Annotated in this window: 52 protein-coding genes and 4 pseudogenes; 35 read left to right on the top strand and 21 right to left on the bottom strand. The window is 74.7% G+C overall.

Annotated elements, in window-relative coordinates; all coding sequences use genetic code 11:
* Window positions 1-71: 71 nt before the first annotated feature.
* From ABZ117_RS11330 to ABZ117_RS11370, 9 genes are all read left to right on the top strand, one after another.
* Window positions 72-356: a helix-turn-helix domain-containing protein gene (locus tag ABZ117_RS11330; RefSeq protein ID WP_356819560.1), complete on the top strand. Its 285-nt coding sequence runs from the start codon at window positions 72-74 to the stop codon at window positions 354-356.
* A 14-nt stretch (window positions 357-370) separates the two neighbouring features.
* On the top strand, window positions 371-1,327 hold the full coding sequence (locus tag ABZ117_RS11335; RefSeq protein ID WP_356819562.1) for an SMP-30/gluconolactonase/LRE family protein: 957 nt from the start codon (window positions 371-373) through the stop codon (window positions 1,325-1,327).
* Between the two features lie 67 nt (window positions 1,328-1,394).
* On the top strand, window positions 1,395-1,856 hold the full coding sequence (locus ABZ117_RS11340) for a CrcB family protein (protein WP_356819563.1): 462 nt from the start codon (window positions 1,395-1,397) through the stop codon (window positions 1,854-1,856).
* Window positions 1,853-2,266 carry a DUF190 domain-containing protein gene (locus tag ABZ117_RS11345; RefSeq protein WP_356819565.1) on the top strand — a complete coding sequence of 138 codons (414 nt, stop codon included), beginning with the start codon at window positions 1,853-1,855 and terminating at the stop codon, window positions 2,264-2,266. The genes ABZ117_RS11340 and ABZ117_RS11345 overlap by 4 nt, the downstream gene beginning before the upstream one ends.
* A complete protein-coding gene (gene crcB, locus ABZ117_RS11350; protein WP_356819567.1) occupies window positions 2,263-2,637 on the top strand; it encodes a fluoride efflux transporter CrcB in 375 nt (124 codons plus the stop codon). The genes ABZ117_RS11345 and crcB overlap by 4 nt, the downstream gene beginning before the upstream one ends.
* 76 nt (window positions 2,638-2,713) lie before the next feature.
* A complete protein-coding gene (locus tag ABZ117_RS11355; protein WP_356819569.1) occupies window positions 2,714-3,550 on the top strand; it encodes an undecaprenyl-diphosphate phosphatase in 837 nt (278 codons plus the stop codon).
* A 113-nt stretch (window positions 3,551-3,663) separates the two neighbouring features.
* Window positions 3,664-4,395 (top strand): FadR/GntR family transcriptional regulator, encoded by a 732-nt coding sequence (locus ABZ117_RS11360; RefSeq protein WP_356819571.1) that lies wholly within the window; start codon window positions 3,664-3,666, stop codon window positions 4,393-4,395.
* Window positions 4,392-4,994: a hypothetical protein gene (locus ABZ117_RS11365; protein WP_356819572.1), complete on the top strand. Its 603-nt coding sequence runs from the start codon at window positions 4,392-4,394 to the stop codon at window positions 4,992-4,994. The genes ABZ117_RS11360 and ABZ117_RS11365 overlap by 4 nt, the downstream gene beginning before the upstream one ends.
* A gap of 11 nt (window positions 4,995-5,005) precedes the next feature.
* Window positions 5,006-6,022, top strand: a complete 1,017-nt coding sequence (locus ABZ117_RS11370) for an asparaginase (RefSeq protein ID WP_356819855.1) — start codon at window positions 5,006-5,008, stop codon at window positions 6,020-6,022.
* Here ABZ117_RS11370 and ABZ117_RS11375 read toward each other — a convergent pair.
* A pseudogene (locus ABZ117_RS11375) lies at window positions 6,019-6,158 on the bottom strand (IS481 family transposase); the annotation flags it as partial. The gene ABZ117_RS11370 and the pseudogene ABZ117_RS11375 overlap by 4 nt on opposite strands.
* 467 nt (window positions 6,159-6,625) lie before the next feature.
* On the opposite strand from ABZ117_RS11375, the gene ABZ117_RS11380 reads away from it, so the two are divergent.
* The gene (locus ABZ117_RS11380) at window positions 6,626-7,552 is read left to right on the top strand and encodes a glutaminase (RefSeq protein WP_356819857.1); all 927 of its coding nucleotides are present in this window, start codon (window positions 6,626-6,628) and stop codon (window positions 7,550-7,552) included.
* Window positions 7,553-7,648: 96 nt separating this feature from the next.
* Here the strand turns inward: ABZ117_RS11380 and ABZ117_RS11385 are convergent, their stop codons facing one another.
* Window positions 7,649-8,821: a serine hydrolase gene (locus tag ABZ117_RS11385; RefSeq protein WP_356819574.1), complete on the bottom strand. Its 1,173-nt coding sequence runs from the start codon at window positions 8,819-8,821 to the stop codon at window positions 7,649-7,651.
* 103 nt (window positions 8,822-8,924) lie between these two features.
* A complete protein-coding gene (rho, locus tag ABZ117_RS11390; RefSeq protein WP_356819576.1) occupies window positions 8,925-10,073 on the bottom strand; it encodes a transcription termination factor Rho in 1,149 nt (382 codons plus the stop codon).
* A gap of 494 nt (window positions 10,074-10,567) precedes the next feature.
* Here rho and ABZ117_RS11395 point away from each other — a divergent pair.
* Both ABZ117_RS11395 and ABZ117_RS11400 read left to right on the top strand, forming a co-directional pair.
* A pseudogene (locus ABZ117_RS11395) lies at window positions 10,568-11,312 on the top strand (hypothetical protein).
* A 59-nt stretch (window positions 11,313-11,371) separates the two neighbouring features.
* Window positions 11,372-12,262, top strand: coding sequence for a hypothetical protein (locus ABZ117_RS11400; RefSeq protein WP_356819578.1), 891 nt, complete (start codon window positions 11,372-11,374; stop codon window positions 12,260-12,262).
* A gap of 31 nt (window positions 12,263-12,293) precedes the next feature.
* Here the strand turns inward: ABZ117_RS11400 and ABZ117_RS11405 are convergent, their stop codons facing one another.
* Entirely contained in the window at window positions 12,294-12,692 is a 399-nt protein-coding gene (locus ABZ117_RS11405; protein ID WP_356819579.1) for a nuclear transport factor 2 family protein, read from the bottom strand.
* Between the two features lie 73 nt (window positions 12,693-12,765).
* Here ABZ117_RS11405 and ABZ117_RS11410 point away from each other — a divergent pair, with 73 nt between their 5' ends.
* From ABZ117_RS11410 to ABZ117_RS11420, 3 genes are all read left to right on the top strand, one after another.
* The gene (locus ABZ117_RS11410) at window positions 12,766-13,359 is read left to right on the top strand and encodes a PadR family transcriptional regulator (RefSeq protein WP_356819581.1); all 594 of its coding nucleotides are present in this window, start codon (window positions 12,766-12,768) and stop codon (window positions 13,357-13,359) included.
* Between the two features lie 248 nt (window positions 13,360-13,607).
* A complete protein-coding gene (locus ABZ117_RS11415) occupies window positions 13,608-14,096 on the top strand; it encodes a hypothetical protein (RefSeq protein ID WP_356819583.1) in 489 nt (162 codons plus the stop codon).
* A 59-nt stretch (window positions 14,097-14,155) separates the two neighbouring features.
* Window positions 14,156-14,923, top strand: a complete 768-nt coding sequence (locus tag ABZ117_RS11420; protein WP_356819585.1) for a class I SAM-dependent methyltransferase — start codon at window positions 14,156-14,158, stop codon at window positions 14,921-14,923.
* Here the strand turns inward: ABZ117_RS11420 and ABZ117_RS11425 are convergent.
* The 5 genes from ABZ117_RS11425 to ABZ117_RS11445 form a co-directional block, all read right to left on the bottom strand.
* Window positions 14,893-15,636 carry a GntR family transcriptional regulator gene (locus ABZ117_RS11425; RefSeq protein WP_356819586.1) on the bottom strand — a complete coding sequence of 248 codons (744 nt, stop codon included), beginning with the start codon at window positions 15,634-15,636 and terminating at the stop codon, window positions 14,893-14,895. The genes ABZ117_RS11420 and ABZ117_RS11425 overlap by 31 nt on opposite strands.
* 153 nt (window positions 15,637-15,789) lie before the next feature.
* Window positions 15,790-16,980, bottom strand: a complete 1,191-nt coding sequence (locus tag ABZ117_RS11430; protein ID WP_356819588.1) for a serine hydrolase domain-containing protein — start codon at window positions 16,978-16,980, stop codon at window positions 15,790-15,792.
* A 236-nt stretch (window positions 16,981-17,216) separates the two neighbouring features.
* The gene (locus ABZ117_RS11435) at window positions 17,217-18,185 is read right to left on the bottom strand and encodes an acetylxylan esterase (protein WP_356819590.1); all 969 of its coding nucleotides are present in this window, start codon (window positions 18,183-18,185) and stop codon (window positions 17,217-17,219) included.
* A 240-nt stretch (window positions 18,186-18,425) separates the two neighbouring features.
* Entirely contained in the window at window positions 18,426-19,208 is a 783-nt protein-coding gene (locus tag ABZ117_RS11440) for a ferredoxin reductase (RefSeq protein ID WP_356819859.1), read from the bottom strand.
* 61 nt (window positions 19,209-19,269) lie between these two features.
* On the bottom strand, window positions 19,270-19,875 hold the full coding sequence (locus tag ABZ117_RS11445; protein WP_356819592.1) for a sulfite oxidase-like oxidoreductase: 606 nt from the start codon (window positions 19,873-19,875) through the stop codon (window positions 19,270-19,272).
* Between the two features lie 238 nt (window positions 19,876-20,113).
* Between ABZ117_RS11445 and ABZ117_RS11450 the strand changes: the two genes are divergently transcribed.
* On the top strand, window positions 20,114-20,875 hold the full coding sequence (locus ABZ117_RS11450) for a GNAT family N-acetyltransferase (RefSeq protein WP_356819594.1): 762 nt from the start codon (window positions 20,114-20,116) through the stop codon (window positions 20,873-20,875).
* A 41-nt stretch (window positions 20,876-20,916) separates the two neighbouring features.
* Here ABZ117_RS11450 and ABZ117_RS11455 read toward each other — a convergent pair whose 3' ends face one another.
* Window positions 20,917-21,321: a MarR family winged helix-turn-helix transcriptional regulator gene (locus ABZ117_RS11455; RefSeq protein WP_356819861.1), complete on the bottom strand. Its 405-nt coding sequence runs from the start codon at window positions 21,319-21,321 to the stop codon at window positions 20,917-20,919.
* Window positions 21,322-21,445: 124 nt separating this feature from the next.
* Here ABZ117_RS11455 and ABZ117_RS11460 point away from each other — a divergent pair, with 124 nt between their 5' ends.
* Together ABZ117_RS11460 and ABZ117_RS11465 are read left to right on the top strand one after the other, a co-directional pair.
* Entirely contained in the window at window positions 21,446-22,558 is a 1,113-nt protein-coding gene (locus ABZ117_RS11460; RefSeq protein ID WP_356819596.1) for a hypothetical protein, read from the top strand.
* 327 nt (window positions 22,559-22,885) lie between these two features.
* The gene (locus ABZ117_RS11465; RefSeq protein ID WP_356819598.1) at window positions 22,886-23,671 is read left to right on the top strand and encodes a putative protein N(5)-glutamine methyltransferase; all 786 of its coding nucleotides are present in this window, start codon (window positions 22,886-22,888) and stop codon (window positions 23,669-23,671) included.
* A gap of 39 nt (window positions 23,672-23,710) precedes the next feature.
* On the opposite strand, the gene ABZ117_RS11470 is transcribed toward ABZ117_RS11465, so the two are convergent.
* Window positions 23,711-25,789, bottom strand: coding sequence for a SpoIIE family protein phosphatase (locus tag ABZ117_RS11470; protein WP_356819600.1), 2,079 nt, complete (start codon window positions 25,787-25,789; stop codon window positions 23,711-23,713).
* 314 nt (window positions 25,790-26,103) lie between these two features.
* On the opposite strand from ABZ117_RS11470, the gene ABZ117_RS11475 reads away from it, so the two are divergent.
* The 4 genes from ABZ117_RS11475 to ABZ117_RS11490 all read left to right on the top strand — a co-directional run bounded on the left by ABZ117_RS11475 (window position 26,104) and on the right by ABZ117_RS11490 (window position 30,300).
* Window positions 26,104-26,982, top strand: a complete 879-nt coding sequence (locus tag ABZ117_RS11475) for a hypothetical protein (protein ID WP_356819602.1) — start codon at window positions 26,104-26,106, stop codon at window positions 26,980-26,982.
* A gap of 96 nt (window positions 26,983-27,078) precedes the next feature.
* On the top strand, window positions 27,079-27,450 hold the full coding sequence (locus ABZ117_RS11480) for a hypothetical protein (RefSeq protein WP_356819604.1): 372 nt from the start codon (window positions 27,079-27,081) through the stop codon (window positions 27,448-27,450).
* 216 nt (window positions 27,451-27,666) lie between these two features.
* Window positions 27,667-29,682 carry an NADPH-dependent 2,4-dienoyl-CoA reductase gene (locus ABZ117_RS11485; protein ID WP_356819606.1) on the top strand — a complete coding sequence of 672 codons (2,016 nt, stop codon included), beginning with the start codon at window positions 27,667-27,669 and terminating at the stop codon, window positions 29,680-29,682.
* A gap of 54 nt (window positions 29,683-29,736) precedes the next feature.
* On the top strand, window positions 29,737-30,300 hold the full coding sequence (locus ABZ117_RS11490; RefSeq protein WP_356819608.1) for a PadR family transcriptional regulator: 564 nt from the start codon (window positions 29,737-29,739) through the stop codon (window positions 30,298-30,300).
* A 23-nt stretch (window positions 30,301-30,323) separates the two neighbouring features.
* Here the strand turns inward: ABZ117_RS11490 and ABZ117_RS11495 are convergent, their stop codons facing one another.
* Window positions 30,324-30,452 (bottom strand): hypothetical protein, encoded by a 129-nt coding sequence (locus tag ABZ117_RS11495; protein WP_356819610.1) that lies wholly within the window; start codon window positions 30,450-30,452, stop codon window positions 30,324-30,326.
* The gene (locus ABZ117_RS11500; RefSeq protein ID WP_356819611.1) at window positions 30,449-31,036 is read right to left on the bottom strand and encodes a MerR family transcriptional regulator; all 588 of its coding nucleotides are present in this window, start codon (window positions 31,034-31,036) and stop codon (window positions 30,449-30,451) included. The genes ABZ117_RS11495 and ABZ117_RS11500 overlap by 4 nt, the downstream gene beginning before the upstream one ends.
* Here ABZ117_RS11500 and ABZ117_RS11505 point away from each other — a divergent pair.
* Window positions 30,972-31,408, top strand: a pseudogene (locus ABZ117_RS11505) (DUF4188 domain-containing protein). The gene ABZ117_RS11500 and the pseudogene ABZ117_RS11505 sit on opposite strands and share 65 nt — an antisense overlap.
* Window positions 31,409-31,441: 33 nt before the next feature.
* Here the strand turns inward: ABZ117_RS11505 and ABZ117_RS11510 are convergent.
* Window positions 31,442-31,981, bottom strand: coding sequence for a hypothetical protein (locus ABZ117_RS11510; RefSeq protein ID WP_356819613.1), 540 nt, complete (start codon window positions 31,979-31,981; stop codon window positions 31,442-31,444).
* Between the two features lie 236 nt (window positions 31,982-32,217).
* Window positions 32,218-33,192, bottom strand: coding sequence for a fibronectin type III domain-containing protein (locus ABZ117_RS11515; RefSeq protein WP_356819615.1), 975 nt, complete (start codon window positions 33,190-33,192; stop codon window positions 32,218-32,220).
* 489 nt (window positions 33,193-33,681) lie between these two features.
* On the opposite strand from ABZ117_RS11515, the gene ABZ117_RS11520 reads away from it, so the two are divergent.
* Window positions 33,682-34,431 carry a glycoside hydrolase family 75 protein gene (locus ABZ117_RS11520; protein ID WP_356819617.1) on the top strand — a complete coding sequence of 250 codons (750 nt, stop codon included), beginning with the start codon at window positions 33,682-33,684 and terminating at the stop codon, window positions 34,429-34,431.
* Window positions 34,432-34,727: 296 nt separating this feature from the next.
* Here ABZ117_RS11520 and ABZ117_RS11525 read toward each other — a convergent pair whose 3' ends face one another.
* From ABZ117_RS11525 to ABZ117_RS11545, 5 genes are all read right to left on the bottom strand, one after another.
* Window positions 34,728-35,138, bottom strand: coding sequence for a PTS fructose transporter subunit IIA (locus ABZ117_RS11525; protein WP_356819618.1), 411 nt, complete (start codon window positions 35,136-35,138; stop codon window positions 34,728-34,730).
* Window positions 35,131-35,739, bottom strand: a complete 609-nt coding sequence (dhaL, locus tag ABZ117_RS11530) for a dihydroxyacetone kinase subunit DhaL (RefSeq protein ID WP_356819620.1) — start codon at window positions 35,737-35,739, stop codon at window positions 35,131-35,133. Before dhaL ends, ABZ117_RS11525 begins: the two co-directional genes overlap by 8 nt.
* A gap of 68 nt (window positions 35,740-35,807) precedes the next feature.
* The gene (gene dhaK / locus ABZ117_RS11535; RefSeq protein WP_356819621.1) at window positions 35,808-36,800 is read right to left on the bottom strand and encodes a dihydroxyacetone kinase subunit DhaK; all 993 of its coding nucleotides are present in this window, start codon (window positions 36,798-36,800) and stop codon (window positions 35,808-35,810) included.
* A 377-nt stretch (window positions 36,801-37,177) separates the two neighbouring features.
* Window positions 37,178-37,621, bottom strand: a complete 444-nt coding sequence (locus ABZ117_RS11540) for a peptidase inhibitor family I36 protein (RefSeq protein WP_356819623.1) — start codon at window positions 37,619-37,621, stop codon at window positions 37,178-37,180.
* On the bottom strand, window positions 37,614-38,609 hold the full coding sequence (locus ABZ117_RS11545; protein ID WP_356819625.1) for a hypothetical protein: 996 nt from the start codon (window positions 38,607-38,609) through the stop codon (window positions 37,614-37,616). Before ABZ117_RS11545 ends, ABZ117_RS11540 begins: the two co-directional genes overlap by 8 nt.
* Window positions 38,610-38,778: 169 nt before the next feature.
* On the opposite strand from ABZ117_RS11545, the gene ABZ117_RS11550 reads away from it, so the two are divergent.
* Window positions 38,779-42,171 carry a hypothetical protein gene (locus ABZ117_RS11550; protein ID WP_356819626.1) on the top strand — a complete coding sequence of 1,131 codons (3,393 nt, stop codon included), beginning with the start codon at window positions 38,779-38,781 and terminating at the stop codon, window positions 42,169-42,171.
* A 360-nt stretch (window positions 42,172-42,531) separates the two neighbouring features.
* Window positions 42,532-42,870 (top strand): DUF3040 domain-containing protein, encoded by a 339-nt coding sequence (locus ABZ117_RS11555; protein ID WP_356819628.1) that lies wholly within the window; start codon window positions 42,532-42,534, stop codon window positions 42,868-42,870.
* Window positions 42,871-43,004: 134 nt separating this feature from the next.
* Here the strand turns inward: ABZ117_RS11555 and ABZ117_RS11560 are convergent, their stop codons facing one another.
* Complete coding sequence (locus ABZ117_RS11560) at window positions 43,005-43,568, bottom strand: hemerythrin domain-containing protein (RefSeq protein WP_356819630.1); 564 nt, start codon at window positions 43,566-43,568, stop codon at window positions 43,005-43,007.
* A 768-nt stretch (window positions 43,569-44,336) separates the two neighbouring features.
* On the opposite strand from ABZ117_RS11560, the gene ABZ117_RS11565 reads away from it, so the two are divergent.
* From ABZ117_RS11565 to ABZ117_RS11605, 9 genes and pseudogenes are all read left to right on the top strand, one after another.
* Window positions 44,337-45,344: an NAD-dependent epimerase/dehydratase family protein gene (locus tag ABZ117_RS11565; RefSeq protein WP_356819632.1), complete on the top strand. Its 1,008-nt coding sequence runs from the start codon at window positions 44,337-44,339 to the stop codon at window positions 45,342-45,344.
* 28 nt (window positions 45,345-45,372) lie between these two features.
* On the top strand, window positions 45,373-47,007 hold the full coding sequence (locus ABZ117_RS11570; protein ID WP_356819634.1) for a carbamoyltransferase C-terminal domain-containing protein: 1,635 nt from the start codon (window positions 45,373-45,375) through the stop codon (window positions 47,005-47,007).
* The gene (locus ABZ117_RS11575; RefSeq protein WP_356819636.1) at window positions 47,004-47,999 is read left to right on the top strand and encodes a glycosyltransferase; all 996 of its coding nucleotides are present in this window, start codon (window positions 47,004-47,006) and stop codon (window positions 47,997-47,999) included. Before ABZ117_RS11570 ends, ABZ117_RS11575 begins: the two co-directional genes overlap by 4 nt.
* Window positions 47,996-48,508, top strand: a pseudogene (locus tag ABZ117_RS11580) (HAD-IIIA family hydrolase); the annotation flags it as partial. The gene ABZ117_RS11575 and the pseudogene ABZ117_RS11580, both read left to right, overlap by 4 nt.
* A gap of 611 nt (window positions 48,509-49,119) precedes the next feature.
* Complete coding sequence (locus ABZ117_RS11585; RefSeq protein WP_356819638.1) at window positions 49,120-50,130, top strand: glycosyltransferase family 9 protein; 1,011 nt, start codon at window positions 49,120-49,122, stop codon at window positions 50,128-50,130.
* Window positions 50,127-51,089: a glycosyltransferase gene (locus ABZ117_RS11590; RefSeq protein ID WP_356819640.1), complete on the top strand. Its 963-nt coding sequence runs from the start codon at window positions 50,127-50,129 to the stop codon at window positions 51,087-51,089. The genes ABZ117_RS11585 and ABZ117_RS11590 overlap by 4 nt, the downstream gene beginning before the upstream one ends.
* The gene (locus ABZ117_RS11595; RefSeq protein ID WP_356819641.1) at window positions 51,086-52,318 is read left to right on the top strand and encodes a glycosyltransferase; all 1,233 of its coding nucleotides are present in this window, start codon (window positions 51,086-51,088) and stop codon (window positions 52,316-52,318) included. The genes ABZ117_RS11590 and ABZ117_RS11595 overlap by 4 nt, the downstream gene beginning before the upstream one ends.
* The gene (locus ABZ117_RS11600; RefSeq protein ID WP_356819643.1) at window positions 52,315-53,076 is read left to right on the top strand and encodes an SIS domain-containing protein; all 762 of its coding nucleotides are present in this window, start codon (window positions 52,315-52,317) and stop codon (window positions 53,074-53,076) included. The genes ABZ117_RS11595 and ABZ117_RS11600 overlap by 4 nt, the downstream gene beginning before the upstream one ends.
* Entirely contained in the window at window positions 53,073-54,491 is a 1,419-nt protein-coding gene (locus ABZ117_RS11605) for a PfkB family carbohydrate kinase (RefSeq protein ID WP_356819645.1), read from the top strand. The genes ABZ117_RS11600 and ABZ117_RS11605 overlap by 4 nt, the downstream gene beginning before the upstream one ends.
* Window positions 54,492-55,104: the final 613 nt, after the last annotated feature.

Raw genomic sequence — 55,104 nt, forward strand, 5'->3', positions numbered from 1 at the left:
GGCGGCCCGGGGTCGCCCCGGGCCAGAGTGGGAACACTGCGCAGCAGGAGGCCGGGGAGCGGAGGCGACGGATGACGGGAACCCCCTCGGGCCGGATGCGGCAGACCATCCTGGAGTGGCTCAAGGACCCGGCGGTTCACTTCCCAGCAGCCCGCCGCGCCTCCGCCGACACCGGTGTCACCGCGCGGGCCGTGGCCGCCGGACTGGGCGTACCGCGCCGGACCGCCACCGCCCACCTCGACCTCCTCACCCGCCTCGGCGTGCTGCGCACCCGCCGGGTCTGCTGCCGCACCTACTACCGGCGCGACGAGATCCGCATCGCCGAGGTGGCCCGCATGTTCGAAAAGGGCTGGTGAAGAAGGGACCGCACATGGACCGACCCACGCCACTCGTCCCGCTCCACCACGTCCGTCTGGGCGCGCGCGGACCGGAGGACGTCGTGGCCGACCTGCACGGACGCGTGCTGACCGGCGTGGCGGACGGGCGCATCCTGCGCGTCCACCACCCGGGCGACCCGCACGCGGTCCGCACGGAGGTGCTGGCCGAGACCGGCGGCCGCCCCCTGGGACTGGAACTCCTCCCGGACGGCGACCTGCTGGTGTGCGACGCGGAACGCGGACTGCTGCGCGTGGGCACGGACGACGGCACCGTCCGCGTGCTGGCCGACTCGGTCGCGGGGGAGCGGCTCCGCTTCTGCAGCAACGCCGTCGCCCTGCCCGACGGCACCGTGTACTTCACCGTCTCCAGCCGCCGTTACCCCCTCCACCGGTGGATCGGCGACATCGTCGAACACACCGGTACCGGGCGGCTGCTGCGGCTCGCCCCCGGCGGCGAACCCGAGGTCCTGCTGGACGGCCTCCAGTTCGCCAACGGACTGGCGCCGAGCGCCGACGGCTCCTTCCTGATGATCGCCGAGACCGGCTCCTGCCGCCTCACCCGCTACCGGCTCACCGGCCCCCGCGCCGGGCACGCCGACCCCTTCGCCGACCTCCCCGGCATGCCGGACAACCTCTGGCGCGAGGGCCCCGACGGGCCCGTCTGGGTCGCCCTGGCCGGCCCCCGCGTTCCTCCGCTGGACCTGCTGCACCGCGCCCCGCCGGCGGTCCGCCGCAGCGCCGCCCGGGCCGCCGTCCACGCGCCGTACCGGCCGAGCGGCACCGTCGGCGTCGTCGCCGTCGACGACCGGGGCCGTACCGTCCACCACCTCACCCGCCGGCGCTCCGGCTTCCGCATGGTCACCAGCGTGTGCGCGACCCGCGACCACCTGGTGCTCGGCAGCCTCCTGGAGCCCGGTGTGGCGGTCTGCGCCCGGCCCGCCGCCCGCTGAGGCGGCGGTACCCTGGTCCGGGCCGTGACCGCCCCCCGGGACCGGGCCGGACAGGAGACGTACGAGCATGACAGCGCCGGGTACCGAGATCCGCGGCGTCCGTTCCGCGGCACGCCGGCGGTCCCAGTGGCGTACGCAGGTGCCCGTCGTCGCGGTCGTGGCGGCCGGCGGCGCGCTCGGCGCGCTGGCCCGCTACGCGCTCACCCTCGCCTGGCCCACGCCCCCGGGCGGCTTCCCCTGGGCGACCTTCTGGACGAACGTCTCCGGCTGCGCCGTCATGGGCGTGCTCATGGTGCTCGTCACCGAGGTGTGGTCCGCCCACCGCCTCCTGCGGCCGTTCTTCGGCACCGGCGTCCTCGGCGGTTTCACCACCTTCTCCACCTACACGGTCGACATCCGCCGACTGGCCGACGCCGGCCGCCCCGGCCTCGGAGCCGTGTATCTCGCCGCGACACTGTGCGCGGCCCTCGCGGCGGTCCGGCTGGCCTCGGCCGCCGCCCGCCGCGTGCTGACCGGGAGGCAGCGATGACATCACCCGCCCACCGCGCCCTCCGGCTGACCGTCTACGCCGGCGAGAACGACACCTGGCACCACAAGCCGCTCTACTCCGAGATCGTGCACCGCGCGCACGCCGCCGGACTCGCCGGCGCAAGCGTCTTCCGGGGCATCGAGGGCTTCGGCGCCTCCTCCCGCATCCACACCTCCCGTCTGCTGTCCCTGAGCGAGGACCTGCCGGTCGCGGTGATCGTCGTGGACACCGAGGAACGCGTCCGGGCGTTCCTGCCCCAGCTCGACGAGCTGACCGGTGAGGCCCTGGAGGCGTGCGAGGCCGTCCCCCTCCGGACCGCGTCCCGCCCGGCCGGGGGAGGAGGCCCGGCCGGGGGCGCGCCCGGAACGGACACGGCGGACCCGGACCCGGAGGGTAAGAAGTCGTTGTGAACTGGCTGCTGGTCGCCGCGGGGGCGGCCGTCGGTGCCCCCCTGCGCTATCTCACCGACCGCGCCGTGCAGGCCCGCCACGACTCGCTGTTCCCGTGGGGCACCTTCGTGGTGAACGTGACGGGCTGTCTGGTCCTCGGACTGCTCACGGGAGCCGTCTCCGCCGGAGCCGCCGGACAGCCGGTGCAGCTCCTGGTGGGCACCGGACTGTGCGGTGCGCTGACGACGTACTCGACGTTCTCCTACGAGACCCTGCGGCTGACCGAGGCCGGATCCGGCCTCTGTGCCGCCCTGAACATCGTCGCGAGCGTGACGGCGGGCCTCGCGGCGGCCCTTACCGGGGTCTCACTGGCCGACGCCCTGTGGGCCTAGGCGCCTGTCGCCCGGCCGGGCGGAGTCAGTACTGTCTACTGCACTGTCGACCTCACTCTCCTCAGAACTGGATTCCATGAGCGCCATCTCCGTCGGTCAGGCCGTCGTCCTCGGGGTAGTCGAGGGGGTGACCGAGTTCCTCCCGGTGTCCTCGACCGGCCACCTCAAGATCGTCGAGGGACTCATGGACATCCCCGTCGACGACAAGTCCGTCGTCGGGTTCTCCGCCGTCATCCAGGTCGGCGCCATCGCCGCCGTGCTCGTGTACTTCTTCAAGGACATCCGGCGCATCGTCACCGCCTGGGGCCGCGGTCTGACCAACCGCGAGGAGCGCTACCACCACGACTACAAGTTCGCCTGGTGGGTCATCGCCGCCACCGTCCCGATCGTCGTCGTGGGCCTGGCCGCGAAGCCGCTGATCGACGGCCCGCTCGCCTCGCTGTGGGTGGTCGCGGGCTCGCTGATCGCCGGCTCGGGCGTGATGTGGGCCGCCGACCAGATGGGCCGGCACAAGCGCGGTGAGGACGACACGTCCTTCAAGGACGCCATGTGGGTGGGCTGCTCCCAGATCCTCGCCCTGCTCTTCCCCGGCTTCTCCCGCTCCGGCGCCACCATGTCCACCGCGCTCATCCTCGACCTGGACCGCGTCGCCGCCACCCGGCTCTCCTTCTTCCTCGGCATCCCCGCCCTGACCGGCGCGGGCCTGTACGAGCTGAAGGACGCCCTCGGCGCGGGCGTGGGCGCGGCCCCGCTGGCCGTCGGGACCGTCGTGTCGTTCGTGGTCGCCTACGCCTCCATCGCCTGGCTGCTGAAGTTCGTCGCCAAGCACTCCTTCAACGCCTTCGTGATCTACCGGATCGTCGTCGGCGTCCTCCTGCTCGGCCTGCTCGGCACCGGCACGCTCAGCAACTGACCGCAGCCCCACGTCACCCAGCGGGATGCGCGGCCCGACCCGGGCCGCGCATCCCGCTCCGTGCTCTCCCGGCCCGCCTTGACAGCCCCGGCCCGCAGCCGCAGGATCGGTCCGTGAACCTGTCAGACAGCCAGACAGGTGGTCGTGGCCCCCGGCGTGTGAGCGCCCTGGAGGCGGTCCTCGCTCACCTCCGCGACGCCATCGAGCGCGGCGCCTACGCCGTCGGCGACAAGCTGCCCTCCGAGGCCGAGCTGTGCCGCACCCTCGAGGTGTCCCGGCCCGTGCTGCGCGAGGCGCTGCGCGCGCTCCAGACGATGGGGCTCACCGTCTCCCGGACCGGCAAGGGCACCTTCGTCGTCGCGAACGCGGTGCAGGACCCCACCTTCGGCGACTACGCGGCCAGCGACCTGCTGGAAGTGCGCCGCCACATCGAGATCCCGGTCGCCGGTTACGCGGCCCTGCGCCGCACCCCGGAGAACCTGGACCACCTGACCCACCTGCTGGACCGCATGGAACGGGAGACGGACACCACCGGCTGGGTGGCCATGGACACCCTCTTCCACCTCGCCGTGGCCGAGGCCGCCCAGAACCCGGTGTTCCGCCGGGTCATCGAGGAGATCCGCGACGCGCTGGCGCGCCAGTCGGCCTTCCTCAACGAGCTGGGCGGACGCCGCGAGCAGTCCGACCGCGAGCACCGGGCGATCGTCGAGGCGCTCGCCGACGGCAGCGAACACGACGCGGTGGAGGCCATGAGCCACCACCTGGACCGCGTCGAGACGACCCTCACCGACATCATGCGTCCCCGGCGGGCGGGTGCCGCCGCGACGGACGGCACCGGGACATGAGCGGGCGGCACCCCGAGGACGGAACGAGGCTTCCGTCCGCCTTCCGCGCTTCCCGTCCGCCGACCCGTTCCGGGACCGTCCGCGACCGCGGGGCGACCGGCCTCCGGGCGATCCGGGGCACGGCCGAGACCTGTCAGCTGCCGCCCCGACGGCAGGGCCGGCACATCCGGCACGCCGGGCAGACGTGGGAGGGCACGCCGGCCGAGCGGATCCTGGAGCCTCGCACGGCCCGGCAAGCCCCGCAGGTTCCCAAGGGCACGCCGGCCCAGTGGATCCGGCAGGCCCGGCCGCCCACGCCGGCCGAGCCGATGCGGCGGGCCCGGCAGGTCCCACGGGGCCGGAAGGGCGAGCCGGGCCGTTCGTCGTACCAGCTGCCCGGCTGTCCCGGGACCCGCGCCGTGGGGTGGGCGTTCCCCGCCCGCCTCCCGGCCCCCTTGTACGCCGACGACGGCACCGGACGCACCACGGTGCCCGGTCCGCCGTCGGTCGCCGAGCCACCGGTCGCGGGCCGACACGGCATCCGCGTCCGTGTGTCCCGCACCACCACCCCCACCGGCGCCGACGCGCGATCCGCGTACCGGCCGACCCCGACCCCATGATGCAGGCAGTGATGTACGACAGTTCTCCCGCCGGCGCGCCCGTCGTCCGCGAACCCCTCCACACGCCCGTCGCCCACCTCGTCCGCGGCGGGATCGTCGAGGGCGTCCACCACGGCTCCGTCGTCGTCCTGGAAGCCGACGGCCGGGTACGTTTCCGGCTCGGTGACATCGAGGCGGCCTTCTACCCGCGCTCGGCCCTCAAGCCCGTCCAGGCCGTGGCCATGGTGCGCGCCGGGCTGCCGCTCGACGGCGAACTGCTGTCGCTGGCCGCCGCGAGCCACTCCGGCGAGGAGCGCCACCTCGCCGGCACCCGGCGCATCCTCGAACTCGCCGGCCTCGGCGAGAACGACCTGCGCAACGTGCCGGACATGCCGTTCGACCCGGCCGTGCGGGACATCTGGGTCCGCGAGGGCCGGGCGCCCTCCCGCCTCGCCCAGAACTGCTCCGGCAAGCACGCGGCCATGCTGTGGACCGCCCGCCTCAACGGCTGGTCCCTGGACGACTACCTCGACCCGGCGCACCCGCTCCAGCAGGCCGTCGCCGAGACCGTGGAGGAACTCACCGGCCAGCGCGTCGCCCGGGTCACCGTGGACGGCTGCGGCGCCCCGCTGTTCGCCGTCTCCCTGCACGGCCTCGCCCGTGCCGTCGCCCGGATCACCTCCGCGGCATCCGGCACGCCCGAGGCACGCGTCGCCGACGCGATGCGCGAGCACGCCGAGATGGCCTCCGGCTCCGGCCGGGACGTCGCCGCGCTCATGCGGGCCGTGCCCGGGCTGCTCGCCAAGGACGGTTTCGAGGGCGTGCAGGTGGCCGCGCTGCCCGACGGCCGCGCCATCGCCGTGAAGATCGCCGACGGGGCGAACCGGGCGCGTATACCGGTCGCCGCGGCGGCCCTGGCCCGGGCCGGCATAGATCCGGCCGCGCTCACTCAGTTCGCGGGGGAACCGTTGCTCGGGGGAGGGGAGCCGGTCGGCTGCGTGCGGCCGGTGGACGCCCTGGACCCCGTTCACCCGGCGGCCCGCGTCTAGGTGTGCCGAACGGACAGGCTGGTGACGCGGCCGGCTGGTGTTCGGCCGTCGATGCCGGTGTGGGGTCGGTGGTGGTTGTACCGGTCCAGCCGGTGGGAAACGCTGCCCGGCGTTCGCGCTCCGAGCTGTAGGGCCGCAGCGGTCCGGCCGCCGAGCCGGACGACCACGCCATCGGCCGGTCGAGCGGCGGACCGGCGACGAACATCCGCCTCGCTGCCGGCATCCGGATCACTTCCCCGTCACCGGCACCCCGATCCCCGCACCTGATCGACGCCCCGGCCGCCGTCAAGGAGGCCGCCGCGCTCGCCGACGAGGGACTCCGCCTGCCGGCACCGGAGAGGGCCGCCGCGCTCGTCGCCACCTGCCGGGAGATTGTGCCGGCCGGCTGGGGGCCCGCGACGGACATCGCCAGGGAGGCTCCGGCGACGGGCCGGGGCGTGGCCGAACCGGTCCTGGAGGAGGGCCGCTGCCCGCCGAACGGCTCACCGGCCCGCCGCGGCCGAAGGTGCCGGCGGGCACCGGGACGGCACCGGCGATCTGACGCGGCGGTACCCCGCGTGCCGCCCGACGCCCCGGGCGCCCCGGTGCCGGCGGTGCGGCATGATGACGATCATGTCCTCGCAGTTCCGACCTGTTCTCGACCGCATCATGGCGGAGATCGACCGCGCCCCCGGCCGTGGCCGGTCCGCCGACTACATCCCGGCGCTCGCCGCCCGCGACCCCCGCCGTTTCGGCATGGCCGTCGCCGAGTCGGACGGCACGGTGTACGGGGTGGGGGAGTGGCAGCAGCCGTTCTCCACGCAGTCGATCACCAAGGTCTTCACGCTGGCCCTGGACCTGGCCCGCGAGGGCGACGAACTGTGGGAGCACGTGGGCCGCGAACCCTCCGGCAACCCCTTCAACTCGCTGGTCCAGCTGGAGTACGAGAGCGGCATCCCGCGCAACCCCTTCATCAACGCGGGCGCCCTCGTCGTCACCGACCGTCTCCAGACCCGTACCGGGGACGCGGCCGGGGAACTGCTGGCCTTCCTGCGCGCCGAGAGCGGCAACGCCGCCCTCGACTTCGACCTGGAGGTCGCCGCGTCGGAGACCGCCCACGGCGACCGGAACGCCGCCCTCGCCCACTTCATGGCGTCCTACGGCAACATCGGCAACGACGTGCCGGTCCTGCTCGACCAGTACTTCCGGCAGTGTTCCGTGGCCGCCTCCTGCGCCGACCTGGCGCTCGCCACCGGCTTCCTCGCCCGGCACGGCGTCCGCGCCGACGGCAGCCGTCTGCTCAGCCGCAGCCAGGCCAAGCAGGTCAACGCGGTCATGCTGACCTGCGGCACGTACGACGCGGCCGGTGACTTCGCCTACCGCGTGGGTCTGCCCGGCAAGAGCGGGGTCGGCGGCGGGATCATCGCGGTCGTACCGGGCCGGTGCACGCTGTGCGTGTGGAGTCCGGGACTGGACGAGCGCGGCAACTCGGTGGCCGGCGTGGCGGCGTTGGACCGGTTCACGACGCTCACCGGCCTGTCGGTGTTCTGAGCGGCCGGCCCGGCGAGGCGGTCTGTTCTGAGCGGCCGGCCCGGTGAGGCGGTCCGTGCTGACTCCCGGGGTCCGCTGCCCCGACCGTCGGCCGGGTCAGCCGCGGGACGTGCGGCCGCCCTTGGCCCGCAGCGTCAGCGCCACGGCTCCCGCCCCGAGCCCCAGACCGGCGACGACGGCCGGGCCGGACCAGCCCGAGTCGTCGTCCGGCGCCGGCGCGGTGGCCGCCGCCACCGGCCTGGCGGACGACGCCGTACGGGGTGCGGCGCGCAGTCCGTCCAGCGACCCGACCGGATCCACCTGCCCGGCCGCGGCGAAGCCCCAGTCGAGCAGGGCACGCGCTTCCTCGTACACGGCGAATCCGCCGCCTGACTGCGGGTTCATCACGGTCACCACCAGGGTGCGCCCGCCCCGGCGGGCCGCGGCCACGAGGGTGTTGCCCGCGTTGCTGGTGTAGCCGTTCTTGATGCCGACGAGCCCCGGGTAGGGCGCCACGCCGTCCTCGCCGGTCAGCAGCCGGTTGGTGTTCTCGATCTCGTACGGCGACCCGTCACCGGGGAAGCGGGCCTCGGGGGTGGCGCAGTACCGGGCGAAGGCGGGGTCGGCCAGTCCCGCCCGGCCGAACACCGCCAGGTCGTAGGCGGAGGACACCTGGCCGGGGGTGTCGTAGCCGTCCGGGGAGACGACGTGGGTGTCCAGGGCGCCGAGGGCGCGGGCCTTCACCTGCATCCGCGCGGCCGTGGCGTCCCAGCCGCCGTTCAGCGAGGCCAGGACGTGCACGGCGTCGTTCCCGGAGCTGAGGAAGACACCGCGCCACAGGTCGGCCACCTCGTAGGTGTGACCCTCCTCGACGCCGACCAGGCTGCTGCCCTCGGCGACGTCCTCCAGCTCCTCGTACCGCACGGTGTGCCGCATGCCGCCTGGCAGCGTCGGCAGCACGGTGAGCGCGAACAGAGTCTTGAGGGTGCTCGCGGGCGGCAGCCTGCGGTGGGCGTCGCCCGCGGCCAGCACCTCCCCGCTGCCCGCGTCGGCGACCAGCCAGGACAGCGCCGACACGTCCGGCACCGCGGGCGCGCCCCCGCGCGGCCGGACCTGGGTGCCGGAGCGGTAGAGCAGGGCGGGCCCGGGTGTCGCGGCCCGGGGGGCGGACGGTGCGGGTTCCCCGCTCCGGTGGCCGGCGGCGGCAGCGGCCGGCGTGAGCACCAGCAGGCCGGTCACGCACAGGGAGCAGGCCGACACAGCCGCCCGATAAGCAAGTCCGGTGATCATACGATCAACGTACGGAGAGGGGTCCGTGTGTGCCGCGCTGCCCGGGCCGTTCGGCCCAACGGGGCAACCCGGATGCCGCACCCGGCGCCCTCCCGGCCCGGGGTCAGCCGGCCGGCAGGGTGGGCCGGATCTGCCGCAGGAACGCGGCGTTGTCGGGTGTGGCGCGCAGACGTGCCAGGAGGGTCTCCAGGGCGGCCGGCCCGGTCTCCCGGGAGCGCAGGGCGCGGCGCAGACCGGTGACGGCCGTCAACTCGGCCGGGGTGAGGAGCAGTTCCTCGCGGCGGGTGCCGGTGGTGTCGATGTCCACAGCGGGGAAGACCCGGCGGGCGGCGGGTTCCCGGTCCAGACGGAGTTCCATGTTGCCCGTGCCCTTCAGCTCCTCGAAGAAGTAGCCGTCGGCGCGGGAGCCGGTGTCCACGAGCACGGTGGCGAGGATGGTGAGCGAACCGCCCTCCTCGGCCTGCCGGGCGGCGCCGAAGAAGCGCTTGGGGCCGAGCAGCGCGCCCGCGTCGACACCGCCGCTCAGGGTACGGCCGCCCGCGGCGGAGGCGTTGTTGTGGGCCCGGCACAGCCGGGTCAGCGAGTCCAGCAGGACGACGACGTCCTCACCGGCCTCCACCAGGCGTTCGGCCCGCTCCACGACGAGGTCGGCGAGGGCGATGTGGTCCCGGGGCGACCGGTCGAACGTGGAGGCGTACACCTCGCCGCGCACCGAGCGGCGCATCTCGGTGACCTCCTCGGGCCGCTCGTCGAGCAGTACGACCATCAGCCGGCACTCCGGGTGGTTGCCGGCCACGGCGGCGGCGAGCTGCTGGAGCAGCACGGTCTTGCCGCTCTTCGGCGGTGCCACGATCAGGCCGCGCTGTCCTTTGCCGACGGGCGCGAGCAGGTCGGTGACGCGTCCGGCCAATCCGGAGGCGGGGTGTTCGAGGCGGAGGCGCCGGTGCGGGTGGAGCGGGGTCAGGTCGCGGAAGTGCCGCCGGGAGCGGAGGTCGCCGGGAGCGCGGCCGTTGACGCGCGCCACCTCGGTCAGCGCGCGCTGTGCGCCCCGGACGCCTTCGACCAGGTCGCCCGGGCGCAGGGCGTGGCGCCGGATCAGCGCCGGCGCGACCTGCGGGTCGGCGGAGGAGGAGAGGAGGTTCGCGGCCCTCAGGTGCCCCTTGCCGTGCGCGTCGATGTCCAGGACACCGGTGACGGTCGGGGCGGCCTGGTGCTGCCGGACCTCGGGCGGGTGTTCGAGTGTGGTGGTCATGAGGGGGGTGTCCTTTCACGGACGGAACGAGAGTGTGACAAGGGGGTGTGGCCGCGAGAGGGAGGCGCGGACGGCGGCCTCCGGGCGGCGGGAACGGCACCTGGGGCACGGGACGGGACGCCTGTGCCGGATGTGCGGAGAAGCTGACGGGCCGGGAGCCGGAAATCCGGGAAACGGCGAACAGATCAGCGTGAAGGAGGGAGACTGGCACCGGCGGCCACGGTGGGCGTGCACGAGTGCTGAAGGAACCGTACCACCCGGCGGGGTGCTGTGTCCCGGACCGCGTCAACAAGCCGCCGGGCCGGACCATTCCCGCTGCGGCCGCGCAACGGAGAGAGGTGCGCGCCGGTTCGTGAGGTGGGGTACCGCCGCGGGACCACGATCGACCGTCTTGTCAGAGGAACGTCAGGAGACTTCCGGTGGAGACCACACCCGCGCGCACCCCGCACCGCAAGCACCCCGCCGGCGGTTGACCGCACGCCGTCGACGCGCGGCTGCCGGTCCGGGGTGCCGTGGCCCCGGTCGAGCTGCCCGGCGGGATCGAGGGCATGGCCGTACTCGGGCACGAGGCGCTGACGGAGTTACACCTCAGCATCCCGAAGTCGCCAAGCAAGCACGTCACTTCACGGCACTGCGGGAGGGCCGGATCGCCGGGGGCCGGCCGTTGCTGACGTTCGCCGCCGTCCCGGGCATGACCACAGCCGACGGCGACGACCACCGGCGGCTGCGGTCCCTCGCGGCCGGGGGTTCACTCCCCGGCGGGTCGCCGTACTGCGCCCGCGCGTCAAGGAGTTGACCGGCGCGCTGCTCGACACTCTGGCGCGGGCCGCCGCCGCGGGCGACGGTGTCGCCGATCTGCGACGGCACTTCGCCCTGCCCCTGCCGACGGGGGTTGATCTGCGAACTCCTGGGTGTGGACGTTCGGTTCCAACGCCGTACGCGCCCTGTACGCCCACCCCGCCCCGGCCCGCGCGGCCCGGTGCCGCCCGGCACCTCTCCCCGGGGCACGGCGCCCACTACTGCCTGGGCGCACCGCTGGCTGGCTGGAGGCCACGGTCGCCCTTGACCGGCTGTTCATCCGGTTCCCGGCGCTCTCGTCTCGCCGTGCCGGACGACGACCTGGCGCCGCGCGCGGGCTTCGTCTGCAACAGTGTGCGGAGTCTGCCGGTGCGCCTGGGGCCGCCGGCGGCGCGAGCCGCGTACGGCCGTACGGACAGAGCCCGTAACAAATGTCCCTAGACCATAACAGTCCCGGACGTCAGGGGACTTGACCGTCAACCGTGCACTATCTTCACGGCATGTCCACGCCACCGCAGTCCCCGCAGCCTGGCGGTCAGCCCGCGCCGCAGCCCGAGCAGCCCCAGCAGGCCGCACCGCAACCGGCCGTCCCCGCGCAGCCGACGGCCTATCCCTACCCGCACCCGCAGTCACCCCCGGCCGGTGCCTTCTACGCACAGCCCACGCTGGTCGGCGGCCCCGGTCCCGGGCACCCGCAGCACGGGAACCCCTACGCCCAGACGCCGTCGTTCGGTCCCGTTCCGCCCGTTCCCCCGTCCGGTGGCGGCGGGGCCGGCCGCGCGGTGCTGTGGGCCGTCGTCGGCGCCGTCGTGGCCTCCGCCGCATGGGCGGCCGGTGTCTTCCTCATCGGCGCCAGGAGCGACAGCGCGGACCTGCGCGGCTACTCGGCGCCCTCCAACCTGTGCTCCGGCGCCGACTACTCCTCCTTCAAGGACGAGTACCCCCAGGAGGACTCCGCGCCGACCCGTACCTCCCTCAAGGACAAGGCGCTGGACGAGGGTTATTGCAGCCTGAGCCTGAAGAAGTCCGGCTCGTCGTACGCGGACGCCTACCTGACCCTCCAGCTGGACCTGCACAAGAAGACCGACCCCGGGCCCGAGTTCACGGCCGGCTGGAAGAACTACGGTGAGAGTCACTCCGGTTACGACGTCGAACCGGTCCAGGGCATCGGCGACGAGGCCTACCTGATCAGCGAGGACACCGTGAGCGGCTCCTCCGGCGGCTCCCGTTACGCCACGCTCGCCGTCCGCGACGGCTGGGTGACGTACGTGATGACCTACAGCCTGTACCTCACCTCGTACTCCCAGGACAAGAACCCGCCCGCGCTCACCGACATCACCGGCTGGCTGAAGACGGACGCCAGGGCGACGCTGCGGCAGCTCAGGGACTGACCCGGCGGTACCGGGCGCGCGGACCGGGCGCTCACACCGGCCGCGCCCCGGCCTCCCGGGTGATCTCCCCGAACCGCGCCCCCATGGCCTCGGCGAGGGCCTGCGCACCCGACAGCGGCCGGACCATCACCATGAACTCGTCGATCAGGCCGTGCTCGTCGACGTGCAGGAAGTCGCAGCCGGTCAGCTCCCGGCCGCCCACATCGGCCCGGAAGACCAGCGCGTGCTCCGATCCGTCCGGGTCGCCGATCTCCCGGACGTAGCGGAAGTCCTCGAAGACCTCCACGACCGCGCGGAGGATCGCCGCGGTGATCGCCCTGCCGGTGTACGGCTTGAACACGACCGGGCTGGTGAAGACGACGTCCTCGGCCAGCAGCGCCTCCACGGCAGCCATGTCCCGGGCCTCGACCGCCTCACGGAACGCGCGCATGCGGATCACCTCGCATAGTCAATTAATTGAATAAGTGCGGATGAGAGTAATCAACGGCTGTTAGCCTGTCCACATGTCGCTCAGGTACGCCGTCCTGGCCGCCCTCCTGGAGGGCGAGGCATCGGGCTACGAACTGTCGAAGACGTTCGACGTCTCGCTCGCGAACTTCTGGCCCGCCACCCCGCAGCAGCTCTACCGGGAACTGGAGCGCCTCGCACACGACGGGCTGGTCCGGGCCCGCACGGTGGAGCAGGAACGCCGGCCCAACAAGCGGATGTTCACCCTCACCCGGGCCGGCCGGGCCGAACTGAGCGCCTTCGCCGCGCAGCCGCCCAAGCGGCCCGCCGCCCTGCGCGACGAACTGCTCATCAAGGTCCAGGCGATGGACGGCGGCGACCCGGAGGTCACCCGGGCGCTGATCGAGGAACGGATGGGCTGGGCGCGCGGCAAACTCGGCCGTTACCTGCGGGTGCGCGACCGGCTGCTCGACGGGCGCACGGAGGAGGAGTTCCTGCGCACGGCCGAACGCGTCGGGCCGTACCTCACCCTCATGGGCGGGATCGCGCTGGAGGAGGAGAACCTGCGCTGGTGCGAGCGCGTCCTCGCGATCCTGGCACGCCGCCGCGACACCGCGCCGAGCGGTGCCGTGCCGGGCCCGGATCACTGACGGCCGGACCGCTGACGGCACCCTGCCCACTGGCGGCCCGGACTCCCTGACGGCGGTCGGACCGCTCACGGCCGGACCCGTGACGGCGGCCGGACCGCTGACGACGGCCGGACCGCTGACGGAGGCCGGACCGCTGAGGGCGGGCGCACCGGTCCAGCCGTCCAGCCCGTGCCCGGCCGATCGCTCGTCGGAGTGGTCGTACCGCGTCCCGCCCACCGAAACCACTCCCCGTGCAGCACAGTGGTCGGGTGTCTCGCCGACTACTTCCGCTCCTGGTCGCGGCGCTCGTGAGCGTCGCCGGCTGCACCACCGTCCGCCCCGGCGCCCTGCCGGACCCCGCCCGTTCCCAGCGCCCGTTCGCACCGGACGCGGCGGCGGCACCCTCGGCCGTCCGCGCGCCGCTCAGCCCTCCGTCCGGGCCCGCGGCGCTCGTGCGCACGGGCCCCGGGCACCGGGAGGCGCACGCCCCGGCGGCTGCCCGGGAGAGGAAAGCCGCCCCGGGAAGCCACACCGCGCCCGTACGCGGAGCCGTGCCCGCCGTGCCCCGCCGGGCACGGCCCGCCGCCCCGCGGGCCCACCACCCGCGCCCGCGGCGCCGTTCCCCCGTACGGCACCCCGCCCCGCACCGCCGTCACGTCCACCGGCCGCCCACGGAGGGGATGCGCGACGTGTGCCGCCGTGCGGACGGCGTGGCCGCGCCGGACATCGTGCGGCTCTGCCACGCCGCCTACGGCTGACGGGGTGCCGCCCACCGCGCGTCTCGCCCGGCCGCCGGCACGGCGCCTAGGCTCACGGAATGTTCGGTCCCGAAGGCCCCACGCTCCGTGAACTCGCCGTGCAGGCACTGTCGTCCGTCGAGCACGGGTACGACCTGCTCGCCCCGAAGTTCGACCACACCCCCTTCCGCACCTCCGACCGGGTGCTGGACGCCACGGCGCTGGCGCCGCTCGGTCCCTTCGCGGACGGACTCGATCTGTGCTGCGGCACCGGCGCCGGCGCGGAGATGCTGGCAGGGTTGTGCCACCGCAGCGTCACCGGCGTCGACTTCAGCACCGGCATGCTCGATGCCGCCCGCCGCCGGCCGCGCCCCGCCGACGGCCCCGCCCCCGCCTGGGTGCGCGGCGACGCCCGGGCCCTGCCGTTCACGGCCGCCTTCGATCTCGTCGTCTCCTTCGGGGCCTTCGGGCACTTCTTGCCCCGGGAGCTTCCGGGACTCTTCACCCAGGTCCACTCCGTGCTGCGCCCCGGGGGCCGGTTCGTCTTCCCGGTGCCTGCCCCGCCCCGCCCGACCCGGCGCGACTTCTGGCTGCTGTCCGGCTTCGACGCGGTGATGCGGGTGCGCAACGCGCTGTGGCGGCCACCGTTCGTCATGTACTACCGGGCCTTCCGGCTCGGTGCGGTGACAAGGGAGCTGACGCGCGCCGGTTTCACGGTCGAGCTGGGTGTCCTGCCCGGGTTCGGCCGGCGAGCCGACGGCAGCCCGCGCGCCCGGCTGGTCGTGGCCCGCAAGGCCGGCGCCCGCCGGACGCCGGGTCAGCCCGCGGCCGGTGACGTGAACTCGTAGACCAGCGCGTCCCGTTCGGCGTTCACCACCAGGTCGGTGATCTCCAGCGGACGAGCGTACTGGTCGTGCACCCGCCGGGTCACCCGCACCGAGGAGGCGTCACCGACCTGCGTGATGGCGTCCCGGTGGTGCAGGGTCAGCCCGGCCTTGCGCATCCAGTCGTACGCCCGCCGCAGCTGCGCGGGCGTGGCCCCGTCGGCCCGGTCCCGGTAGCGGGCCAGCTCGGCCACCTCGGCCAGCGCCACCGCGGAAAACGATGTCAGCGCCGTCCGCAGGGACCGCCCGTCCGGCGCGACCGACTGGTAGCGGTGCACCAGCGTCGGCCGGTGCGCGGCCAGCCCCAGCGCCGTCGCGTGCTCCGGCGGCGGAGCCTCCCAGGTCACCGTGGCCCGGTCCAGCGCGCAGGGGTCCGCGGACCGGGCGCCGACCGGAAAGGTGAGCGACTGCGGCGCCTCGGCCGGCTGGCCGGGCAGCGTGGCGTGGCTGCCCCGCCGGTCGGTGGTGACGACACCGTTGCGGCGCAGCACGTCCAGGGCCTGCCGGACGGTCTCCCGGCTGACCCGGAAGTAGGCGGCCAGATGCCGCTCACCTGGCAGCCGCTCGCCGGGCGGAATGGTGCCGTCGCGCAGTTCCTCCAGCAGCAGCGCCGCGATCCGCCCGTACAGGGGCCGGCCGTCGCTGGGCGGGGGATCGTGGGGGGTGGTGCGGGCCATGCCGCGCCTCCTGTCGGTGACAAAACGTAGCCGTACGGGTTCGTTGCGCGACCACAATTAGCATTGGTCTAAACCACAAGGGAAGGGTGGTCCGCCGGTTCGGCCGAAATCCGCCCGCCACGGCGCGTGGTCACCCGGAGGCGCGGCGCGTCGTCACAGGGCGCGGTAGACGGCGTCGACCAGCGCCGACTTCCGTGGGTCGTTGGCGATGTGAGGTCCCATCCGGTTCATCACGTAACCCAGCGACACACTCGCCTCCGGGTCGGCGAGCCCGCAGGAACCACCGAACCCGTCATGGCCGAAAGCACGCGCATTGGGCCCGTACGAACCCTGCGGTCCGCTCAGCCACAGCCCGAGCCCGATCTCCGTCTCGCCCTCGAACCCCGCGCCCAGCACGAGATCGCGGCAGCTGCCCTGACCCTCGCGCACCCGCTCCGCCGCCTCCGGCGACAGGATCCGCCGGCCCCCGTGGGAGCCGTGCCCGGCGAAGACGCCGTACAGTGCCGCGACCGCCCGCGCGGTGCCGTGCCCGTTGGCCGCGGGAATCTCCGCCGCCCGCCAGCCGGGACTGTTCGCCTCCGCCGCTCCGGCCACGGGATTGGCGAGAGCCGCCAGCGCGGCAGGTGCCAGCCGGCCGGAGAGAGCCGTCTGCCGGCCGCCCGACGCGGCCGGCGGGCGTACCAGCTCGGCCGCCCGGCCGGACTCCCTCTCCGGCAGGCCGATGGTGAAGTCGATCCCGAGCGGCCCGGTCACCTCCCGCGCCAGAAAGGCCCCCGGCCGCAGCCCCGAGACGCGGCGTACGACCTCCCCGACCAGGAACCCGTACGTCAGCGCGTGGTACCCGGACCGGGTGCCCGGCTCCCACCAGGGCGCCATGGCCGCGAGCCGCGCGGTGGTCAGCTCCCAGTCGTACAACTCCTCCAGGGTGTGCGGCTCCCGCAGACCGCAGAGCCCGGACCGGTGGGACAGCAGATGCCGGACGAGCACCTTCTCCTTGCCCGCGGCGGCGAATTCCGGCCAGTAGGAGGCCACCGGTGCGTCGAGGTCGAGCAGCCCCCGGTCGGCGAGTATGTGCGCGCACAGCGCCACCGGTCCCTTGGTGGTCGACCACACGTTCACCACGGTGTCCCGCTCCCAGGGCCGGGTGCGGGCCGCGTCCGCCCAGCCGCCCCACAGGTCCACCACCGTCTCCCCGGCGACGGTGACCGCCACCGCGGCGCCCAGTTCACCCCGCTCCCGGAAGTTCTCCTCGAACGCCTCCCGCGCCGCGGAGAACCGCGGGTCGCAGTACCCGTGGATCTTCGCGTGCGGCTGGGGTGTCTGCCGTGTCTCCTGCGCGGACATATGGCCTCCGTCGTCGCCGGGAAGCCGGGCCACGACACCGCGACCCGGGCGCTCCGAACGTACCGACTGGTCGGACCGGGCGGAAGGGCGGGTAGGGCACCCGACCGGCCGGACCGCGGGGAGGAGCGGCGCGCCCGGGGCCGGCCGGGGCGCGGTCGGCCCCGGCCGGGGGTGCCGTCGGCGGATCAGCACCGGGGCGCGGCCTGCGGATCAGCACCGGGGGCACGGCCTGCGGATCAGGCGTACGACCGCAGCCAGCGCACCTTCGCCGCCTCGTGGAAGGGGCCGCCGCCCTCGTGGTCGTTGAAGTCGTACACCTCGATCGTCTTGTCGTCGCCGGCCCACGCGTTGAACGCCGCGAACACGGTCGACGGCGGACACGTCTGGTCCTCCAGCGCCGCCGAGAACAGGGCCGGCGCCCGCCCGCGGGCCGCGAAATGCACCCCGTCGAAGTAGGACAGGGTGCGCAGCGCGTCCGACAGGCGCCCACGGTGCGTCTTGAGGAACAGGCCGATCTCCCGGTACGGGTGACGGTCCGTCAGGGTCGTCGCACGCGGGAAGTCGCACAGGAACGGCACGTCCGGGGCCACCGCGACCAGGTCGGGGACCAGCGCGCCGACGGCCAGTGTGATGCCGCCACCCTGGCTGGCGCCGAGCGCCACGGTCCGCGTCGCGTCGGCCAGCGGATGCGAGCGGGCCGCCTCGACCGCCCGCACGGCGTCCGTGAACACCCGGCGGTAGTAGTAGTTCTCCGGTGCCTCGATGCCCCGTGTCATGTAACCGGGGTACGCCGGTGCCGCGCCTACCGGGTCCGCCGTGGCGCCGCCGCCGCCCCAGGCGCTGCCCTGCCCGCGGGTGTCCATCAGGAAGTGCGCCCGGCCCGTCGACGCCCACAGCAGACTCTCGTGCGCCAGACCGCGTCCGCCGCCGTAGCCGAGGAACTCCACGACCAGCGGCAGCGGTTCGGTGGCCCCGGCCGGCAGACGCAGCCAGCCCTTCACGGGGTGACCGCCGAACCCGGCGAACGTCACGTCGTACACCTCGACCGTGGACAGCCCGGTGTCCACCGGCTCGAACCGCGCGTCCAGTTCGTGCTCGCGGGCCTCCTGGAGCGTCTTGTCCCAGAAGGTGTCGAAGTCCGCGGGCGCGGCCGACCCACTGCGGTATTCGCGCAGTTCGTCGGGGGGGAGGTCGAACAGGGCCATCAACAACCGCCTTGATAAGGGGAGACTGCGTCGTCTCACCGTACGTGGGTGGTCGGACGACCCGCCAGAGTCGTGAGCGGGGAAGGGATCTCTGTGGAGGCAGGATGTGAGGTGCGCATGGTGCTGGTCGGCGACGAGTAAGCGGTTGCTTTCACAGGGGCAGGAGAGGTGAACAGCTCCGGCAGTGGTCGGGTCACTTACCGGTTCTTGTGCGGGGCCGGGCGCCGCGCGTGGGGTCGCTCAGCCGAAGCGCTCGATCCGGATGCGGTCCACCGGCTGGCCCGCCGCGACCAGCAGCCGGGAGGCGTGCTCGGCGAACGCGTTGGACCCGCACACATAGGCCTCCCACCCACCGGTCGGCGGCTCGGCCAGGAGTGGCGCCACATGTGTGGCGGCCATACGTCCCACCGGCACACCTGACGGGGCACTGCGGGTGAACACGGGTGTCGTCTCGGCGCCCAGTTCGGCCGCGTAGATCAGCTCCTCCGGGCTGCGCGCGGACACCAGCAGCCGCAGCGGCACGGTGAGGCCGCGCGCCCGGTGGTGCCGGACCATCGACATCAGCGGTACGACCCCGGAACCGGCCCCGAGCAGCAGCGCGGGCCGGTCGCCCGGCCAGGCGAAGAAGCCGCTCACCGGACCGCGCACCTCGACCGTGTCACCGGGCCGGGCCACGGTGTGGAACCAGCCGGAGACCTCGCCGTCCGGCACGCGGTCCAGGGTCAGCTCGATGTGCCCGGAGTCGTCCGGTGCCGACGCGATCGAGTAGTGGCGCTGCGCCGCGTAGCCGTCCTCCGCGGTCAGCCGCAGCATCAGGTGCTGGCCGGGCAGATGCCCCGCCCACTCCGGCACGGCCAGGCGGAACGTGGTCGCGCGGGGTGTCTCGCGCCGGATCTCGGTCAGGGTGGCGGTCTGCCACACCGCCGCCGCGCTCTCGCTCACGGCGATCCGCCCGGGCACCGCGAACCGCGTCACGGGAGTCGTCGTCCCGGCCGTCGTCCCAGTCACCGCCGCCCCAGTCATCGCCGTCTCGGTCACCGTGGTGTCAGTCGCCGTGGTGTCGGACACCGTCTGGGTCGTCCTCTCAGTCACCGGAGTACCGCTGCTCCTCCCAGGGGTTGCCCCGGGCGTGGTAGCCGTTGCGCTCCCAGAAGCCGGGCTCGTCGTGGTCGAGGAGCGTGATGCCCGCGATCCACTTGGCGCTCTTCCAGAAGTAGAGATGGGGCACCAGCAGCCGCGCCGGGCCGCCGTGCTCGGCCGGCAGCGGCCCGCCCCCGTACTCCCAGGCGATCCAGGCCCGGCCGCCGGTGAGGTCGGACAGGGGCAGGTTCGTGGTGTAGCCCGTGTGGGAGTAGGCGACGGCATGGGTGGCGGACCCATGGGGTCGCACCACATCGAAGAAGGCGTCGAGCGAGACGCCGCCGAACCGCACGCCGAACTTCGACCAGCCGGTCACACAGTGGATGTCACCGTCGTACGCCGACGCCGGCAACGCGTGGGCGGCGTCCCAGTCCCAGGTGTGCGGCCGTTCGACCAGGCCGTCGATCCGGAAGGACCAGTCGCCGGGCCCGAGGTCCGGGGTGACCTCGGCGGACAGGACGGGCCAGTCGTCGCCCGCGTCGTACTGTCCGGGCGGCAGCCCGGGCCGGTGGACGCGCGGGCGGCCCGTGAAGCCTCGCGTGACGTTCATGGTTCAACCGTACGCTGTCGCTCCGGCTGCCCCGTCGCTGGTCACGCCCTGATCGTTGCGGCGGTATGAACTTCTCCGGAGGCCGGGAATACGCGGCCCGGTGCGTCTCCTTGGCGCTCAGTGCCGGCTCCGGCGCACCGGTGACAGTACGAGAGCAGCGCCGGTGACAGCGCGAGGAAAGTGAGGGAGCGAGGATGTCCCAGCCGTACGTCCCGACGACAGTGACCGAGGTGGCCGCGTGAGCATCCTGAGCAGTCCGGGCGGCCCCGGCCCGGCCGCCGCCGGCGTCCCGCACGTCCTGGACAACCCTGCCCTCGCCTCTCTGACCGGCCCGCACGCCCACTTCGCCGAGCGGCGCGGCCGGGTGCTGCGCTACCCCGTCGACGTCTCGCCCTGGCTGGCCCTGCCCGACGTTCCGGACGCGCAGGACTGGGCGGACCTCGCCGTACTGGCGGGGCCGGGCGCCGAGGTCCCGCTGCCCGGTTACCGCGGGGAGGTACCGGACGGCTGGGAGATCACCTTCCGGGTCGAAGGCGTGCAGTTCGTGGACGACGGCATCGCCGCCGCTCCGGACGCGGAAGCGGTCCGGCTCGGCCCGGCGGACGTCCCCGAGATGCTCGACCTCGTGGCCCGCACCGAGCCGGGCCCGTTCCTGCCGCGCACCCTGGAACTCGGCACCTACCTCGGCATCCGGCGCGGCGGCGCGCTGGTCGCCATGGCGGGGGAGCGGCTGCGTCCGCCCGGCTGGACCGAGATCAGCGCGGTCTGCACCGACCCCGCGTTCCGCGGCGAGGGACTGGCCACCCGGCTGGTCCTCGCGGTCGCCCACGGCATCCGGGAGCGCGGCGACACCCCGTTCCTGCACACGGGCGCGCAGAACACCAGGGCCGTCCGGCTGTACGAGTCCCTGGGCTTCCGGCTGCGCCGCCACACCCTGTTCCTGGCGGCCCGGGCGCCGGAGCGGCTGGCGGACGGCCGCCCGGCGGTACCGGTGCCGTAGCCCGGGCGGCGCCCGCCCGGAGCGGTGCCCCCGGAGGACGGTCAGCCGGTGCCGGGGCCGATCTCGCCCGGTGCCGCGTTGTACCGCTCCAGATAGGCCGCGAAGCGCACCAGGTCCTCCTCGGGCCAGTCCGCGAGCCGCTCCCGGAACGCGGTCCGGCGGCTGCGGGTGACCTGGGCGAGGATGTCCTCGCCGGCCTCGGTCAGATGCAGCACCTGGACCCGGTGGTCCTCCGGGTCCAGCCGGCGTTCGATCAGTCCGGCCCGCTCCAGCGCGCCCACCTGGCGGCTCACCGTGGACTTGTCCAGCGCGTAGTGGGCCGCCAGGTCGGTCGCCCGGCAGCCGCCGCGCTCCTCCAGGTGGCCCAGCAGGGTGTACGACACCAGGGACAGCTCAGGGTGCATGCGGCCCGCCGAGGCCCGGGCCCGGCGGGCGAAGATCGTCATCTCGCGCTGGATCGTCTCGACGGCCGACTCCGCTGCGCTCACGGGAATACCTCCTCCGGAGTTCTAGTTGTAGACTACAACTAGAACGTGAGTTGTATAAGTCAACTTTTGGAGGTCGCCCGCGATGAGGTCACCGGCACTGCGCCATGTGCTCACGCACCTGATCACCCCGCTGCTGATGTGCATCGGCATGGGGCTGGCGTACATGGGGGCGTTCGTCACCCCGGAGCCGCACCACCTGCCGGTCGCCGTCGTCGGCACCGCCGTGCAGACCAAGGTCTTCGCGCAGACGGTGAAGGACACCGCGGGGGACAAGCTCGACGTCCGTACGGTCGCCACCCGCGCCGACGCCGTCCGGCTGCTCGAGTCCCGGGATGTCACCGGCGCCTATGTGCCCAGCGCCAAGGCGCCCGAGCTGCTGGTCGCCACCGCCGCGTCCGACATGGGCGCGACGGCCGTCGAGAAGGTCTTCACGCCGGTGGCCGCCGAGCGGGGCACCCCGCTGAAGGTCACCGACGTGGCCGCGCCGGTCGCCGACGACCCCACCGGCCAGGGCCTGTTCTTCCTGCTGGTCGCGGTCAGCATCGGCTCCTACGCCTCGGTCGCCGCCCTCGGGGCCGCGGGGGCCGCGCTCGCGATGCGTGTCCGGGCGCTGCTCGCGCTCGGCGTCTCCGCCGTGGTCGGCGGCATCGGCGCGCTGCTCGCCGGCCCGGTGTTCCACCTCGCCCACCACGACCTCGCGGGTGTGTGGGGCATGGCCTGGCTGTACTCGGCGGGCATTCTCCTCGTCGGCGTCGGTCTGCACACGTTCCTCAAGCGGTGGACCACGCTGGCCATGATGGTGCTCTTCGTGATGCTGAACTTCACCAGCTCCGGCGGCCTGTTCCGGCCCGAGCTCCAGAACGGCTTCTTCGGCACTCTGCATGCCTTCTGGAACGGCGCCGGTTTCGTCGAGGGCGCCCGCAGCCTGCTCTACTTCGGCAACGACGGCCTCGCGCGCAACGTGTGGACCCTGGCGGGCTGGCTGCTGGCCGGCCTCCTGGTGACCGCGGCCGCCGCCGTGTACGAGCGCACCCGGCGCCCCCTTCGGCGGACCGCTCACCCCGAGGGCGGCACCGGGCCGGTCGCCGGCACCACGTCCGCCGAACCGGCGGCCCGCAAGGGAACCGAGGCGGAGACCGAGGCCGACGCGCAGGAAGAGGCGGAGGAAGAGATCGAGGAGACGGTCGGCGTCTGACAACCGCCCTCGCGGGGGTCCGCCGACCCGTCCTCACGGGGGTCCGCCGACCCGTCCTGACGGGGCGCCCGGTACCCCCGGAAGACGGACCCACGGCCGCGTGACGCACGCGGCCGTTCCCGTTTCCCCGGCGGGGGAGTCGTGTCCGAGCGTTGCGGTATGGTGACCGTCCGGCCGCGGGTGTCCGCGGCCCCGATGGCGAGGAGGTGAGTCCCATTACCGCTGTGTCGGCAGGGGTGCTCTCTCCTCGTGACGGCGCGGTACACCGGCAGCGGTGACCGCGGGAGCGCCCTGATGCTTCGCGCTCCCGAAAGGCTTCCGGCTTCCATGCCCACTCCCGTACCGCCTTCCCCCTCCGCCGTCGTCTCCGCCCTCCGTGCCGCCGGGTGCGTCTTCGCCGAGGACGAGGCGGAGTTGATCCTCGCCGCCGCCCGTGTCCCCGGAGATGCGGCCCTCATGGTGGAACGGCGCGCCGCCGGGCTGCCGCTCGAACAGGTCCTCGGCTGGGCCGGATTCCACGGACTGCGCATCACCGTGGAACCCGGGGTGTTCGTGCCCCGTCGCCGCACCGAGTTCCTGGTCGACCAGGCGCTGGCCGCGGCCCCCCACGCGGCCGTCGCCGTGGACCTCTGCTGTGGTTCCGGCGCGCTGGGCGCGGCCCTCGCCGCCGTCCTGGGCGGTGCCGAGGTCCACGCCGCCGACATCGACCCGGTCGCCGTACGCTGCGCCCGCCGCAATCTCGGCGCCTTCGGCGGCCGGGCGCACCAGGGCGACCTGTACGACGCCCTGCCCGCCGGTCTGCGCGGCCGGGTCGACGTGCTGATGGCGAACGTGCCGTACGTCCCGACCGCCGATGTGCCCCTGCTGCCGCCGGAGGCCCGCGACCACGAACCGCTGGTCGCCCTGGACGGCGGCGCGGACGGACTGGACGTGCTGCGCCGGGTGGCCGCCGGGGCGCCCGGCTGGCTGGCGCCCGGCGGCTGTCTGCTGACCGAGACCAGCGAGCGCCAGGCGGCGGACGCGGCCGAGGTGCTGACCCGGGCGGGTCTGTCGACGCGCCTGGCGGTGTCGGAGGAGCTGTACGCGCACGTGGTGATCGGCGTACTTCCCTAGAGTGCACGGCTTCCGGCGCCGCACCCGTCCCGGAAGCCGCTAACCCAGTTCCTGTGCGCGGGCGATGAGCAGGGCGACGTCGTCGTGGTTGTCCGGGTGGTGGAGGGTGCGCAGCAGAAGGTCGCAGACCTCCTCCAGGGGGCGTGCGGGGTCGTCGAGCAGGGACAGCAGGAAGTCCAGGCGTTCGTCCAGCGAGTGGCGGCGGGTCTCGACCAGGCCGTCGGTGTAGAAGACCAGCTCGTCGCCGGGTTCGAAGTCGACGGTGACCGTGGAGAAGCCGACCCCGCCCACCCCGAGGGGCACGCCGGTGGGCAGGTCGAGCAGCTCCGGCGGGCGGCCGGGCCGGACCCGGGCCGGCGGCAGATGGCCGGCGTTGGCGATCCGGCACTGCCGCAGATGCGGGTCGTGGACGGCGTAGACGCACGTCGCGATGGATTGGTCCAGGGCCGACGTGGTCTTGTCCAGGTGCTCCAGCAGCCGGGCCGGGTCGAGGTCGAGCGAGGCCAGGGTGGTGGTGGCGGTGCGCAGCCGGCCCATCGTGGCGGCGGCGCTGATCCCGCTGCCCATCACGTCGCCCACGACGAGCGCGGTCTTGCCGCCGTCCAGCGGGATGACGTCGAACCAGTCGCCGCCGACCTCGCTGGTCGCGCCCGCCGGCTGGTAGCGGGAGGCCACCTCCAGGCCGGTGGTGACCGGCGGATGCCCGGGCAGCAGGCTGCGCTGGAGGGTGAGCGCGGTGTTGCGGGCGTTCTGGTACCAGCGCGCGTTGTCGATCTGCACCGCCGCGCGGGCGGCCAGCTCCCGCGCCAGCAGGACGTCGTCCTCGTCGAACGGCGCCGGGTTCCGGGTGCGCTTGAGGTCGAGCGCCCCCAGCACCTCGCCGCGCGCGATCAGCGGCACCGCGAGATACGAGTGCAGGCCCGCCCGCCCCAGCAGCACGGCCGCCTCGGGAGAGCGGGCGATGCGAGGCAGGTCGTCGTCCTTGACCTGCGGGACCAGCACCGCCTCACCCGTGCGCACACACTCGGTGACCAGGCGGTCGGACGCGTAGCGGGCGATATGACCGGGCGGGTCGGCGGCCCGGACCGCCTCCGTGTCCTCGTCCGGGCGGACCGCGAGCGCCCGGATCACCGCGGACTCCAACGGGCCCAGGGTGCTGGGCCGCCCCTCCACCACCGCGTCCAGCAGGTCCACGGCGGCCACGTCCGCCAGTTCGGGCACGGCGACGTCGGCCAGCTCGCAGGCGGTGCGTTCCAGTTCGAGCGTCGTGCCGATCCGCGTGGAGGCGTCGGCGATGACCGCGAGCCGGCGCCGGGCCGCCTCCGCCTCCACGGAGGCCCGGTGCTGCTCGGTGATGTCGACCAGCGAGACCGCCACACCGAGCACGTTGCCCATGGCGTCCTCCAGCCGGTAGAGCGAGTGGGACCAGGTGTGGTCCGTGTCCGGGTCGGCCGCGGTACGGCCCACGAGCGTGTCGTCGACCAGCGGCACGCCCGTCTCCAGCACTCGCCGGGCGGCGGCCTCCAGCGCGTCGGCGTCCACCCGGGGCAGCACCTCGCGCAGGGTCCGGCCCACGTGTCCGGCGGCCGGCAGACCGTTGATCCTCTCCAGGGCCGGGTTGACCGAGACGAACCGCAGCCGGGTGTCGAGGACGCCGTATCCGATCGGGGACTGCTTCACCATCCGCTCGGACAGCGCCACGTCCTGCTCCAGCCGCCGTAGGGTCGACTGGTCGGCGGCCAGGCCGAGCGCGTACACGTCCCCGCGGTCGTCCAGCAGCCGCATGTTGCGGAACTCCACCAGACGGGTGCTGCCGTCCTTGTGCCGGACCGGGAAGCCGCCGGCCCAGCTCTGCCCGGTGCGCAGTACGTCGGCGAAGAGGTCGCCGACCAGCCGCATGTGCCGTTCGTGCACCATCAGGCGGGCGGCGTACTGCCCGAGGGCCTCCCGCGCGGTGTAGCCGAACAGCTCCTCCGCCTGCGGACTCCACAGGACGATGCGGCCGTCCGTGTCCAGGACCACCGACGCCACGCCCAGCACGTCGAGCAGCCCGCCCGGCCGCAACGGCCCGCGCACGGGCCCGTCGCCCTCGGCCACCGGAGCCTCGGCTGCACTCATGCCACGCACCGCCTTCGCCCGTCCGCACGGCACGTCGTCCCCCGTGCCGACTCCCCTTGTTCTACCGCGCTCACACCGAGTCTCCGCCGCCTTCGCCGTCTACCTCCACCATCTCTCAACACGGAGCCGGGCGTCCGCCGGAGCCGTCACCGGCGGACGCGCGGTGCGGGGCCTGCTGCCGGGACCGTACCGCGCGACCCCGCGGGCCGTGAGAGTTCACGCTCATGTTGCTGCATTGGCCTGTACATGACTATGACGCCACGCCAGACTGTCCGCCGACCGAGTGCCCTCCACCCCCCGTCCAGGAGTCGCCCATGCCCGCGTCCGCCCGGGAACGCCGTCACGCAGTCCTCGCCGGCCTCGTCGCCCTCGCCACCGCCGCCGTCGTGTCCGTCGCCGCGCCCACGCCCGCCACCGCGGCAGGCACCTGGACCGAGACCGGCTCCGACCGCGCCGACCCGCTGACCGAGAGCCAGGGTCTGGCCTCGGTGGAGGTGCCCGCGAACAGCCCCAACCGCTACACCGGCATCGGCACCATCCCCGTCGGCCTGTCCGCCCGGGGCTGGAACCACGTGGGCGACCCCGACGCCACCTACGGCGGCTACTACATCGAGCCCTACCAGCGGGACTCCGGCAACTCGAAGATGTTCCGCGTACAGGCGCCCGGCGGCACCTGGTCGGAGTACGTCCACACGCTCGGCCCGGACGAGGCGCTGAACAACTCGTGGGCGGCCGTCTCGCCCGACGGCCAGTGGATGCTGTCCGGCGAGTGGGGCACGATGACCCGCCTGCTGGTCTTCCCCACCCCGGGCGCCAACCCGTCCACCTCCCCCTCGGCGAACCTCCCGCAGACCGGGACCGTCCGTCTGGACCACGCCGTCCGCGACGTCCAGGGCTGCGACTTCTCCGGACCGACGACCCTGCTGTGCTCCTCCGACGACCCGGACGGCTCGCTCTTCGGCCTCACCAAGCCGCTGCTGCGCATCGACCTGTCGGCCGCCCCGGACGGCACGGACGTCGCCGGCCACGTCACCGCCCTGCGCCAGCTGCCGCTGCGCAGCTCCTGCTCCGGGAACTTCGAGGCGGAGGGCATCGACTACGACCGCCGCAGCGGCGTCCTGCGCGTCATCGTGGTCTCGCCCGGCTTCTGCGTCCTGACGGACAGCAAGACGTACAAGTTCTCCCAGAGCTGAGGTGTGCGCGGCGGCCGGTGATGTTTTCCTGAGGATGGACGCGCTCCGGCGGGATACCCGTTCCACCGCAGCGCGGCTACGAAAGGACAGGCATCAATGACAGACACGGAGCGGTCGCACCCGGAAACCGTCACGGTGGAGCTCAGCGGCTCCGCGGAGGACGCCCGCATCGTCTTCGACGCGCTGAGGTCGTGTTTCGCCTCCGACCGGGGCGCGGACGACAAGCCTCGGCAATTGCACGAGTCGCGCCCCATGGTGTGGCTCGGCACGTACGACGTCGCGGACGCCCGTGCGGGGGACTGCCCGGAGGTCCGCCTGGGTTCGGCCGTCCAGGCGGACGTGCAGGGCGGCCCCTGGGCCGTCAGCCGGTTCCGCACCAAGCTGGACTCGATGTTCACCGTGCAGGAGACCTCCGCGGCCTCCGGCGACCAGGAGCGGGATCTGCACCTGCGCCTGGAGAGCCGCTGACCTCACGAGGCATGCGCCCCGGCCGGCTCGCCGCCGTCCGGGGCGTCCTGCGTGTCCGGCGATCCGCCGGCACCGCCGGTATCTGCGCGCAGATTGTACATACCAGTAGGTACAGAGTGGCTGGTGTCACGTGGGTCCGGTTGTGCAACTAGTTGCATAAAGCGTGGGGCTTCCTCTACAACAAGGGGTGACGACACCGCGCACGGAGGGCCCCCGATGAGCCGTTACCCGCACCTGATGACCCCGCTCGACCTCGGGTTCACCACCCTGCCCAACCGCGTGCTCATGGGGTCGATGCACGTGGGCCTGGAGGAGGCCGAGCACGGCTTCGAGCGGATGGCGGCGTTCTACGCGGCCCGCGCGCGCGGAGGCGTGGCGCTCATCGTCACCGGCGGCATCGCACCCAACGACGAGGGGCGGCCGTACGAGGGCGGAGCCAAGCTCACCACCGAGGCGGAGGCCGGACAGCACCGGGTGATCACCGAGGCCGTGCACCGCGAGGGCGGCCGGATCGCCATGCAGATCCTGCACTTCGGCCGGTACGCCTACCACCGGGACCTGGTCGCGCCGAGCCCGCTCCAGGCGCCGATCAGCCCCTTCGTGCCGCGCGGGATGACCGACGCCGACATCGAGCGGACCATCGGGGACTACGTCCGCGCCGCCCGCCTGGCCCGGCAGGCCGGGTACGACGGCGTGGAGATCATGGGCTCCGAGGGCTACCTGATCAACGAGTTCATCGCCGCGCAGACCAACCGGCGCACCGACCGCTGGGGCGGCTCGTACGAGAACCGGATGCGGTTCCCCGTCGAGATCGTCCGGCGGGTGCGCGAGGCCGTCGGCGAGGACTTCATCGTCATCTACCGGCTGTCCATGCTGGACCTGGTCCCGGGCGGCTCCTCCCTGGAGGAGGTCGTCACCCTCGGCAAAGCCGTCGAGGCCGCCGGGGCGACACTCATCAACACCGGCATCGGCTGGCACGAGGCACGCATCCCGACCATCGCCACCTCCGTGCCGCGCGGCGCCTACACCTGGGTCACCAAGAAGCTGATGGGTCAGGTGTCGGTGCCGCTGGTCACCACCAACCGCATCAACACCCCGGAGCTGGCCGAGGAACTGCTGGCCGGCGGCTACGCCGACATGGTGTCCATGGCCCGCCCCATGCTCGCCGACCCCGACTTCGTCGCCAAGGCCGCCGCCGGCACCCCGGAGGCCATCAACACCTGCATCGGCTGCAACCAGGCCTGCCTCGACCACACGTTCAGCGGGCAGATCACCTCCTGCCTGGTCAACCCGCGCGCCTGCCACGAGACCGAGCTGGTGCTCTCGCCGACCCGGCTGAAGAAGCGCGTCGCCGTCGTCGGCGCCGGGCCGGCCGGGCTCGCCTGCGCGGTCGCCGCCGCCGAACGCGGCCACGCCGTCACCCTGTTCGACGCCGCGAGCGAGATCGGAGGACAGCTGAACGTCGCCCGCAAGGTGCCCGGCAAGCAGGAGTTCGACGAGACCCTGCGCTACTTCCGCCACCAGCTGCGGGCCCACGGCGTCGACGTACGCCTCGGCACCTGGGTCACCGCCGGGACCGTGGCCGGCTACGACGAGGTCGTCGTCGCCACCGGCGTCACCCCCCGCACCCCCGACCTCCCGGGCGTCGACCACCCCCGCGTCCTCGGCTACCTCGACGTACTGCGCGACGGCGCCCCCGTCGGGGAACGCGTCGCCGTCCTGGGCGCCGGCGGCATCGGCTTCGACGTCGCCGAATACCTCACCGACGGCGGCGACAAGGCGCACGAGGACCCGGAGACGTACTTCCGCCAGTGGGGTGTCGACACCTCCTACCGGGCGCCCGGCGGGCTCGCCGCCCCCGAGCGGCCCGCGCCGCCCCGCCAGGTCCACCTCCTCCAGCGCAAGACCACCAAGGTCGGCGCCGGACTCGGCAAGACCACCGGCTGGATCCACCGCACCGAGCTGAAGCACCGGGGCGTCACCATGGTGCCGGGCGTGCGCTACGATCGGATCGACGACGCCGGGCTGCACATCACCGTCGGTGAGGAGAGCACCGTCCTGGAGGTCGACACCGTGGTGCTCTGCACCGGCCAGGACCCGCGCCGCGACCTGTACGACGAGCTGGTCGCCGCCGGGCGCAGCGCGCACCTCATCGGCGGCGCGGACGTCGCGGCCGAACTCGACGCCAAGCGGGCCATCAAGCAGGGCACCGAGCTGGCGGCGGCCCTGTAGCCGAGGCTGTGGGGCGCGCCCGGCGCGCCCGCCGCCCCTCCCTAGGATGAGCCCATGTCACTCCCGCACGCGATCCTCACCGCCCTGCTGGAAAGACCGTCGTCGGGACTGGAGCTGACCCGCCGGTTCGACAAGTCGATCGGCTACTTCTGGTCCGCGACGCACCAGCAGATCTACCGCGAGCTGGGGAGACTGGAGGCGGAGGGCCTCATCCGCGCACTGCCGGCCGAGCAGCCGGCCCGCGGCCAGAAGAAGAACTACGAGGTGCTCCCCGCGGGCCGCGCCGAACTGGCCCGCTGGACCGCCGCCGCGCAGGACCCCAAGCCCCAGCGGGACGTGCTCCTGCTGCGGCTGCGCGCGGCGGCCGTGGTCGGTACGGCGGGCCTGGAGCCGGATCTGCGCCGCCATCTGGAGCTGCACCGGCGGCAGCTGGCCGAGTACCAGGAGATCGAACGGCGTGATTTCCCGCCGGACCGGGACGCTCCCCGGGACCGGCTGCGCCACCTGGTGTTGCGGGCGGGCATCGACCTGGAGACCTTCTGGACCCAGTGGCTCACCCACGCCCTGGCGGAGTTCGCGGAACTGCCGGCGCAGGAGTGCGGCCCCGGGGAGCTGTAGGCGCGCCGCGGGCCTGGGGCGCCTCAGAACCGCCGGGCCGACTCCTGCGCGTGGGCCATGCGCCGCGGGCTCGGGAGCACCGGTTCGTACAGCACCGTCAGCGCGACGACCGCCTCGGTCTGCCCGGTCGGGGGCGGCTGTTCCTCGATCATGTCCAGATCGGTGACCGCGAGTCGCGTGGCCAGCAGCCCGTACGGCAGCGAGTGCTCGGTGTCGTAGGGCTGACCGAGCCGGACCAGCGCGGCGACCGAGTCGACGGGCCGCCGGTGGGTGGGGTCGAGCAGGTCCAGCGGGGCCGCATGACCGGCCCAGCCGCTCCAGCAGCACCTCCACCGAGCGGCGGGCGGTCTACCACCGCCGGGTCGTCCCCGGCGGGACCCTCGACGCAGGGCGGCGCCCGGGTCGCCGCACCCAGCCGCGGGTGATGGTCGAGCGACTCGTCCTCCATGGCGGGGATCACCTCGCGCGCGGCGGCCACCGGAACTCCGCCGATCCGGATCAGCGCGCGCACCAGGCGCAGCCGCCGCGGGTGGTCCTCCCCGTACTCGGCCCGGGTGGCGGAGATCCGGCGTCCGGGCTGGAGCAGCCCTTCGCGCAGGCAGTACTTGATCGTGGCGGTGGACACACCGCTGCGCTCGCTCAGCTCCGCCGGCCGCAATGCTCTTTCCGGGATGCGGATCAACCGCCGGCGGGCCGCACGCCACTGGCTGCCGGCCCTGACCGCGATGCCGCGCATGCCGCTCGCGCGGGACGGCGACAGCGGGCTGCTGGGTCACCGGGGCTGGGCGGCGGCCCCCGCGTGTTCACCGTCACGCAGTACTGGGAGTCGCGCGAGAAGCTGCTCGCCCACGCCTCCGACCGGGCCGGGCAGCACCGCCCCGCGTGGGCGGCGTTCAACCGCCGCGTGCGGGGCGGCAAGGGCGGCGTGGGGATCTGGCACGAGACGTACATCGTCCCGGCCGGTTCGTACGAGTCGGTCTGCATCGACATGCCGCTGACCGGTCAGGGCGCGGCGTGGGGAGCCGAACCCGTGGGCCGGCGCGGGGACCGGGCGGCGCAGCCACTGGCGAGCGGCGCCGCCCGGTCCTCCCCGGACCGGACCCGGTGACGGACGGGTGATGACGCGGCGTGGTGACGGGGCTCAGAGCCGGTACGGCTTCGAGCGGCGGCGCAGCACCCAGCCCGTGGCGACGACGCCGGCGCCGACCAGGGCCCCGCCGACGCCCAGCGTCAGTGGGCCGTAGTCGCGGGCGGCACCGCCGAGGCCGCCCATGACACCCCGGGAGGGTCTGGCGGTGGACGTCGCCGAGATCGTCGGCGAGGTGGAGCCGGAGACGATCACCGACTGGCTTCCCGCGGTGCCGCCGCTGGAACAGACCACCACCACGGTGAACGTTCCCGGGCTCACCCCGGACCAGGCCGCGGACTGGCTGACGGAGGTGCCCGACAGGGCCACCTGCCTGCCCTGGGCGAAGCTCGCCTGACGGCTGGAGAGCAGGGCCGCGGTGCCCCAGCTGCCGTTGATCTGGGTGCACGCGCTGGTGACCACCGAGACCGTGGAGCCGGTGGTACTGACCGAGATCCCCGAGGCGGCGGCGGACGGCCCGGCGAACCCGGCCGGAAGCGCGGCGGCGGCCGCCAGGGTCAGGCCGGAGCGGAGCAGGAGTCGTGAGGTGTGCATGGGCTGGCCTCCGGCGGCACGGTTGGCGGTACGTCCCATGCGCCGCCTGGGGTCGGGAAACGTCCGTGCGCCTCAACCGCAGCAAACGCCGCCCCGGGACCGCCCGCACGCCGGAGACACCCGGCCGGGTGACGGCTGGACCGCCCGGGTGACGCCTTGCCGTCCGCGTGACATCTGGCCGTCCGTGTGACGCCTGGCCGTCCGGTGGGCGGTGGCACGTCGGCCCGGTCCGCCCGTCAGCGGCCCGTGGTCACCGTGCGTTCCGCCGAGTAACCGCCCCACGTTCCGTCCGGCAGCCGCGCCCGCAGCCGCACCCGGTGCTCCTCGCCGGCCGCCGTGCCCGTGTAGAAGCTGTGGTGCGCCCGGCCGCGCGGCGGCGTGCCGCCCCAGACGAGTGAGGTGGCCGCGGCGCCGTCCAGCTGGATCTGGTACTCGGTGACCACACCGCCCGTGCGCGGCGGGTCCCAGGCCAGGTCGATGTAGTAGGCCCCGGCGGACCGGTGGGTGGCGGCGGTGAAGCCGGTGGGCGTGGTGTCCCGGCCGTCGTCCCTGCCCGGGGTGGTCAGGCGGACCCGGGTGCCGGCGGGGGAGAGGTTGTCGGCGGCGTCCCGGGCCCGCACCGTGAAGACGTACCGGCTGCCGGGGCGCAGGCCGGTGACCACCGTGGCGGTCTGACCGCCGCCGACGCTGTGGATCTTCACATCGCCCTGGTAGACCTCGTACGACACGACACCCCGGTCGTCCCGGGACGCGCCCCAGGACAGCTGGACCGCGCGGTTGCCGACGGTCCGCCCGGCGGTGTCCCGGGGCCGGGTCGGCGCCGAGCGGTCCGCCGCCACCGCGGCCGGCGTCCGCGCCCGTACCGGCCGGCTCGGCGGGCTCAGCCGGCCCGCGGTGTCCCGGGCGCGCACGGTGAACGCGTACATGGTGGACGGCCTGAGCCTGGTGACGTCCACCATGTGCTGCGAATCCGCCACGTCCGCCACTTTCGTGGTGCCGCGGTATATCTCGTAGGAGCGGACCCCGGAGCCGTCGGGCAGGGCGTTCCACATGACGTGCACGCTCGTGGCGCTGCCCGCCGTGGCGGTGACCCCGCCCGGAGCGCCCGGCGCCCGCCCCTCGTCCGCCTCGCCGGTCCCGCCCCAGCCGCACGACACGGCGAACAGCAGGGCCCCGCAGGCCAGCACGAGCGGAACGGGAACGCGTCGCACGGCTGGTCCTCCCCGGGGGACGGCGTGAGCAAGCACGGTAAAGGTCCGGACCAATATGGCCCGGCGGGTGCGGCCACAGCAAGGGGGCCGCGTGGGCGACCGGCGCCGGAGTTACGTAAGCTGGACCCCCTCGCGGCTGAACTCCCTTGTCGCTGAGCGGAGTTCAAGCCGATGGCGCGGACACGCTGTCGTCGCCGATCCCGCGCCGGCATGGGCGGCCGGGGGTTCCGGGCAGACAGTGTCCCGCAGCCCCCGGCCCCTGTCATGCGCGGAACCCCGCCTCCTGTACCCCTGTCGACCGCCGCGCGCAACCCGGCCGGCGCCCGGACCCATGGGTTTCCTCGCGGGACAGCCCCGGATGTCCCCTCACCGGGTGTCAGAAGCGTGCTCCATCCGGCCTCTTCGGAGCGGCCCCGACGCCCACTCGTCCGAACGCGCACCACAGTGGGCTAAATGCCCGTTATGTCCCCTAGGAGAGGGTTTCTCATCGTGCGTGTCCCGTCGCTGACGCTGGCCGCCGCCGGCGCCGCCCTGCTCGCCCCCGCGGCCCTGCCCGCCCCGGCCACCGCCGTCCCGCCCCGAGAACGGCCGGCGGTCCACGACGAGGACCTGGTCACCGCCGCCGACCTGCTGGCGCGCACCGACACGTGCACCCAGGTCTCCCGGGGCCGGTACCGCACCGACGCCGACACCGCCCCGACCGTCCCCGTCTGCGGCACCCGGGACGCCGTCTTCTGGAAGGCCGACCTGGACATCGACTGCGACGGCCGGCCCAGCGCGCGCTGCAACCACCGCACCGACCCGCTGTTCGCCCCCACCACCGCCTTCCAGCAGTCCGACGGCCGCCATCTGAGCGCCGCGCGCCTGCCCTACATCGTGGTCCCCGCGCCGAGCAGACGCTGGAACCAGCGCGCGCACGGCGTCCGGGGCGGCTCCGTGGCCGCCGTCGTCTACCGGGACCGGGTGCGGTACGCGGTCGTCGGCGACACCGGCCCGCGCGACATCATCGGCGAGGCCTCCTACGCCACCGCCCGCAGCCTCGGCATCCCGCCCGACCCGCGCACCGGCGGCGTACCCTCCGGCGTCACCTACATCGTCTTCCGCCATTCCCGCGCCACCCCCATCGAGGACCACGCGGCGGCGGTGGCGGAGGGCCGGCGACTGGCCGGCCGCTTCATCGCCGACGACCCGAGGAACTGGCCCTGGCGGGCAGCTTCCGGCCGCCCCCTCGTCCGGTAGGCGCGCACCTCCGTGGCGGTGACGGTGGCGGTGGTGGCGGCGGGGACGCGGGGGGCAGCGGCCGGCCGGGCGGGCGCTTCGTCGCGGGCAGCGGCTCACCGGCCCTGGCGGGCTGCTTCCGGCCGTCTCGCCGTCGTACGGGAGGCGCGCGGGAGGCGTGCGCTTCCGCGGCGCTTCCACGGCGGGGCGGAGGGCCGGCGGACCTGCCCGGCGGCAATGCGTCGCGGGGATGGCGGCTCAGCGGCTCTGCCGTCGCGCGCGACGATGCCGGCCCGCTCGCGGGCCGGTCCCTGTCGTCACACCTTGCGGTAGGCGTACGCCTCCGCCGCCGCCGCTTCCACGGCGTCCAGGTCTCCCCCCGCGGCGGCGGTGACCACCGCGGCCACCGCGCCCTCGACGAACGGGGCATCCACCAGGCGTGTGTCCTCCGGGAGTTCATCGCCCTCGGCGAGCAGCGCCTTCACCGTGAGCACCGCGCTGCCCAGGTCGGTGAGCACCGCCACCCCGGCCCCGCGGTCCACCGACGCCGCCGCGGCGGCGATCAGCTCGGCGCTGGTGCCGAGCCCACCGCCCTCGGTGCCGCCCGCCGGAGCCACCGGCACCGCGGCCGCCCCGCCCGACAGGCCCTTGGCCAGCGCCGCGACCGACGCGGCCACCTCCGCGCTGTGCGACACCAGTACGATCCCGACCGCCCCGTCCTCACTCACCGTCCGCCTCCGCCGTGTCGGCCAGCGCGGCGATCAGCAGCGCCGACGAGGTCGCCCCGGGATCCTGGTGGCCGATGCTGCGCTCGCCCAGATAGCTGGCCCGGCCCTTGCGCGCCTGCAACGGGGTGGTGGCCTGCGCGCCCTCCTCCGCGGCGGCCCGCGCGGCGGCGAAACCCGTCCCGAGCGCGTCCACGGCCGGCACCAGCGCGTCGATCATGGTCTTGTCGCCCGGTGCCGCCCCGCCGAGCGTCATCACCCCGTCCACGCCCGCGCGCAGCGCCTCGGCCAGCTGCTCCGTGCCGACCTCGGCGGCGTCACCGAGCGCCTTCCCGGTCCGGCGCAGCAGAGTGCCGTACAACGGGCCGGACGCACCGCCGACGGTCGAGATCAACTGCCGCCCGGCCACGGTCAGGACGGCCCCCGGAGTCTGCGGGGCCTCCTTCTCCAGGGTGGCCGTGACCGCGGTGAACCCGCGCTGGAGGTTGCTGCCGTGGTCGGCGTCCCCGATGGCCGAGTCGAGGGCGGTGAGCCGCTCCGCCTCGCGGTCGACGGACGCGGCGGTCGCCGTCATCCAACGGCGGAAGAAGTCGGCGTCGAGCACTGGATCTCCTTGCGTGGTAGGACTGCCGGCCGGTACGGCCGGGACGGTGATCGTCTGCTGCCGCCGGCTCACATGCCCCAGCGCAGCGCCGGAGTGCGCACCGGCGCGTCCCACAGCCGCAGCAGCTCCTCGTCGGCCTGGCACAGGGTCACCGACGCGCCGGCCATGTCCAGGGAGGTGACGTAGTTCCCGACCAGGGTGCGGGCCACGACGACCCCCCGTTCGCGCAGTACCCGCTGCACCTCGGCGTGGAAGCCGTACAGCTCCAGCAGCGGCGTGGCGCCCATGCCGTTGACCAGCAGCAGGACCGGGTCGCGCGGCGGCATGTCCTCCAGAATGGCGTTGACCGCGAAGTCGGCGATCTCCCCGGAGGTCATCATCGGGCGCCGTTCCCGGCCCGGCTCGCCGTGGATGCCGATGCCGAGCTCCAGCTCGCCGTCCGGCAGATCGAAGGTCGGACTGCCCTTTGCCGGGGTCGTACAGGCGCTGAGGGCGACGCCGAAACTGCGGGAGTTCGCGTTGACCTGGCGGCCGACGGCCTCGACCCGCTCCAGCGGCTGCCCCTCGGCCGCGGCGGCGCCCGCGATCTTCTCCACGAACAGCGTCGCCCCGGTGCCGCGCCGCCCGGCCGTGTAGAGGCTGTCGGTGACCGCCACGTCGTCGTCGACGAGCACCTTGGCGACCTGGATGCCCTCGTCCTCGGCCAGCTCGGCCGCCATGTCGAAGTTCAGCACGTCGCCGGTGTAGTTCTTCACCACGAACAGCACGCCCGCCCCGCTGTCCACGGCCGCCGCGGCGCGCGCCATCTGGTCCGGCACCGGTGAGGTGAAGACCTCCCCGGGACAGGCGGCGGACAGCATGCCCGGGCCGACGAACCCGCCGTGCAGCGGCTCGTGCCCCGATCCGCCGCCCGAGACCAGTCCGACCTGTCCGGCCACGGGAGCGTCCCGGCGGACGATCACCCGGTTCTCCACGTCGACGGTCAGGTCGGGATACGCGGCCGCGAAGCCGCGCAGCGCGTCCGCCACGACGGTCTCCGGCACGTTGATCAGCATCCTCATGGGGGTCTCCTCGTGAGCTTGGCGCTTAGCCCCAGGACCTGCCGCTTCGCAGGTCACCGGCGTGGAGGGCGGTCTTTGATCCTGGCGGTTCGTGGCGGTCCGTGGCCGTCGGAGGCGGGCCGTGCCGGGCCGGCCGCCGACTCGAGGCCGACCACGGTGACGGGACGTCAGGCGTCGGCGCTCCTTGATCGCCGAATCGGCCGTCCCGTCTATTGGCAGTATCGACCTTGCGGCAGCGAAGGTCACCTGCGGCTGGACGCTTTGACGTTGCGTAGTGCTCCGTGCGCGGTACGCGACGTGCGGCGTCCTGCTGCCGCCGTATGCCGAAGGCCTCCCGGGCGTGCAGCCCGGGAGGCCCGGCGGTGGGGGAGCGGCGGTCAGTAGCCGCAGGCCGTCACCCACTTGTGGGAGGAGATGCGGTCGTTCCACTCCCAGGGGATGTTGCCCTGGCCCCCGTTGGGCGCACAGGTGGAGGCGCCGCGGTAGCTGATGTCCTCGTAGACGCGCACGTCTCCGTAGGCGCCGCCGTAGCCGTTGTTGAACCAGGCCGAGGCCCGGTCGTTCATGTTGAAGCTGCCGTTCGGGCCGCAGGTGCTCCAGTTGGCGTCGTCGCCGCTCCACCCGCAGGAGTGGCCGCCGCGATTGGTGTCCTCCCACACCCAGTAGGCGCCGTCGGCGGCCATGGCTGAGGCGCTCACGGTAGTGGTGCTGCCGGGCGCGGTGTCCGCCGTGGCGGCGCTCGCCGTGGTCAGGGCGGCGGGAACGGTCAGCAGCGGCAGGACGAACGTGCCGGCCAGCAGCATGGTGCGCAATCTACGCATGGGACCCTCCAGAGGTCTGCGTCCTACCCGGTTCGTGTGAGGACGGTGGTGCGGATGGAGAAGGTGGTGCGAGGCGCCGCGCCCTCGGCAGCGCGGCGTTCTGGAACCTCCACCTGTCGACGAGTTCCTCGCGGTACTGCGCGCGGAGCCGTTCGCCGTAGGAGCGGTCCAGAGTTCGGGAGACCCGCGCCAGCGGTGTGCCGGTCGCGCAGGTCGCTTCGGCGACGGCGAGCGCGGTCCCCGCCGCGTCCGCCTCGGACGCCGGCAGGCTCTCGCGGTAGCGGGCCGCCGCCTGCCGTGACTCGTCGGGGCTGGTGTACGGCCGGCCGGCCGCCCGCATGCACGTGGCCCACCGGGCCACGGCGGCCACGTACCGCCGGTCCTGGTGTACGCGCGTCTCCCGGAGGGGACGCAGGTTCATGGTGACGACCTTGACGCGGAACCAGGCCCTGAGATCTCCGTAGAGCGTGCGTTCGGCGTCCGCGATGCAGCCCTCGGTGGAAGCGGTGATCGTCATCTTCGTGGGCGTCCTCGCCGAGAGCCCGACGGGGGAGGGCCCCATCAGCGCGGTACGGGCCGCGGCCCGCGCGGACGGCCGCAACCCGTGGAAGTACCGCTGGTTCGGGTCGTTGCGCCGTGCCTCGGCCCTGAGGCGGTCCTCCCGGCCGCCGTAACCGTGGGCGCGGGCCCACGCGACGTCGTCGACCGCGTACGGGAAGGTCCGCGCGCCCTCGCCGGCAGCCCCGGCGGCCTCCGTGACCTCGTACCGGAATCCCCGCGCGGCCATGCACCGGCTGATCAGGACCTGCTCCGCCCGGGCCAGCACCCGGACCTCCCGCGCGCTCGGTTCGCGGGACGAACCCGCCGGACCCGGCCCGGGCGCCGGACCGCCCGTGGCCGCTCCGCAGCCGCCCAGCAGCAGGACGGCGGCCAGACCGGCGGCCACGGCCCGGGCCGCGCTCGTGGCGGTCGCACGGTGACGACTCATCGGCGAAGACCTCCTCTCGCTCTCGCTGTCGTGGTGCGTGAACCCAGGTCTAGCCGTTGTCCGTTGTTCGCCGTCGGGCCGGTTGCAGTGAACAAACAATTACTGAACAATCCACACCAGAGGGCGGAAAACACTTCGGGTGGGGGAGCCCGAGCAGGGGAAGGGGAGCATGGCCCGCAAGGAGCGTCCGCTGGAGGGGGAAGACGGACCGCTGCTGCGGTTCGCCGCGGCCCTGCGCCGCTTACGTCACGAGGCCGGCTCCCCGCCGTACCGCGATCTGGCGCACCGCGCCCACTACTCGGTGGCCACCCTGTCCGGCGCCGCCTCCGGACGGCGGCTGCCCAGCCTCGACGTCACGCTGTCGTACGTACGGGCCTGCGGCGGCGACCCGAGGGAGTGGGAGGGGCGCTGGCACGCCGTCGCCGTCGAACTCCGCGCCGTGTCCTGCGCCGGCGACCCGGGGGAGCGGAACGGCTTGGAGAAGGGGGGCGGCCCGCACGCACAGCCCTGCCCGGAGGCACCGGCCGGCCCGCTCCCCCGGGGGCCGTACGTCGGTCTGGCGGCCTTCCGCACCGAGGACGCCGACCTGTTCTTCGGCCGCGAGCGTCTGGTGGAGGACCTCCTCGCCACCCTGGCCCGGAGGCGGGCCGTGGCCGTCGTCGGCGCGTCCGGAGCCGGCAAGTCCTCCCTCCTGCGCGCCGGACTGCTGCCGCGCCTGACCCGTGACGAACCGCACCGCAGGGTGCGGGTCCTCACCCCCGGGCCCCACCCACGGGAACGCCTGGAGAGGGCGCTCGCGGCGGAGCGGGGATCCGGGGAATCGGGGCCGGGCTCAGGGCTGGACCCCGGGCCGGTCTCCGGGCCGGGCCAGGGGTCGGCTTGCGGGCCGGGCTCCGAGCTGGAATCCGGGCCGGGCGACGGGTCTGACTCTGGGCTGGGTCACGGGTCGGACTTCGGGCCGGGCCAAGGAGCGGCGTCTGGGCCGGGCCCCGGGCTGGAATCCGGGTTGCAGTCCGGATTGGGTCACGGGTCGGGCTCCGGGTCGGGCCAAGGACCGGTCTCCGGGCCGAGCTCCGGGTCGGTCTCCGGGCCGCGCCAGGGGTCGGGCTCCGGGTCGGTCTCCGGGTCGAGCCCCGGGCTGGGCTCCGGGTCGGTCTCCGGGCCGCGCCAGGGGTCGGGCTCCGGGCCGGTCTCCGGGGCGAGCCCCGGGCCGGGCTCCGGGTCGGGCTCCGGGTCGGGCTCCGGCCCGGGTGAACTGGTGCTGGTCGTGGACCAGTTCGAGGAGGTCTTCACCGTCTGCGCCGACGCCGACGAGCGCGCCCGCTTCATCGCCGCCCTCGTCGAGGAGGCGGAGCGGCCCGGATCCGGCTGCCGGATCGTCCTCGGGGTCCGCGCCGACTTCTACGCCCACTGCACCCGCCACGCCCCGCTCGTCGCCATCCTGCGCGACGCGCAGGTCGTCGTCGGACCGATGAGCGCGGCCGAACTGCGGTGCGCCGTCGTCGAACCCGCCCGGCGGGCCGGCCTGACCGTGGAAGGCGCCCTCCAGGCCACCCTCGTCGCCCACGCTCACGGGCAGGCCGGAGTCCTGCCCCTGCTGTCCCACGCGCTGCTGGAGACCTGGCGCAGGAGGCGAGGCGCCGCCCTCACCCTGGACGCTTTCCACGCGGCCGGTGGATTCGAGGGGGCGCTCGCGCAGTCCGCGGAGAGCCTCTACTCCTCGCTCACCGTCCGTCAGCAGCAGCTGGCCCGGCAGACCTTCGTACACCTCATCGCCCTCGGTGAAGGCACCGAGGACACCAAGCGGCCCGTCTCCCGCGACGAACTCGGCGAGGACGCCGACACCGCGACCGTGCTGGCCCGGGCCGCGGCGCTGCGCCTGCTCACCCTCGACGACGGCCGGGTCGAACTCACCCACGAGGCGCTCATCCGGGCCTGGCCCCGGCTGCGCGGCTGGCTGACCGACGACCGCGAGCGGTTACGGGCCCACCGCCGGCTCACCGACGCCGCCCGCACCTGGGAGACCCTGGGACGGGACCCCGGCGCCCTCTACCGCGGCGCCCGGCTCGCCCTCGCCCGCGACCTCGTCAGCAGCCGCGGGATCCGGCTCGCCCCGACGGAACAGGCCTTCGTCGACGCCGGCACGGCGGCCGAGGCCGCGGCCGGGGACTCCGCCCGGCGGCGCGCCCGACGCCTGCGCTCCCTCGTGGCACTCCTGGCCGTGCTCGTCGTGGTGGCGACCATCGCCACGGTCGACGCCCGCCGGGCCGAGGAGGAGGTCACCCGGCAGCGCAACGCCGCGGTCGCCCGGACCATCGCGGACAGCGCGACGGTACTCGTCAACACCGATCCCGGGCTGGCGGTACAGCTGGGTCTGACGGCCTACCGCCTCGCCCCGACCGCCAGGACGCGCGACGCCCTGGTGAGCACCCTGATGACCACCGTGGCCGCCCATGCCAAGGAGGTCCTCGCCATCGCGTACCGCCCCGACGGGCGTCAGCTGGCGACCGCGAGTGGCGACCACACCGCGCGGCTGTGGCGGGTGCACGGCACCGACCGCCCCGTCGCCGAAGCCACCCTCAGGGGCCACGGCGACGACGTCCGGACCGTGGCCTACCGCCCGGACGGCCGCGCGCTGGCCACCGGGTCCGCCGACGGGAGCGTGCGGCTGTGGGACACGGCCGCGGCCACCCGGCCCGCCCTGCTCGCCTCACTCACCGGGCAGGGAGGAGACGTACGCTCCGTCGCCTACGGCCCGGACGGCCGTACGCTCGCCACCGCCGGCGGCGACGGCAGTGTGGGGCTCTGGGACGTCACCGACCCCACCAGGCCCGCCCTGCTCACGCGGGTGACCGGACACCGTGACGCGGTCCGTGCGGTGGCGTTCAGCCCGGACGGCCGCACGCTCGCCAGCGCCGGCGAGGACGGCGCCGTACGGCTGACCGCCGTCGCGGACCGGCGCCGGCCGCAACGGCTGGCCGTCCTGGACGGCCACGCCACCGGGGCGTTCTCGGTGGCCTTCAGCCCCGACGGCCGCACACTCGCCACGGCCGGCGGCGGGCACGCACCGGTACGGCTGTGGAGCCTCGCCGACCCGCGCCGCCCGGCCCCGCTCGCCGGCCTCTCCGGCCACACCGACGTCGTCGGCTCGGTGGCGTTCAGCCCCGACGGGCGTACCCTCGCCAGCGCGAGCGACGACCGTACGGTGCGGCTGTGGAGCGTGGACCGGCCCGCGCACCCGGCCGCGCTGGCCACACTGACCGGCCACGGCACGGCGGTCAGCTCGGTCGCCTTCAGCCCCGACGGAACCGTACTGGCCTCCGGCGGCTTCGACGCCACCGTCCGGCTCGCCGGTACCGACCGGGCCCGTGTCATCGCGCACGCCTGCGCGCACACCGGCCCCCGCATCACCCGCGCCCAGTGGACCGCCCACCTGCCGTACGTCGCCTACGCGCCCCCGTGCGGCGATCCGGACGGCTCCGGGCCGGTCAGCCGGCCCCGACGCGCACCCGGCGCCGCCGGCGGCCCCGGGCGTCCAGCGGGACGGGGCACGGAGAACTGACCCTCCGGTCCGCCGTCATGCCGTCACGCCGTCACGAGTACGTTGAGGAGAACGATCACGACGCAGGCCGCGACGGCCACCAGCACCACCCAGGGCCACATCGGGTGTTCCTCGGCCGGCTGCGCCTCGGTGGGCTCGCGCACGGTGGCTCCCTGTGAGCGGACGACGGGACTGGACCGCTCCATCGTGGCCGCGCCGGGACGCCTTTTCAGTCGGGGTGGCCACCGGCCCCGGGGTGGAGTTTTCTCCCCCCGGGACCCGCCCTCGCGGCCGGCAGCGGCCCGGCATCGCCCGAGCCGTCCGGGGAACTCGGCGGTCCGGAACACGGGGCCGCCGTCGGGCGGAGGAGGTGCCGTTGCCGTGGACGACTGGGAGATGTGGGAGATGCACGACGAGGTACAGCTGTCACCGCGCGAGCGGCTCGCGCTGGTGCAGATCGAGTCGAGACTCCGGCAGGACCGCCGGTTCGCGCGCCGGATGGGCTGCCCGCGCGGTCCGGGATGGCTGCCGGCGGCCGTCGTGCTGCTGACGGCCGCGTCGGTGTTCGTGGCCGTCATGGGCATCCGCACCTCGGACCCGGCGCTGCTGTGGTGCTTCGCGGCGCTGTGGCCGCTGACCCTCTTGCAGGTGTTCCGGCTGCTGTGCCGGGCCACCCGCCCCCGGACCCGCTCCGGCGCCCGGGTCACCCCCTGGCTCTGATCCCCGGCAACGGAAAAGCAGGCCCCGGCAACGGAAAGGCAGGCCCCGGCAACGGAAAGGCAGGCCCGAGCAACGGAAAGCGGGGCCGGGCGACCTGCCCGGCCCCGCCTCCTTCCGCCCAGGACGGCGTCGCGTCAGCTCTCCTTGCCCCGCCCCGACAGCGCGTCGCGCATCCGGTCGACCAGGCCGGCACCCGGGGCGAGCAGCTTGTTGGCCGGGGGCTTGTCCGGCGCCGCCGGGTGCGGCCGGGTCGGCGCCGTCTTCTTGGCCCGGCGCACCTTGTCGCCGAGGGTCATCAGCGCGTCGGGGGAACAGGCCGCCTCCAGACGCGGGAAGAGGTTCTGCTCCTCGTCGGTCACATGGGAGCGGATCTCGGTCATCAGCTGCGCCATGAGCGTGTCGAACCGGGGGTCGTCGGCCTGACAGCCCTCCAGGTCCTTCATGATCTGCTCGGCCTTCGCGTGGTCCTCCAGCTCCTTGTCGGCCAGGGCGTCCCCGCCCGTGAGGTGCTCGCGCACCGCCGGGTACAGATAGGCCTCCTCGGCGACGGAGTGGCGGACCAGCTCGATCGTGGCCTGGTCGGCCAGGTTCTTGCGTTCGCTGGAACCGGGCGGCAGCGCCTCGATCCGGCCGAAGAGCTCCTCTACCTCACGGTGGTCGGTGGTGAGCTCCTGGATGACGTTTCCGCCGTGACCCATCGTCGTACCTCCTGAATGACACGCGGCGGCCCGTGAGCGGCCGGCCGTCGTCCGGCCGGGTGCCCCGACGACGGTGGGCTACACGGCCCGCCCCGCCCGGCCACCGCATCGGGTGGCGGGTGTCGGCCATCCGGCCCGCTCCGGACAGCGCCTCCTCCCGCGGTGCCGCATGATCCGCTGCGGACGGCCGCGCGCGGGTGCGCCCACCGGGCGGGGGCCCCGGCCCGCGCCCGACGGTGAGCACCCACGGACCGGCCTCCCGGACCACCCCGGCGGCACCCACGGACCACCCCGGCCGCGAGTCGTCTGCAAGTTCTGAACCCGTCTTCGGGAGCCGCTGCTTGCCCGCCGTACCGCCGAGCGCGCGAGGCGGCGTGCGCGGTGCGGCCGGGCCGGAGGGGTCTCCGACGGTCTCCGGTGACAGCTCCCCGCACAGACCGGCTTGCCGGCGCGGCGACGGGGCCCGGACATCGTCGTGCAGGAGCCTTCCCGCCGTGCTACACGGGGCGCCGGAGTCGCGCGAGCACCCGTGATCCGGGACAATCAGAATCCAACGCGTGAACCCAACTGGCAGGGGAACCCAGCTGCCAGTGCCGTCCAGCAAGCGGCGGCCGACCAGGGCGGTCCTCCGGATGAGCGGGGACCCGGCCCTCCTCCTTCCCTTCTCTCCCAGCGGGCCGACGACGTCGGACCCGGCGACGCAGTACGCGCCAACGCCCGGCCAGGGCGTCTTCGCGGCGCGAACGACGTGGACGAAGGAACAGTCCCATGACTGCTGAGACACCGTTCTCCTGGCGGCGCGCCCTCGTGACCGGCGGCGCCGGTTTCCTCGGCTCCCATCTGTGCGAACGGCTGCTGGATTCGGGCGTCGAAGTCGACTGTGCCGACAACCTGGCCTGCGGCCGGCGCGAGAACGTCGCGCACCTGGAGGACCGGCCCGGATTCCGGTACGTGCACTGCGACGTCTCCGCGGCCGAGTGCACCGCACTGCTGCCGGGCCCCTACGACCTGGTACTGCACTTCGCCTGCCCGGCCTCACCCGCCGACTACCTGCGGATGCCCCTGGAGACGCTGGACGTCGGCAGCCTCGGCACCCGCAACACGCTGACCATCGCCGAACGCGACGGCGCCCGCTTCCTGCTGGCCTCCACCTCCGAGGTGTACGGCGACCCGCTGGTGCACCCGCAGCACGAGGGCTACTGGGGCAACGTCAACCCGGTCGGGCCGCGCAGCGTGTACGACGAGTCCAAGCGGTTCGGCGAGGCCCTGGTGACCGCGCACGCCGGCACCCGGGGGACGAACGCCGGGATAGTACGGCTGTTCAACACCTACGGGCCGCGCATGCGGGCCCACGACGGCCGCGCGGTACCGACGTTCATCTGCCAGGCCCTGGCCGGCGAACCGCTCACGGTGACCGGCGACGGCAGCCAGACCCGCTCGCTGTGCTACGTCGACGACACCGTCGACGGCATCCTCCGGGTGGCCGCCAGCCGCTCCGTACGGCCGGTCAACATCGGCGGCAGCGACGAGATCACCGTTGCCGGCCTGGCCCGCCGGGTGGTCGCCCTGACCGGTTCCCGCTCGCCGATCGCGTTCATAGACCGGCCCGTCGACGATCCCGGCCGGCGCCGCCCCGACACCACCCTGGCGCGCGAACTGCTCGGCTGGTCCCCGCAGATCCCCTGGGAGGAGGGCCTGAAGCAGACCATCGCCTACTTCTCCGCCCTGCCCCCGGAACCGGCCTCGCGCGCGGAGGTCCCGGCCCCGCAGTCCTGACCCCCGCCCCCGGCCCTGGAGACAGCGCATGCACGTCCTCGGAATCAACGCACTCTTCCACGACCCCGCCGCCGCCCTGATCACCGACGGCACGGTCGTGGCGGCAGCGGAGGAGGAACGCTTCTCACGCCGCAAGCACGGCAAGCGCCCCGTTCCCTTCTCCGCCTGGGAGCTGCCCGAGCAGTCGGCCCGCTGGTGCCTGGCACAGGCCGGCCTCACCCCGGCCGACCTGGACGCCGTCGCCTACTCCTACGACCCCGCGCTCGCCCGTCCCGCCGAGCGGATGGGGCTGCACGACCCCTGGGACCACCTGCGCCAGGAATACGCCCGCCGGGCCCCGGAGTTCCTCGCCGAGGCCCTGCCCGGACTCGACCCGGCGAAGGTCAGGTTCGTCCCGCACCACGTGGCCCACGCCGCCTCCGCCGGGGCCGTCTCGCCGTACCCGGACTGCGCCGTCCTCGTCCTGGACGGCCGCGGCGAGTGCGGCTCCCATCTGGCCGGCCGGTACACCGGCCGCGAACTGACCGTCCTCGCCACCCAGGAACTGCCCGACTCCCTCGGCCTGTTCTACGAGGACCTCACCCAGCACCTCGGATTCCTGCGCAGCAGCGACGAGTTCAAGGTCATGGCCCTCGCCTCCCACGGCACCCCGCGCTTCGCCGGCCGGCTGCGCGAGTACGTCCACGCCGAGGACGGCGGCGGCTTCCGGGCCCGCCCCGTGCCCTGGGCGGAACTCGTCCCGCCGCGCCCCGCCGGCGGCGCCTGGGACCAGGACCACGCCGACCTCGCCGCCAGTGCCCAGCTCTGTTTGGAGGAGGCCATGCTGGTCCTCGCCCGGTGGCTGCGCGAGCGCACCGGCGAGGACGTGCTCACCCTGGCCGGCGGGGTGGCGCTGAACTGCGTGGCCAACACCCGGCTGTGGCGGGACAGCGGCTTCGCCCACGTGTGGGTGCAGCCCGCCGCCGGTGACGCCGGCACCGCCCTCGGCGCGGCGGCGCACGTCGCCGGGCAGAAGGACACCCTGGAGCCGATGCCGACCGCCGCGCTCGGCCGCGGCTGGAGCGACACCGAACTGCGGGAGTGGCTCGACCGGGCGGCCGTACCGTACGACGAGCCCGCCGACATCGCCGAGACGGCCGCCGAGGCGCTGGCCGCCGACGGGATCGTGGCCTGGTTCCAGGGCCGCAGCGAATACGGCCCCCGCGCGCTCGGGCACCGCTCACTTCTCGCCCACCCGGGGCGGGCCGCCAACCTGGAGCGGCTCAACGCCGTCAAGGGACGCGAGGAGTTCCGGCCCGTCGCGCCCATGGTCCTCGCCGAACGCGCGGCCGAGATCTTCGACGGGCCGCTGCCCAGCCCCCACATGCTCTTCGTCCACGACGTGGCCCCCGACTGGAGGGCCCGCATCCCGGCCGTGGTCCACGTCGACGGCACGGCCCGCATCCAGACCGTGGACCGGGACCAGGAGCCGCTGGTGGCCCGGATGATCGAGGGTTTCGAACGGCGCACCGGACTGCCGGTGGTGGTCAACACCAGCCTGAACACCGCCGGCCGGCCCATGGTCGACGACCCCAGGGATGCCCTGGAGTGCTTCGGCTCGGCCCCCGTGGACCTGCTGGTGCTCGGCCCGTTCGCCGTCCGCCGAGGGAAGGCGTTCGCATGAGCGACGCACCCGCCTACACCGTCGTCGTCCCGACCATCGGCCGCCCCTGCCTCGCCGAGTGCCTGCGCGCGCTCGCCGCGGCCGGCGACCATCCGCCGCACGAGGTGGTCGTCGTGGACGACCGGCCCGCACCCGACGGCGGCCTGCCGCTGGAGCCGGCCGGGCAGCTCCTCGACCGCGTCCGCACCCTGCGCACCGGCGGCCGCGGCCCGGCCGCCGCCCGCAACGCCGGCTGGCAGACCGTCCGTACGCCCTGGACGGTCTTCCTGGACGACGACGTCCAGGTGCTGCCCGACTGGTCCCGGCGGCTCGCCGAGGACCTGCGGGAGGCCGGCCCCGAAGTCGGCGGCATCCAGGGGCAGTTGCGTGTCCCCCTGCCCCCCGACCGCCGGCCCACCGACTGGGAACGCACCACCAAGGGCCTGGAGAACGCCGCCTGGGCCACCGCCGACATGGCCTACCGCACCGAGGCACTCAAGCGGACCGGTGGCTTCGACGAACGCTTCCCGCGCGCCTTCCGCGAGGACGCCGACCTCGCCCTGCGCGTCCAGCGGGCCGGCTGGTCCCTGGTCCGGGGCGAACGGGTCACCCGGCACCCCGTCCGCCCGGCCCACTGGTGGGCCTCGCTGCCCGTGCAGCGCGGCAACGCCGACGACGCCCTGATGAACCGGCTGCACGGCCGCGACTGGTGGGACCGCGCACAGGCGCCCCGCGGCCGGCTGCCCCGCCACCTCGTCGTCACGGGAGCCGCCCTCGCCGCCGCCTCCTGCGCCCTGACCGGGCGGCGCCGGGCCGCGACCGCCTGGGCGGCGCTGTGGACCCTGGGCACCACCGAGTTCGCCCTCGCCCGCATCCTGCCCGGCCCGCGCACCGCCCGTGAGATCGCCGGGATGCTCGGCACCAGCGTGCTCATCCCGCCCCTCGCCGTCCGGCACTGGGTGCGCGGCGTCGTCCGCCACCGGCACGCCGAACCCCTGGGAGGTGCCGCGTGAACAGGCTGTCCGCCGTCCTCTTCGACCGCGACGGCACCCTCGTGCGGGACGTGCCGTACAACGGCGACCCCGGCCGGGTCCGGCTGCTGCCGGGCGCCGCCGCGGCCGTCGCGCTGGCGCGGTCCGCCGGGCTGCCGACCGGGGTCGTCAGCAACCAGTCAGGCATCGGGCGCGGCCTGCTCACCGTCGAGCAGGTGCTCCGCGTCAACGCCCGTGCCGACGAGCTGCTGGGCGGACTGGACACCTGGCTGTTCTGCCCGCACGCCCCCGACGCGGGCTGCGCCTGCCGCAAACCCCGGCCCGGCATGATCCGCACCGCCGCCGCCCGGCTGGGCGTCGAGCCCGCCGGGTGCCTGGTGATCGGTGACATCGCCGCGGACGTGCTGGCCGCCCGCGCGGCGGGCGCCCGGGGCGTGCTCGTCCCGAACGCGGCCACGGCACCGGCGGAGGTGGCACGATTCGCCATGGACAGCGCCCCCGACGTACTCACCGCCGTACGCGCGGCACTGGCGGAGGCCGGCCTCCCGCCCGGGAGCCGGACGTCCGCGCATGGGAGCCGGACGTCCGCGACCGGAAGCCGGCCGTCCGCGACCGGAAGCCGGCCGTCCGCACGGGGCCCGGCCACCGGCCGCGCCCACACCCGGACACCCTGGCACGACACCGCGACTCCGGGGGCCCGAACGACTCCGGGGGCCCCAACGACTCCTGCGGTCCCCACGACCCCTTCGGTCCCCACGACGCCCGAGGCCGCCGCGACATCCACCCCTGCGGCTTCTGTGGCCCTTGAGGCCGCCCGGACACCCGCTCCTGCAACTCCTGTGGCGCCTGCGGCTGCCGCGACACCCGCCCCTGCTCCTGCGGCTCCCGCCAACCGCAGCGCTCCCACGGTTCCTGCGGCTCCCACGGCCACCACCGTCTCGGCGGCTCCCGCGATCCGCTCCGCCCCAGCGGCCACCGCGGCCCCAACGGCCCCCACAGCGCCCGGAGTCCCCAAGGCCCCCAAGAGCGGACGGTCGGCCGGCGTGGCGCACGCGGCCCCCGTGCCCGCAGCCCCCGTGGCGCACGCGACCCGCGCGCAAGCGGCCCCCGTGCCCGCGCCTCCCGCGGGGAGGCGGTCGCGGTGAAGGCCCTCGTCGTCCGTCTCGACAGCTTCGGCGACGTCCTGCTCGCCGGCCCCGCCGTACGCGCCGTCGCCGCCCACGCCTCCCACGTCACGATGCTCTGCGGCCCGCGCGGCGCGGACGCCGCCCGGCTGCTGCCCGGTGTCGACGAGGTGCTGGAGTGGGCGGCGCCCTGGGAGGGCTTCGACCCGCCCCCGGTCGTCCCGGCGGACGTCGACGCCCTGCTGGGACGGCTGCGCGCCGGCGCCTACGACACCGCGCTCGTCCTCACCTCCTTCCACCAGAGCCCGCTGCCCACCGCGCTGCTGCTGCGGCTCGCGGGCGTCGGCCGGATCGGCGCGGACAGCGTCGACCACCCCGGCCGGCTGCTCGACGTACGCCACCGGCGGCAGGAGGGCCGGCACGAGGCCGAGGCGGCCCTGGAGACGGCCGCCGCCCTGGGCTTCCCGCTCCCGGCCGCAGACGACGGCCGGCTGCGCGTGCTGCCGCCCCCGGACACCGGCGGCCTCACCGGCCACGGCCCCTACGTCGTCCTGCACCCCGGCGCCAGCGCCCCCGCCCGCGCCTGGAGCCCCCACCGCTGCGCGGAGGCCGTCGCCCTGCTCACCGACGCCGGGCACCGCGTCGTCGTCACCGGCGGCCCCGGCGAGACGGCCCTGACCCGGCAGGTGAGCGGCGATCTCGCCGTGGACCTCGGCGGCCGGACCTCCCCCCGCACCCTCGCCGGCGTACTGCGCACGGCCGACGCCGTGATCAGCGCCAACACCGGCCCCGCCCACCTCGCCGCCGCCGTCGGCACACCGGTCGTCTCCCTGTTCGCGCCGGTCGTGCCGGCCGGCCGCTGGGCGCCGTACGGCGTCCCCGTCATCGTGCTCGGCGACCAGTCGGCGCCCTGTGCGGACACCCGGGCCCTCACCTGCCCCGTGCCCGGCCACCCCTGCCTGGACGAGGTCACCGGACAGGACGTGGTGCGCGCGGTGCACAAGCTCATCCAGGAGCGGCAGTCATGAACATCCTCGTCTGGCACGTGCACGGATCCTGGCTCACCGCCTTCGTGCAGGGCCCGCACACCTACCTGGTCCCGGTCACCGAGGACCGCGGCCCCGACGGGCTCGGCCGGGCCGTGACCTGGGACTGGCCCGCGACCGTCCGGGAACGCACTCCGGCCGAACTGCGGGACACCGACATCGACCTGATGGTCCTGCAACGCCCCCACGAGATCGGCCTGGCCGCGCGCTGGACCGGCCGCACACCCGGCGTGGACGTGCCCGCCGTGTACGTCGAGCACAACAGCCCCGACGCCTCACCCGAGCGGCAGCCCCACCCGCTGGCCGGGCAGTCCCGGATCCCGGTCGTGCACGTCACCCACTTCAACCGGCTGATGTGGGACAACGGCCGGGCCCCGGCCGAGGTCGTCGAGCACGGCATCCTCGACCCCGGCCCGCTGTGGACCGGCACCGAGCCGCGCGCGGCCGTCGTGGTCAACGAACCGGTGCGCAGGGGGCGTACCACCGGCACCGACCTGCTGCCCCGGTTCGCCCGCTCCGCGCCCCTGGACGTCTTCGGGATGCGCACCGAAGGGCTCGCCGAGCACCTCGGCCTGCCGCCCGGGCGCTGCCGCACCCGGGACCTGCCACAGCGCGAACTGCACCGCGAGATGGCCCGCTGCCGTCTCTACCTGCACCCCGTGCGCTGGACCTCGCTCGGCCTGTCCCTGCTGGAGGCCATGTTCCTCGGCATGCCCGTGGTCGCCCTGGACACCACCGAGGTCCGCGAGGCCGTACCCGACGGCGCCGGGGTGGTCTCGAACCGCCTCGACGTACTGGAGGACGCCGTACGGGCCCTCCTCGCCGAACCCGAGCTGGCCCGCCGCACCGGCGCGGCGGCCCGGGCGGCGGCCCAGGCCCGCTACGGAGAGCGGCGCTTCCTGGACGACTGGGAGCGCCTGATCAAGGAGGTCACCCGATGAGCCGCATTCCGCACACGGCCGGGCGCGTCGCCATGGTCTCCGAGCACGCCAGCCCGCTGGCCGCGCTCGGCGGACCGGACGCGGGCGGCCAGAACGTGTACGTGGCGCAGGTCGCCCGGCAGCTCGCCAGAAAGGGATACCGGGTCACGGTGTACACCCGGCGGGACTCCGCGGGCCTGCCGGACCGGGTGACCCTCATCGACGGCGTCCAGGTGGTGCACGTGCCCGCCGGGCCGCCCGCACCCGTCCCCAAGGATGAACTCCTGCCGCACATGGCCGAGTTCGGGAACTTCCTGGCCCGGCAGTGGACACAGAGCCCGCCCGACGTGGTCCACGCCCACTTCTGGATGTCGGGCCTGGCCGCCCTGGCCGGCACCCGGGAACTCGGCATCCCGGTCGTGCAGACCTACCACGCGCTCGGCACGGTCAAGCAGCGCTACCAGGGCACCGCCGACACCAGCCCGCCGCAGCGCCTCGCCATCGAGGAGGCCATCGGCCACGAGTGCGCCCGGATCATCGCCACGTGCAGCGACGAGGTGGCCGAACTCAAGGCCATGGGGCTGGCGGAGGACCGGATCAGCGTGGTGCCCTGCGGGGTGGACCCCGACCAGTTCGCGCCCGTCGGCCGCCCGCGCCGGGCCGGTGCCCGCCGGCGGTTGCTGGCCGTCGGCCGGCTCGTCCCGCGCAAGGGCTACGACCGCGCCATCCGCGCCCTGGCCGGCGTCCCCGACGCCGAACTCCTCATCGCCGGCGGCCCGGAGGCCGACCTGCTCGGCACCGAACCCGAGGCCGCGCGCCTCTACGGCACAGCCGCCGAACTCGGGGTCGCCGACCGGGTCACCCTGCTCGGCGGGGTCAGCCGGGCCCGCATGCCCCGGCTGATGTCCAGCGCCGACCTGGTGCTGTCGCTGCCCCGGTACGAGCCGTTCGGCATCGTCCCGCTGGAGGCCATGGCCTGCGCCACCCCGGTCGTCGCCACCGCCGTCGGCGGCCAGCTCGACACCGTCGTGGACGGCACCACCGGCGTCCTCGTCCCGGCCGACGACGACCACGACCTCGGCGCGGTCGTCCGTGGCCTCCTCGCCGACCCCGACCGGCTCGCCCGGTACGGGGCCGCCGGCCGGGAACGGGTCCTCAGCCACTACACCTGGGACCGGGTCGCCGACGGTGTGGCAGCGGTGTACGGCGCCGTGTCCCGCGTCCGCTCGCTCTCGGGAGTCGTCCGATGAAGACCGCCACCGGCACCACGCACGGGACCACGCACGGCACCAGCGTCAACGACACCACCCACTGCGACGACCTGACGAAGGCCCTGGAGACGTTCCGCGACAACGGTCCGCTCCTCGAACGCTGGGGCACCGACCTCGCCCGCCGGCTGGGCTCCGGCGCCCGGCTGCTCGTCGCGGGCAACGGCGGCAGCGCCGCGCAGGCACAGCACCTCACCGCCGAACTCGTGGGCCGCTACCGCGACGACCGGCCGCCGTTCTCCGCGGTCGCCCTGCACGCCGACACCTCCTCCACCACCGCGATCGCCAACGACTACGGCGTCCAGGAGGTGTTCGCCCGCCAGACCGCTGCCCACGGCCGCCCCGGCGACGTCCTGCTGCTGCTGTCCACCAGCGGGGCGAGCGCCAACCTGCTGGCCGCCGCCGAGCGCGCCCACCGCCTGGGCATGACGGTGTGGGCGCTGACCGGACGGGCCCCCAACCCGCTGCACCTCGGCGCGGACGAGGCCCTGTGCGCCGACGCCCCCGTCGCCGCCACCGTCCAGGAACTGCACCTGGTCGCCGTGCACATGCTGTGCGAGGCCTTCGACCGGGCCGTCGCGCGCGGTGAGGCCGACCACCGGGCCGACGGCGACGGTGCCGACGGCAAGCCCTCGGCCGACGGCAGGCCGGGTGTCGTCGGCCGGCTCGTGGGCCGCGCCCGCACCGTCGGCCGTGCCGCGTCCGGCGCGCCCGCAGCCCCCACGGAGGGACACGCGTGAACGCCTCGCACACACCCCTGGTCGTCGTGGGCGACGCCCTGCTCGACCACGACCTGTGCGGCCGGGCCGAACGCCTGGCCCCGGACGCCCCCGTACCCGTCGTCCACGGCACCCGGCGCAGCTCCCGCCCCGGCGGAGCCGCCCTCGCCGCCTGCCTCGCGGCGGCCGACGGACGTCCCGTCACCCTGGTCACCGCCCTCGGCACGGACCCCGCCAGCGACACCCTGCGCGAACTGCTGGCCGGCCGGGTCGACCTGGTGGAGGTGCCGCTGGAGGGCACCCTCAGCAGCAAGACCCGCGTCCTGGCCGGAGACCGGCCGCTGCTGCGCCTCGACGACGGCGAGGGACACGCCCGCGAGGCCACCCAGGAGGCGGTGTCCACGATCGCGGCGGCCGACGGCGTTCTCGTCGCCGACTACGGCCGCGGCACCGCCGACGTCCTCCGGGACGCGCTGGCGCACACCGCGGCGCCCGTCGTCTGGGACCCCCACGTCCGCGGCCGGCCCCCCGTGCCCGGCGTCCGCCTGGTCACCCCCTCGGCACAGGAGGCACGCGCCTTCGCCCGCCGGCTGGCCGACGGCGACGACGCCGGCGACGCGGCCGGACTGCGCACCGCCGCCCGGGACGCTCGCGCCCTGGTCGCCGCCTGGCAGGCGCAGGCCGTCGCCGTGACCCTCGGCGACCGCGGCGCCCTCCTCTCCCACGGCGAGACCCCGCTGCTCGTGCCGACCCCGGCCGCCGCCTCCGGCGACCCCTGCGGCGCCGGCGACCGGTTCGCCTCCGCCGCCGCCGGTCTGCTCGCCGACGGCGCCCTCACCGAGGCCGCCGTCCAGGCCGCCGTCCACGCCGCCACCCGCTACGTCGCCGAGGGCGGCGCCCGCGCGGTCACCGGTCCCGACCGGCCCGAGGCGGCCGCCGAGCCCCCGGCCGACGGCGACACCACCGCCGACGCCGTGCGCACCGCCGCCCGCGTCCGGGCCGCGGGCGGCACCGTCGTCGCCGCGGGCGGCTGCTTCGACCTGCTGCACGCCGGGCACGTCGCCCTGCTCCAGGCCGCCCGCCGGGCCGGTGACTGCCTGATCGTCTGCGTCAACTCCGACGACTCGGTGCGCCGCCGCAAGGGCGACGGCCGGCCCCTCGTCCCGGCCGCCGACCGGGTGCGGGTGCTGCGCGCCCTGGAGTGCGTGGACGCGGTCGCCGTCTTCGACGAGGACACCCCCGAACGCATCCTCGGCGACCTCCGCCCTCACATCTGGGCCAAGGGCGGCGACTACGCCCGGACCCGGCTGCCCGAACAGCCCCTCGTGGAGAGCTGGGGCGGCCAGGTCCTGCTCCTGCCCTACCTCGACGGCCGCTCCACCACCGTCCTGGCCCGCCGCGCCGCCCGGACACCGACCCCGGGCTCCCCCAGATGACCTCCACGGCCCCTTCCTGCGCCCCGCGCGTCTCCGTCCCGCTGGGAGCCCGCGGCCTCTCGTGCACGGCCGGCCCGCCGGGAGGCCTCGGCTGCGGTACGTTCCTGGAGCCGGCGGGCGTGTCCGGCGCGCGGTCCTCCCGTGCCCGACGCGCGGCCGCCCTCCCGGCAGGTGCCGGGTCCGGCGCCCGCCGGGGAATGTCGGAGGCGAGCACCACAGAGCTCCCGCGCACGCCCCGCATGCCCCCTGCGGTAGGACCGGCGCTCGGCGACCGGCCCGGCCCGCCGGGATGCGCCGGCCTCGGCATCCGCCGCCGGCCGGCGGAGATGACCGGCGGGCGCCCCCCACGGGGCCGGCGCGCGCTCGGCCCGGCGCGTGGGCTGTCCGCCCCGCCAGGTGTCCGACGGGCGACTGTCCCGCCAGGGGACGGGTGGCGGGTGCCCGGGCGGCGGCCGTCGGTGCCGGGCGCGGCGGTCGCCGCCTGTCGCCCGCCGTATCCACGTCCGTGTCCACCCCACTGCCCGGTCCGGGGCGCTGGATGTCCGACTCGCCAAGTCGCCGGTGCGCGGCGGTCGCCGCCTGTCACCCGCCGTGCCCACGCCTGCGTCCACCA

Origin of the sequence: Streptomyces sp. NPDC006309 (assembly GCF_040613095.1) — a bacterium.
Lineage (GTDB): Bacteria > Actinomycetota > Actinomycetes > Streptomycetales > Streptomycetaceae > Streptomyces.

What these genes read in the sequence shown, in the direction of transcription:
- ABZ117_RS11330 (WP_356819560.1), top strand. Translation starts at nt 72, where the DNA reads ATGACGGGAACCCCCTCGGGCCGGATGCGGCAGACCATCCTGGAGTGG.
- ABZ117_RS11335 (WP_356819562.1), top strand. Translation starts at nt 371, where the DNA reads ATGGACCGACCCACGCCACTCGTCCCGCTCCACCACGTCCGTCTGGGC.
- ABZ117_RS11340 (WP_356819563.1), top strand. Translation starts at nt 1,395, where the DNA reads ATGACAGCGCCGGGTACCGAGATCCGCGGCGTCCGTTCCGCGGCACGC.
- ABZ117_RS11345 (WP_356819565.1), top strand. Translation starts at nt 1,853, where the DNA reads ATGACATCACCCGCCCACCGCGCCCTCCGGCTGACCGTCTACGCCGGC.
- ABZ117_RS11355 (WP_356819569.1), top strand. Translation starts at nt 2,714, where the DNA reads ATGAGCGCCATCTCCGTCGGTCAGGCCGTCGTCCTCGGGGTAGTCGAG.
- ABZ117_RS11365 (WP_356819572.1), top strand. Translation starts at nt 4,392, where the DNA reads ATGAGCGGGCGGCACCCCGAGGACGGAACGAGGCTTCCGTCCGCCTTC.
- ABZ117_RS11370 (WP_356819855.1), top strand. Translation starts at nt 5,006, where the DNA reads ATGTACGACAGTTCTCCCGCCGGCGCGCCCGTCGTCCGCGAACCCCTC.
- ABZ117_RS11380 (WP_356819857.1), top strand. Translation starts at nt 6,626, where the DNA reads ATGACGATCATGTCCTCGCAGTTCCGACCTGTTCTCGACCGCATCATG.
- ABZ117_RS11385 (WP_356819574.1), bottom strand. Translation starts at nt 8,821, where the DNA reads ATGATCACCGGACTTGCTTATCGGGCGGCTGTGTCGGCCTGCTCCCTG.
- rho (WP_356819576.1), bottom strand. Translation starts at nt 10,073, where the DNA reads ATGACCACCACACTCGAACACCCGCCCGAGGTCCGGCAGCACCAGGCC.
- ABZ117_RS11400 (WP_356819578.1), top strand. Translation starts at nt 11,372, where the DNA reads ATGTCCACGCCACCGCAGTCCCCGCAGCCTGGCGGTCAGCCCGCGCCG.
- ABZ117_RS11405 (WP_356819579.1), bottom strand. Translation starts at nt 12,692, where the DNA reads ATGCGCGCGTTCCGTGAGGCGGTCGAGGCCCGGGACATGGCTGCCGTG.
- ABZ117_RS11410 (WP_356819581.1), top strand. Translation starts at nt 12,766, where the DNA reads ATGTCGCTCAGGTACGCCGTCCTGGCCGCCCTCCTGGAGGGCGAGGCA.
- ABZ117_RS11420 (WP_356819585.1), top strand. Translation starts at nt 14,156, where the DNA reads ATGTTCGGTCCCGAAGGCCCCACGCTCCGTGAACTCGCCGTGCAGGCA.
- ABZ117_RS11425 (WP_356819586.1), bottom strand. Translation starts at nt 15,636, where the DNA reads ATGGCCCGCACCACCCCCCACGATCCCCCGCCCAGCGACGGCCGGCCC.
- ABZ117_RS11430 (WP_356819588.1), bottom strand. Translation starts at nt 16,980, where the DNA reads ATGTCCGCGCAGGAGACACGGCAGACACCCCAGCCGCACGCGAAGATC.
- ABZ117_RS11435 (WP_356819590.1), bottom strand. Translation starts at nt 18,185, where the DNA reads ATGGCCCTGTTCGACCTCCCCCCCGACGAACTGCGCGAATACCGCAGT.
- ABZ117_RS11440 (WP_356819859.1), bottom strand. Translation starts at nt 19,208, where the DNA reads ATGACTGGGGCGGCGGTGACTGGGACGACGGCCGGGACGACGACTCCC.
- ABZ117_RS11445 (WP_356819592.1), bottom strand. Translation starts at nt 19,875, where the DNA reads ATGAACGTCACGCGAGGCTTCACGGGCCGCCCGCGCGTCCACCGGCCC.
- ABZ117_RS11455 (WP_356819861.1), bottom strand. Translation starts at nt 21,321, where the DNA reads ATGACGATCTTCGCCCGCCGGGCCCGGGCCTCGGCGGGCCGCATGCAC.
- ABZ117_RS11460 (WP_356819596.1), top strand. Translation starts at nt 21,446, where the DNA reads ATGAGGTCACCGGCACTGCGCCATGTGCTCACGCACCTGATCACCCCG.
- ABZ117_RS11465 (WP_356819598.1), top strand. Translation starts at nt 22,886, where the DNA reads ATGCCCACTCCCGTACCGCCTTCCCCCTCCGCCGTCGTCTCCGCCCTC.
- ABZ117_RS11470 (WP_356819600.1), bottom strand. Translation starts at nt 25,789, where the DNA reads ATGAGTGCAGCCGAGGCTCCGGTGGCCGAGGGCGACGGGCCCGTGCGC.
- ABZ117_RS11475 (WP_356819602.1), top strand. Translation starts at nt 26,104, where the DNA reads ATGCCCGCGTCCGCCCGGGAACGCCGTCACGCAGTCCTCGCCGGCCTC.
- ABZ117_RS11480 (WP_356819604.1), top strand. Translation starts at nt 27,079, where the DNA reads ATGACAGACACGGAGCGGTCGCACCCGGAAACCGTCACGGTGGAGCTC.
- ABZ117_RS11485 (WP_356819606.1), top strand. Translation starts at nt 27,667, where the DNA reads ATGAGCCGTTACCCGCACCTGATGACCCCGCTCGACCTCGGGTTCACC.
- ABZ117_RS11490 (WP_356819608.1), top strand. Translation starts at nt 29,737, where the DNA reads ATGTCACTCCCGCACGCGATCCTCACCGCCCTGCTGGAAAGACCGTCG.
- ABZ117_RS11495 (WP_356819610.1), bottom strand. Translation starts at nt 30,452, where the DNA reads ATGATCGAGGAACAGCCGCCCCCGACCGGGCAGACCGAGGCGGTCGTC.
- ABZ117_RS11500 (WP_356819611.1), bottom strand. Translation starts at nt 31,036, where the DNA reads ATGCGCGGCATCGCGGTCAGGGCCGGCAGCCAGTGGCGTGCGGCCCGC.
- ABZ117_RS11510 (WP_356819613.1), bottom strand. Translation starts at nt 31,981, where the DNA reads ATGCACACCTCACGACTCCTGCTCCGCTCCGGCCTGACCCTGGCGGCC.
- dhaK (WP_356819621.1), bottom strand. Translation starts at nt 36,800, where the DNA reads ATGAGGATGCTGATCAACGTGCCGGAGACCGTCGTGGCGGACGCGCTG.
- ABZ117_RS11540 (WP_356819623.1), bottom strand. Translation starts at nt 37,621, where the DNA reads ATGCGTAGATTGCGCACCATGCTGCTGGCCGGCACGTTCGTCCTGCCG.
- ABZ117_RS11545 (WP_356819625.1), bottom strand. Translation starts at nt 38,609, where the DNA reads ATGAGTCGTCACCGTGCGACCGCCACGAGCGCGGCCCGGGCCGTGGCC.
- ABZ117_RS11550 (WP_356819626.1), top strand. Translation starts at nt 38,779, where the DNA reads ATGGCCCGCAAGGAGCGTCCGCTGGAGGGGGAAGACGGACCGCTGCTG.
- ABZ117_RS11560 (WP_356819630.1), bottom strand. Translation starts at nt 43,568, where the DNA reads ATGGGTCACGGCGGAAACGTCATCCAGGAGCTCACCACCGACCACCGT.
- ABZ117_RS11565 (WP_356819632.1), top strand. Translation starts at nt 44,337, where the DNA reads ATGACTGCTGAGACACCGTTCTCCTGGCGGCGCGCCCTCGTGACCGGC.
- ABZ117_RS11570 (WP_356819634.1), top strand. Translation starts at nt 45,373, where the DNA reads ATGCACGTCCTCGGAATCAACGCACTCTTCCACGACCCCGCCGCCGCC.
- ABZ117_RS11575 (WP_356819636.1), top strand. Translation starts at nt 47,004, where the DNA reads ATGAGCGACGCACCCGCCTACACCGTCGTCGTCCCGACCATCGGCCGC.
- ABZ117_RS11590 (WP_356819640.1), top strand. Translation starts at nt 50,127, where the DNA reads ATGAACATCCTCGTCTGGCACGTGCACGGATCCTGGCTCACCGCCTTC.
- ABZ117_RS11595 (WP_356819641.1), top strand. Translation starts at nt 51,086, where the DNA reads ATGAGCCGCATTCCGCACACGGCCGGGCGCGTCGCCATGGTCTCCGAG.
- ABZ117_RS11600 (WP_356819643.1), top strand. Translation starts at nt 52,315, where the DNA reads ATGAAGACCGCCACCGGCACCACGCACGGGACCACGCACGGCACCAGC.